Origin of the sequence: Asaia sp. HumB (genome assembly GCF_030263835.1) — a bacterium.
Lineage (GTDB): Bacteria > Pseudomonadota > Alphaproteobacteria > Acetobacterales > Acetobacteraceae > Asaia > Asaia bogorensis.
On record NZ_JARPML010000001.1, the window covers coordinates 1 to 54,869 of the forward strand.

Here is a 54,869-nt window from a genome sequence, read left to right on the forward strand (position 1 = left end):
CCCCGTCCAGGGGAGAGACGTGATAGCGTCGGACGACATGAACGATGCCGGAGTCGAGTCCGGGCCATATCCTGCGAAGTAGAGGGTGGCAGGAAATTGGAACGCATTATCGTATCCCACGAAATACGCTTCAGCGATTTTGTATTCATTCGAACTGGTGCCGAATGTTACGCCGACGCTTGCAAGGTCATGAAATACCTTCGTAGTTCCGTTAGGGACTGCGGCTATGTCGGCAGTGATTACGAGGCCATTGAGGAAATCGAGGGTGCCGTTCGCCGGGATTGTGCCCGGCACGACCGACACGACGAGGGAGATAGGTGTTCCGACCGCCACGGGCGTTCACTCCTTGGGTGAGGGGAAAGAGCATCGACCTCGCGGAGATCGACGGTGATGGATTGGGCAAAGTCCTGAGGGGTCGAGACGGTGAAATTGACCTGGAATTTCAGGTCTGCCGTCCAGTTGTCCTCGTATTGCTTGTCGCTGTTGATGAAGCCGGTCTGACGCGGCTCAGAGGCGTAGAGAGGGGCCATGACGCCGCCTGTGGCGTTGCGCAGCCAGTCAGCCGCATACATGTCCCGCCAGAGGGCCACGACACGCTGCACGGCCTCGCCAGATACCGAACCGAAGGCCGATATCTGGACCGTGCACTCCATCGGCTCGACCACTTCGCGCGTCGTGCTGGTGTAGCGTGATGCGTTGGTGGCGATGCGCCGGCGAAAGAGCGGCGTGAAAACGATGAAGGGGCCGGGCGGGGCTGCCACCCGGTTAAGCTGGCCCTGCATCACCTCCACACCATTCGGCACGACCGTCAGGAGCCAGGACCGGAGCGCGGTGTTTATCTCGCGATCGGTCGGGGAGAGCGTCACATGGGAGAGGGGGCCGCTGTCTGCCGGGTCACAATCACTTTGGACCATTCGCCGAAACCCCATTCCTCGACCGGCTGCGTTACGAGCCAGTCAGAGCCGTAGAAATTGAGAAGATCGCCGCCAACTTGCAGCGGGCGGGAAAGCCCCTTGAGGCCGCCCGGATATCGACGGCGCGCATATCAGCCTGCTGGTTGATGCTGGCCACATGCTCAAGATCACCCGCCGAGACGGCCTGAATGTCGGCCTCAACGGCAAGGGTGAACGTCTTGAGCGTGACCGACCCATCAGGCTCAATCGTTTTCCCGTCCGAGCACTTCACCGTGACGGTTGTGGCCGGGTTGACGATCCCCAGCGCGCCAGAGGCGATGCCGAACACGTCAATCATCAGACACCTCGTGGCTGACTGAGCCAAGCATGAGCCCCGTGTCCACGAGCGGCTTGCATGCAGTCTCCATGTTCACCGACTTGAGTGTGCCTGTGCGTTTGGAGGACGCCAGACGGGCTTCAAGGGTTCTCTCCGAGATCGGCGCGAAGCTGCCTTCTCTGATGCTGGTCCTGATCTGGTCATCGATTATTTCGCCCACGAAATCCAAGGATCGATGCACGTCATAATCTGTCGCTTTGAGCGAGGTCGCGAGAGCCTTACCCCAGCCGTCTTGGTGATCGTTGATCGTTTGCCGCATGAAAGGACGAGGGGGTGAGGTCGAGGTTCCAAACTCGTTCCATTGCGCAACCTGCGCGACTGGGGTTTTGGCGGCGTCGGAGTATGTCCGACCGTCGATGAACCCCGCCTCGACAGTACCGCCACGCGCCACCTTCTTCGCGAGGTCGTCCAACGCCTTGCGCAGCTTGTCGCCGCCCCTGAGTACCTGCTTTGCCATCAGGGCCAGATCCTTGCGCGTGCGGAGCGTCCGGGGATGAACCGCATCTGTCGGAGATAGATGGTCGCCTGCCAGAACATGAGGCCATATTGCGTCTGGGCGAACCATGACTGATTGGCTGCTGTCGAACCGGCATCGAACGAGACCGAGACGCTGCCACGGGTGGCCGAGGCCAGCCGCCCGACGCTATCGGCCCCGCGCCCGCCCTGAGACTGGGGCAGGAACAGGAACGCGATATGCGCGGTCAGCAGGTAGAGCAGCCGCGTTCGCTTGGTTACGTCAGGCTCGGGGCTGTAGGCGCTGTTGTCGAGAATGGCGGTTGCCATATCGAACCGGGCCTGAGCGGCTGCCTCTGTTACCGAGGATGCCAACTCATGATAGGCCGCTGACCACGCCGCATAGTCGAACGTGACAACGCCCGGTTGCGGCACGGTGTCGGTCATCGGGTCGCGGTCTCCGCTTCCATGCCCTTGCGCTTCAGATCCTCAGGACTGACGCCCTCGAACCCGGTCTTTTCGGTCGCAAACTCGCGGGCCTTCGCATCGGCTGCACGCTCGGTCACTTCCGCAAAGACGCAATGGTTCTTCACAAGGTCGCTGTCCTTGTGCTGGGCGAGCCACTTATCCCAAAAGGATTTCTCGACCTGCGTGCGCCCGACACGACCCAGCAGGACATTGTCCTTGGGATGGTAGTCCGGCGCACGGTTGGCGCCGTTGACGGTGACGCTCTGGACGTAGCCGACCGGGCTGCGGTCGGGCTTGTCATCGGCGCTGAGTTTGGCACGCCGCTCCACATCACCATCAGGAGCAATGCGGAGTTCCAGGCCATGGGGAAGGCGGCAGAGAACAGTGACGGTATCAGCCATGATCAGATCCCCACCATCTGTGCAACAGCCATGGGACGCTTCCAGATCGTGCCCCATCCGCCACGGCTCATCTTCTGGCGTGCATTGGTCGAATACTGCTCGATACGGTGCATCGTCAGCTTCTCGGTGAAGGCGGTCGAGACCGTTTCAACCCCGTCGATCTCGGGCGCGAACATCTGCATGACATTGGCGCTGGTGTAGCCGCCCGACATGGTGACGCCTGCTTCCGGCAGGAACACGATCTCCATGTTCGGCCAGGACTGCTTGATGAGAGCAGCCAAGGTGACGCCGTAGGTGTTGGCGTAGTTCATGACCTGCGACAATTCGGACGGCACAACTACCTTGAGCCGCGTCTGATTGTCGATGTTGCCCATCAGCGCCTTGTTGAGCGCCGCGAACAGATTCACGAAGTCCTGATAGACGGCGTTCGGGTCGCTCGTGCTGGTCCACGCTGTGGCCGTCCCGGTCTTGACCGATGCCGTGATGGCTGCAGGCAGGGCAGGATCGTTCAGCGCGCCGTAGTTCTCAAGACCCGAGACGCCGAACAAATTGATGAGGTTCTGCTGCTTGGCGAGAACCGATACGCCCGCCGTGCGCTGCTCAGCCACCCACGGGATGCTTGCCGTTCCCATCATCTCCGACTCAAGGTCGCCGTACTTGGCCCAGGTCTGGAAGTGGAAGGACTGACGCGACACCCAATTGGCGTTCGCGCTGCTGTCGCCGCCCTGCTCGTAGTCACCATAGGCCACGGCGTAACCCGAGGACTCGATGACCGGGAACATGACGGTCTTGTTGGTCCGGTCGCCCTTCTTTTCCGAACCGTAAATCTCTTCGGATTTGGTCGGAGTGATGAGCTGGCGGATAAGCTGCGGATCGACGGTCGTGTTCAGGATCGCCGGGATGCCGCTGTTCGGGGCGGTTACGGCACCGAACACGGGAGCAGCGTCGAGCGCCACGCCCTTCTCGTCGGTGTAGTGCGTGACGCCGCGAAGGTTGATGCCCCAATCCATCGCAAGGCGAGGGGCCTCAGCGCGAAACGATGCCATTATTCGTTGCTCCCGGAGATCGGCGCAACGGCGCCGGAGATGATGATGGTTGCGCCAGCAGCGCCGCCCTGCGTGACGACGAAGCCTGTGGCGACGGTGCCGCTCGGAACCGTGCCAGCCGCGCCCGTCTGAAGGCTGCCGTCAGTGGTCGAGGCATAGACGGCCTGACCTGCTGTGGCTGCGGTGGAGGCAACGGCGAAGTAATCGCCACCCGACATGAGCTGCACGTTGAAGCCGCTCGGCAGGAGCATGGTGCTCTCGGCCAGATAGGCTGTGATGAGAGCCTGCTGATCGCGCAGAACGAAGCCCGTGGGAGCTTCGGAGCCGACCGGCTTGTTCAGCACGGTCACACCGTCAGCCTGCACCCATCCGAACGCGCCGACCGCTACGCCAGCCGAACCAGCGCGGAAACCGAGCGAGCCGGGAATGGCCGAGCGTCGGGATTGGCCGAGGCGATCCCGCCAGGGAAGCCGACCGCCCAGTTGTAATTGATCTTGTTGGGGAAACCCATCGGTCAGGCTCCTTATGCCTTGATGCGAGCAGACTTGCCCGCGATCGGGGAATCAGTGGCAACGGCGCTGTCGGCGGCGATGCGGCGAGGGGATGCCTGACGCTGCGTGACGACACGCCAGATCGCGGCCAGACCAGAGGCATCGGAAACGCCGTCAAAGGCCACGCCCTGATCGGCGAGCGCATAGCGATAGACTGAAGCGGCGCTGTCCATGCCATGCACGTCGCCAACGACCGGGCGAACGGCATCGAGAGCCACGCGCAGGGCTGCGGCCTTCTGTTCCTGCTTGGCCACGGCGCGGGCGGCTTCGTCACGAGCCATGCGGCGGGCGTCGGCAAGCGAGATCATCCGAGGGGCAGCATCGGCGGCCTTGCGGTCGTCCTTGTCGTCCTCTTCCTCGTCCATGGCATCGTCGTCGTCATCGTCCGTGTCGTCAGAGTCTTCGGCCTTGCGGTCCTTGTCCTCTTCTTCCTCGTCCTCGGCTTCCTTGCGGTCGTCCTCTTCCTCGTCCATGCACTTCTTCACATCCTCTTCCGAGGCATCGAGTGCGAGGCGACCGGCCTTCAGAGCGGCTGAAACCTTCGCCGCCGGTGACATGGGCTTGTGTCCAGCCATGCTCTTTCTCTCCAATGTTGGGGATGCGCTGTCGCCAATGATGGCGGTGTCAACGCGGGGTTTCTCGACCAGGGCGAGATGGTTGAAGCGGATGTTGACCATCTTTAGGCTGTATTCCTGCCCGTTGATGGTCCCGCTCTCAGGGACGATATCGTAGGCATATCCAGCGGATACGCTGCGCTTCGAGCCGTCCTGAATTCGTGCGATTGCGTCACCGTCCCAGATCGACAGTTCGCCGATCAGGTCGGGGGCATTGAATGAGACGTTGTTGACTGCGCCCACCGTGATTTCGCGGGGGTGAGCGTCGGCACTGATCGGCTGGTGGATCTCGATCAGTGGCTTGCCGTTCATGCTCGCTGCGGCATCACGCAGGGCATCGGCATCGCGATAGACCTGATACAGCACGTCAGGCTTGAGCCCGAGGCGTTCGGCGTCCTTGATCTCGCTGCCCCAGTAGGGCGAGACTACAGCCGCACTGAGGATGCACCGCTCGACGTGTAGATGGCCGTCATCATCGACCCGTCGAACGGATCGGTCGAAGGCCATGACCTGCTTTGTCATCAGTCATCAAATCCTGGGATGATCGGCTTGGAGACACACCGGCAATTCGGCTCGGAGCCGGGGAAAATCCACTGCCCGTCAATGTAGGCGCCCTTGTCGAGCCGGTAGCGCAGCTTGTCGCGACCGGCCTTGACGTGGCTCTCTCGCGGATGCTTGCCGCCGTGTGAGTGCTGCCAGATAGCCTCTGTGATGCCGAGCCCCATCTGACGGGTGCGGGTCATGGCCTCGCCAACCTTGCGGTTCTGGTCGCGGGCGATGAAGGCAGCGCGCCGATGCGTGATTCCGTATCGCTGCTTGAGATCCGCCGTCAGGGTGCCAAGATCGCCGCCGCGCAAGGCCGAGCTATAAACGGCTTGGCCAACGTCCTTCAGATATTGCTCAGGAATCGACTTGATCAGCGCCACATTTTCCGCCGCCGATAACGCCGCTTGTTCGCGCATAGCCTGCGACGGCTTGAACTTGATCGCAAACCCGTTGCGTTGCAGGTCCAGGCTCAGTTGCCGGTCAGCGTGGCTCTGAGCCTGCTTCACGAAGCGACGGGCCAGTTCGTCGGCGACCTCGTTAAACCGGGTCCGCCACCGCGCTGTGAGCTTGTTCATGATGCCCTGAAGCACCGAGGCAGGAGAGGCGTCCTGCGCCACCTGCGGCACAATCTTGCGGTAGTTCGCCTTGACCCAGTAATCGACGCTCGCCGCCATTTCCTCGACCAGATCAGTCAGGGCCTTGCGATAAGCGGCTTCCACTCCGGCGTTCGGGCGCTGCGGGGCGAGTGTTCGCCCTTTCGCGCTGTCGCACCGGAGTTTCGTCACTCTTCGCCCTCCGCCTTGCTCAGCAGACCCGACATGCTGCCGTCATCCAGATCGTCTTCAGGCTTTTCTGGGGCAGGGCCGGTCAGGTTCACGTTGCGATAGATGCTGGTGTCGTCCGTCGCCTCGCGTTCGCGGGCCTCGTCAGGCGATATCTTGCCCGAGACGATGTTCACGGCGTCGGTGTCGGACTTAAGCTTCTCGACCTCGGCAGCCTGCTTCTCGTCCATCTGCCAGAGGTGGACAAACTCGTAATCGATGTCCGGATCGATATCGCCCCAGAGATGGATCTGAACGAGGTTGAACATCCACCGCAGCGTTGGCTCGATCTGGTCCGCCTGCCATGCTGCTATCTCGTCGTAGAAGACGCGGATTTCGCCGTCAGACGAGGCGTTGAGGCCGGTTGGCTGAATGCCGAACAGCTTCACCAGCGGGATGCCGGGGATCGACGCCATGGCCTCCATGGCCTGTGCAAGTAGTTCGTTCAGGCCACCAAGCGGGGTGGCGAGGATCTTGACGTCCTCGCTGGTCTTGTCGGCGACGAACGTATCCTGCCCATCCGATACCCCTTGGAGGAAGTTCGCTCTTCCCGTCACAGAACTCGGGTTGATATCGCCAAAGTCGGAGCGTTCCGGCGTGGCCATGTTCCCGAACATGTCCGTCAGTAGGACCAGCTTCGAGAAGTTGGCTGCAATGCTCGACACGCTGTTGCGCAGGCGCAGGAAGTTGTGAACGTAGGTTTTGAGTTGCTGCGTGAGCGACAGGCCGCCGAAGTTGAAGGCGGGCGCCAGCATCTGAGAAACGGGGAAGGGAACCAGGCTCTTCATGCGGGACGAATGGACCCGCGATCCCTGAACCCACCAGACGGATGGCTTGTAGAAGTCATCACGCAGCGGCGTGTCGGCGTTGTAATTGGCCGGGGTCGTCCAGATCGGCTCAACGTTCGCAAATCTGCGAAGAGCGCCCTGAGCCATGCCGTTCTTGTTGACGCGCAGGGGCTTTTCCTGATCCAGCGCGCCGTAACCAAGATCTCCGACGTCAGCCCATACGTGGCCGATGCCGTAGCCGAGGCCATGCCGGATCTGCTCGCGGATTACCTCGCGGATGTGGAACGATTTGAAGGCCGTCTCGATCTCGGAGATGCGCTTGGCTGCGGCTTTATCGTCGCCCGGCGAGGCCGTCTGCTTCTTGCTGCGGAACCTGATCCACTCGCGGGTGCACTCCTGGCCAGCACATCGACCGGCTTACGGAACTCGGCCCGCTGCATCATCTGGGCAAGATACGGATAGCCTTGGAAACTCAGGCCGTCCGCAATGTAGCCTTCAATGATGCCAATGTTCTCGCCCGCCCACGCGCCGAACCCGGCGGGGAGGGACATGGCGTCATCCATCGCGAGTGCAGCACCACGCACGCCAGCCGGAGGCTGGTACGGCTGGAACGACCGCGTGGCCGCCTCAACCCGCGCCAGTTCGGCAAGATCGGCATCCTGCGCAAACCTTGCGAATGAAATGCGTGGCTCTTTCCTATCGGTAGGACGCGGCTCTACTCGCACAGCCGGAGTTGCGGCCTTGCGGGTGAACCAAGCTGCCATGGATGGGCCTATCGTCTGCGGTTGGGTAGGGCGTTAAATGCGGAGAAGTCGGGAGCCTTGCGGCGGTTCTGGATCAGGGGCGAGAGGGCATAGCGCAGGGCATCGATGCCGTGGTTCCACTTGTCTTCGAGCTTAGGCAGGATCAGGCGCGCATCTCGCGGGTCGACCTTGTAGGAATACATTCGGAATTCCTTGGCGATCTGCTCGCAGCGTGGGTGCACCACGATCTTGCGGAACGCTTTGATGCGCTCGATGCCGTCCTCAACACAGCCTTTCCATTTCTCGGCTGGCATGATGCGAAAGCGATGCCGGTTCGCCATGTAGCTGATCGTCTCTGGCCTCGCGCAATCGGCCAGGATCGGCCAGTCACGCGAGCCCGGCACCCGGTCGAACAAGGTGGGCAACTCATCCATCTCTACACCGAGGCCGAACGCTTCCTGATCGACATAGAGCACGTCATCATCGATGAATGCCCGGATGAGCGCCGTTGGATCTTGTGAAAATCCCCAGTCAGCCCCGAAGTAGAACCGGGCGTTATCCGGCGTCTCAAATTCCTCAAACGACACGCGGTGCCGGAACACAACCGCTTCGCTGATCGTCCTGCATTCACCTTCCCAGACGTGCTCGTAAGCCTCCGGGTCGTGCCTGAGCAGCAGTTGCCGTTCGGCGTTCAGTTCAGGCGGAAACCACGGGTTATCCTGCCAGCCGACCTTGCGGACCAGAGCGCCGCCCTCGTCCTGCAGCATCAGCATAAGCCGGTGCATGGGGTCGTCGTCGTGCTCTGGATTGTAGGTGAACCAGAGTTCGGACCCGGCCTTACGAATGGTCGGGATCAGGATATCGAGCGACGACTGGCTGACGGTCTGACCTTCCTCGACCCAGCAGATATCTACGCCTTCTGTGGACTTGATGCCCTGGATATTGCGGGCAAGGCCCTTGAACAGAAACTCTGCACCCGCCTTGGATGAGATGCTTGTTTCCTGCACCTTGAACCATGGCGTCAGTCCCAGAGCTTCGATCTGGTCGGCCAAGAGCCGCTTGACTGAATCATTGATGGAGTTCTGAAACTCGCGAACGCACAGCACCCGGATCGGTCGGGTTGCAGCCAGCGCCACAAGAACACGCGAAACGGTCCAGGATTTGGAAGAGCCGCGCCCACCATACCAGACCCGGTAACGGTACCCGCGCCCAAAATCACCGAACGCAGGCGGGATTTCAATTCTCGTCTGGCTCATCTCTTGATTGGAAAGGCGCAATCACCAGCGTCGGCATCTGCAACGGCGCTCCATCCACCCCCGTCATTTCTTGCGTCACCTTGTCGCCGTAAACCTTGGGCATCATCTTCGAGAGGAACCACTTGCGGGCATCCACTCGCAAGCGCGAACGCTGCACCACGTCTGAATTCACGCCCTCCGACCCATCCTCTTTCGTATACGTGTCGTTGGTCCCATCGTCCGCAATCTCAATGGTTTCCTCTGCCATGGAGTGCAGACCCATCTCTTTTGCGCGTGCGTATTGCGCGGAAAAACCTTCCCGATCATCGACAACCCATCCGCGAACGGTGGACTCCGATGGGAAGCGTTCTTCAGTGCATATGCGGCGCAGGGATTTTCCTTCAGCGAGCAGAAGGCAGATATCGCGCGCAAGCTCAGCGCAATATCCGCTCGGCCTGCCACGGGGGGCAGGAGCTTCGGCCTGTGCTTCAGCTACCTTCCCCGGTCGCTTCGCCATCCGTCTTCTCTCGCCTGTATCTGCATCTCACGCGCCACGAATGACGCCACCTGATCGGCAACAACGAGCGCCACTTTTCCAACGCGCTCTTGCCGGTCCGCCATCCTGATCATCTGGGGTGCGCATCGGACGACGCACTCGCCACGGATACCCAGACGGAAAGCCTGCGCCCAATGAAGCGGCATGTCCGATCGGTGCCGGTTCTCAGGATCTGCAAGGATTATGCACCCGGCAGCGTCGTCGCCATTGGCGGCAACCACAATAAACCGGGCGTCATTCACGCGCAGCACGTCGCCTCTCTCCAATCGAACCGACTGAGGGAGCATGACGAACCGCGCAATTTTGGAATTCTAGCGAGAATTAGCACGCGGTTTGGTCAAGGTACAGCGTTAATTGCGCACTGCCTCTGCGAGCCGCTTCTGTTCCGCTACTGCGGCGCGATAGATGGACGGCAGCAGCTTGAGCAGCATCACGGCGCGTTGTCGGATCGCCTTGCCACCCGGCGTTCCCTTAATGTGGGGCACAAGGTCGCGGGCCATCTCGCTGAACGAGTGTTCGGCAATGAGCAGGCGGACGAGGAACTGGTGAGTGTCAGCCCCGAGACTGTCACGGATCAGCGCGATACGGTGCCCGCCATGCGCCCGGTTGAGCCCGAAAGTAATGGCATCGCCCTTCACGTAATCGTCCGGGACAGGATCGCGCATGAAGTCGGCATACCCGAAATTCGCGTACTGGTAATCGTCTATCCAGTGTCTCGCGACCGTTTCGCTCTCGGAACTCAGTTCGCCGGATTCACGCAGAGACAGGAGGGCACGCACTTTTTTGCGGCTGTCACGAGCGCCGAAATAGTCCGGCTTCGTCATGCGCTCCGGAGTGGGGCCGAGCGGCTTTGCGGATCGCACGGCAAAAGGCCGATCCTCCGCTTTGGGCTTGGACATTTCGGAGATCGTTGCTGCGATTTCGGGGGATATGGCCATACCCAAATCCTACCAGAACCAGCCCCCCGGTACAACGAAAACCCCGTCAGAACTCCACCAAAACCGCCACCGCATCGGCTGGCGTGGCGCCCTGCAACCAAAGCCCGATCCAGAACCCCGGGTCGTCGTCCGTCACGCGCTGGTCGGGGTCTCGGCCGGCGAGTGTGTCGGCAAGGTCGCACCATGTGGGGAAGGGTAGGCGGGTCACTGGCGGTCTCACCGATGAGCAAATTTGATTTTGCCGCAGTGCTCGCACTGCAAGACATACTTCGCGCCAACGCAGACCTCGAAATCATCCACGATCCGCACCTTGTCGACCAGCGTGAATTTATGCCGACACCGGCGCATCAGCCAGATACAAAGCGGAACGGTTATTATGGCGAGCGCTATCAGGTGTTCCATCAAACCCCCTCCCCACCAGAAGCGCGAAAAACCTTCCCGTTCGCGCGAACATCCACCGTCCCGCATTTCCGCACGACCACGACGACTTCACGCGGAGGTCTGATCGAATAGGCGAGGGACCATAGCCCGAAGGCGATTGCGAGCGTCACAGGACCGTCGATCCATTCAGCGTCGAACGTCATACGCCAGCCGATGACCCAGAGCAGAGCAGCGCCGACCCCGAGCAGTCCAAACGCGCACCACTTGCCGAAATTCTTCATCGCATCACCGAATGACATGCTTGAACCCCCTCAGACGGAAACTTTCCTTCGACGTCACAGGAGCCCATTTCCACCCCGTACAGCCCGTTCCAATTTCCGCCGGTGAGTTTGTCGTCTCACGCTCTGCACCGCCATCAGCGGCCCGCAAATTGGCTCTCGCGGCATGATACGGCAGTGGCTTGGCGATCAGGTGCGTTGCGTCCACTCGTTCGGCCCATCGCGTGTCGATGTCCATGAGGTCGGTCGGGATCGCCCGCTTCGTCGTTTCGCTCATGGTGTGCGTCCTGGGGTAAGAAGCACAAGGGCCGTTGTGAACCTTCTCCGCAACTCGTCCATCGCCGTGCCTGGGCGGTCTCCACCCCACGCGCTCGGGTTGTCTCTGAGCCATTTCTCTCGTTCCGACTGAGAAGCGACAGCCCATGCAGTCGGGTTGAACGGTGATGTTCCTAACGTTTCGCTCATGCCCGATCCTACCACACCCCGAGTCCCGTTTGTACCGAAATCGCCCGGATTTGCTGGGTTTTTCATGGTTTTCTCCATCACCAGGCCGCGCTATTCTGGCGCTCGTCCGAGCCCCGGAACCATGTCGAAGGCCCGTCGAACTGCATCCCGACAATTCCGGTCCTGCCGCCTCGGTTTTTGAGCACGATCACCTCGGCCAAGCCTGTGACCTGGCGCAGTCGATCCAGCACTTCGCCTGATCGCTTCTGGTACGCAGCATCGCTCTCGCCGTTGTTCCTGCTCACATCGCCATCTTCGCCAATCCGTAGTCGCAGCGCCATTTCCTCGCGATAGAGCGCCATCACACAGCGGGCATCCTGCTCGATTGCGCCACTGTCGCGGATATCGGACAGGGAGGGGCGGCGGTCCTCGCGGTTCTCGGATTGCCGGTTAAGCTGGGATAGGGCGATCACTGGAACGTTCAATTCCCGCGCCATACGTGCCACGTCGCGGCTGATCTCGGTGACTTCCGCCGTCCGGTTGCCGGATCGCTTCACGGCGGCGCTGGCCTCCATGAGTTGCAGGTAGTCGAGCGCGATGAACGCCAGGCCCTGCTTCTGCCTTTTCATGCGTCGGGCCCGTGTGAGGATCTGCTGAACGGTCGCGCCTTCCCGGTCATCGACCATAAGCGGGATATCTCTGGCAGCCATACCGGCCGAGACGATCCGCTCCATGTCCTCGCGGGAAAGCGGCCGGCGCTCACCATCTGCGAATTTCCAGTGGCCGGTCATGACCGCATCGACCGGCATCCCGACCTTGCCAGCGATAGCCTTGCTCATCAGTTCCTCGGCAGACATTTCGCCGGACCAGATCAGGCCCCGGCCGTTGCGTTGGGCAGCCCGCATCGCGATCCCCAGCATCAGGGACGACTTACCCACGCCCGGTCGTGCCGCGATGACATACACGCCGCCCGGCTTCAGGCCGCTCAGGAGGCCGTTCAGACCCTCGTACCCGGTATCGATACCAGAAAGGGCGCTCCCTGCCTTCCACGCGGCTTCTGTGGCCTCTAGGAGCATGTCTATCGCGTTTGCCGAGGTCTTCATCGGGCGTTCGGTGTCGCCAGTCAGTGCGAGACGCTCGATGCGCTCCTGCAATTCCTCGACCAGAACCGCGCCGGTCTTTTCGCCGGAGTGCACCACGTCGAGGATCAGGCTTTCGCCTTCCTCCTTCAGCGAGCGCAGGAGTGCAGTGTCCGCAATGGCCTGGGCGTAACCGCGCATGACTGGCTTGCCGACGAACGCCGTAGCGAGCTTGGAGGCAGAGGCTTTCCAGAACTCAGCCGTTTTCGGGTTCGTCTCGGCCTCTCCGCGGATCGTGATGAAGTCGCAGGCCCTGCCGGACTGGATGCGGTCACGGGCGATCCGGTAGATCTCCCCCAACGCCTCGGACGTGAAAGCCCCCGGCGTCAGGAGGTCATCGACCAGTTCGAGCGAGCCGCTGTTGAGCAACACGCCGGCGACAAGCGAGCACTCGGCCTCGAACGTGTCGAGCGACCGCTTGGGCGGGAGGAAGATGGACTCACTCACGGTCATTCCTCCCGAATTGAAGATCTGCGATGAGGCGAAGCGCCTTGGCCGTAGCCTCGATCTCGTCCTCGATCTCGTCACGGCTCAGGCCGCCTTGCACGATCGCGTCGGCAAAAGTGCTGTTCATGCGCTGCCGGTTCGTGAAGAACGGCTCGGCTATGTGCTGGATCATGCCCGTGCTCCTTCTGCGAAATCCTGGATCATTGGAGGCGGTCCCTGGCATCCCGTTCGGGCCCATTCGCGCTTTGCCGCCTTGTGCGCGGCTTCGACCTCAGGCGGATATTGCGAGGCGATGGGCTTGGCCGTTGCGTGGATTACGCTCTCGTCGTTCCACCGCTCTCCATTGAGCCAGGAGGCTGGGTGCGGGCGGAAGTCTTGGCCGTTGCGGACGTTGTCGCCAAAGGGCCACGCTGAGACGGCGCGCATGATCGCCTCGTGCCCGATCTTGCGCCGGGCCCTGTCGTAGGCCTTCCGAGCCGATGCCTTCCCATCCTTGCGTGGGTAGGCGCTCCAGAAGGCTTCGAAGTCCCTGGCCGGGCCCTCTGTCTCGTTTCCCGAGTTTGCGTCTTCGGTTTCGAGTTCGAGCGTCGGTTCGTCCCCCGTGGGGACTATAGGGGTATTCTCCCTCTCCCTCTCTATGGCATTGCCGTGGGATATGCCGTGGCATTCCCGTGGCTCTTGTGAGTCCGATGCCGTGGCATTGCCGGTTGCGCGGCCAGACTTCTCCCAACGCTTTGCGGCTCTCTCGCGCTGTCGCACGCGAGATTCCCAAGCGTGGCGGGCTTTTTCGGCCACCGTAGGGTGGTATAAACGGCCATCAGAACACAGCACCCAACCACGCAGAGCCATCTCTTTGATGCGGCCCCACCGTGAGCCTGAACCCGAAAGATGGGCAAGCACTCGGTCATCATTCGGGAGGCTCGACGCGGGAATTTGGAGCCACGACTTGCACCAGAGCGCAACAGCGGCCTTAAATTCCTCTCCCGTAGACAGCGCAAACATGTCGCTATCGACCAGTCTGGACACGTCCAATTGCATGAATGGGAGCCCCCGCAGGTCGCAATCTGGGGGCGTCAGGGGTTCTGGTTTGATCATCCCACCACCTCGCGAATGGTCACGACTGTCCGCTGTTCGGCGCGCTTGCACTTGATGCCGATCACCTCGATTTTGGCGTGTTGCGGAGCGTCATCGACAATGAAGCCGAGGCCGCGCTTGTTCCGCACCACCCGCTTGGCATCTGCCTTTTTCTGGTTGAGCAGGCGCGGCGTCGTCAGGCTGTCGATCAGGAACTTTGCACCACCCTGGAGGCCATCATTATCCGGCGACCCCACGGAGTACCGCTCAATCACGACATGCGCCTTGCTGAACGGCTCAGGAGGGCGCAGACCAGTCGACGCCATAGCGACAGACCGGGCCATCTTCCGGCGCATCCCAGTGAGCGCAAACCGGCTCTGCCCGATGCTGTGATTAAGCAGCGGGAAGGGGGCGGGGAGGGTGAAGGTTATTTCTCGCATAGCTCACATCCCAAGCGCACGTCTGTAGATATCGAGCAGCGTTTCCTGCTCCTCGATTTCGTTCGGCTCTTTCTTGCGCAACTTGATAATGTTCTTGATCGTCGCGACATCGAAACCGGCGCTTTTCGCTTCCGAGAAAATATCCTTGATGTCACCGGCAAGGGCTTTCCGCTCCTCCTCAAGCCTCTCGACTCTTTCGATCACGGAACGGAGGCGCCCCACGGCGATGCCGCCCACATTGGACTCAGGATCAGCAGCCTGTCGCGCACGGCTCGCAGCGGCTTCATCAGGATCAAAAAACATGGTCTCGCCGCTGTTGTGGCCTGTCATGTCGGTTGCGTTGGTCATGAGCGGGGCTCCTCGATAAATTCGTAATGCACGGTCACGACCTGGACGCGCTTGATATTGGCAGCTCGCAAAACATCATCCGAGAACTGGTCAGCTCCTCGGGCATGCAGTTGATTGTTGAGCTTCTGCTTGCTGAAACCGCCTCGCTCCGCGAAAGCTACTTGGCTCCCGGCACGGTAAATTGCGCCTTTTACTATCCGCAGCACGTCGATTTCATCGATCTGGTTGGAGCGGGTCATTTCTGAAGCTCCTTCCGTGCTGCTTCGAGCGCTCGCTTGTAGCGATCGACCTCAGCCAGCGCCCAAGCCTCGAAGGCATCCCAGTCTTTCCAGACGATCCGCAGAAACGTCAGACGGTATGAAGGTGGAGGGCCTGCATCTCTTCCGATGCCAAACCGACCGACCTTGATTTTGAACCAAGGCATAATTCTTGCTCCCGCGCCGCACGGCGCTCAGCAACGAGGCGTTCAACCTCGTCCGCTATGGATGAACACGAGGCCATCAGTTCGATCAGTGCTTCCGCATCGGGAGCATTGGCGCCTGACAGCCAATTCTTTGCGGCCCGTGGCGTCTTGTTCGCAGCACGAGCCAGGTATTCGGCTGCAGACCTGAAAGGGCGAAACTCGCGCGCTATGGCCTGCAGGAGTGAATCTCGAATTGAGAGGGCTGCAGCACTCATTGGCCGCGCACTCGCCGGAAAGGACCGATTTCGGTCCATTTGAGACTGAAATAGGTCCGAGAGAGACCGATTATTTCCCATGTTTTTCCTCCATCATCTGCCTTGTCACCGGCAGTTTGAGGGAGTTCAGAATTGGACGACGACACCACCACCCACGAGCACGACAAGCCACTGGTCGAGGCAGATGCGAGAAGGTTCACGCAGCGGTTGGATACGCCCGTGATCGCTCTCGACATCATGCGCGCCGCCCGGCTCTGGTCGGTGCTGCACCCGCACGCTACGGGCCAGACGCGCCAACGTCTGGTCGAGCAGTTTGCGGCTGCGGTGGGGGTCGTGGTCGTCATTTGATGGTCAGGGTGCTTCGCTCATGTCAGCGCGCGCCCATCTGCGCGATATCGCGTTGAGCGTCGGCCCATGAGACACCGGGCATCATCACGCCCCAGGTCTCTGGCGAACCTGCAGGCAGCGGCTCAATGCGCGTGATCTTCGGCTTGCTCTGCGGCTGTTCGGCGACGACTTCCGATTTCTTGACACGCTCGATAACGGCCAGCGGAATCCCGGATAGATCGCGGATTTCGTATTGCCGCCTGGTCGGCACCCGGTTCCAATACCTGATCGCGTGCCTCGATATTCCGAAGTGCGCTGCAAGTGCTTCGATGCCGCCACAATCGCGCACTACGTCCTCAAGGGAGTAATCGTCATACTTCGGGTCGATATTTGCCGGACCAGACGCTCTTTCTTTCTTGCTTCGGCTCCCAGTGGCATTGCCTCCACAATGTGCACCGCAAGCCACGCTGCAGAAGCGGCGCGGCAGCCATTTGGAAAGGCGTACGCCTGGCTTACGGCTGAACGTGGCTCCGCAATACTCGCAGTTCTTGGTGTCGCTCATTTCTTGCCCCCCTTGCGCTCGAGGCGGCTTGCGATGCTCTGCAAATCGAGCGCGGAGACGGTGCCGGTCAGGGAGAACGGCGGCTTTGTGGCTGGGGCGCTCATGGACGTTCCTCCGAGCTTTCGGCCCGCGTCACGCCGGACGCCCAGACGAGCAGGCGAATGGCAGCGCAGGTGGGAATGACGATTTCGAGGAAGTGCAGGAGGCTCATGGGCGGGCTCCTTGCGCAGCGGACAGGCCAAGCCGTTGCTCATTGAAAGCAAAGCCGATCTGCGTGCAGGATTTCGGGAAGGTCGCATTGAAGATGTCATCGAAATGACCAATGCTGTTGGCGATGCCGAGCAGGGTATTCAGCGTTCGGATATGCTGGTTGAACACCTTGTCGTGCTCAGGCTTCAGCATCTGATGATGCCGGAACGCCCGCTGATACTCCGCTGCGCCATTATCGTTGGCGCGGAGGATCTTCGGGTTTGCCTCACGGATGACCTCGAGCCCGATCTCGCCGAACAGGAAGTCATAGACATACCGGTTGATGAAGTGACCGCAGTTCGGGTGATTGTTGCGACCGGTCTTGGCCAGGCCGAGAACGCGATGAAGGTTTACGAAGAACGGCTTCTCAAACCGCTTCTCCCATACGCGCACTTCGGGCGAGAGGATATTAAGGCGCAGGAGGTCGCGGGTGACGGGCTGGTTGCGGCGCATTTCGATGAACGCGACCGACACCTCAACCATCAGATCAGACGCGATCGGCTTGTCAGAGCGGCTGATGATGTAAAGCGCCTGCGCTTCCGTAAACCAGAAAGCACGCCCCTGGCGTCCGCCGCCTTGCTTGCTCGCCAAGTGCTCCGAGCGTACTTGGTTGATTTTGTTGAGATTTCCAAGATGATCTCGGACAAGGCGACGAAAAGACTTCACATCGCCGTAGCCAAGATGATCGGCGAGATCCACGTCGCTGACGCGAAGTTCGCCGTCAGACTGCGTTTCGATACGGAACGGCACGATCTCTGCAGTCATGGGCGGGCCTCCGTGGGGGTGCGGTCGGGGAGGGGGTGCAAGGACAGAAAATCATCGGACGTGACCTCGCCATTCGTCGCCTCGATTATGCGGCGCATATTCGCCGGACGAGGGAAGGAGATGCCGCGCCGATAGCGATTTACGATTTGCCGAAGACCAATGCCGGACAGGCGCGCGAACGCTGCGTCTGTGATCCCGCGGTAATTCAGCCACTCATCAAGTGTCATGCCTAACGGTAACTCGTTTGGTTACCTTCGGTCAACGAAAAAGATACCGCATGGCGTCACCAAACGGGTTACACAGTGAACATGTCAGGAAGCACCGAGAAGCAGGCCGCCGTGGCCGACCGTCTTTCGAAGAAGATGCGCGAGGTGGGAATTTCCCAAAAGGAACTCGCTGACCTCGCAGGCACGTCAAAACAGCAGATCTGGAAGCTGGAGAACGCGAAAGTCAGTCTCAAGCCCCTATGGGCTGAACGCCTAGCGCCTCATTTGAACGTCACCCCTGCCTGGCTTCTGATGATCGATAGCAACCAGACGGATGCTCCGCCTGCGAGTTCGAACGACCAACGTTTGAAGGAGGCGCTCCATTCTAAGCAGGAGCAGGTACTCCTCGGAATTTGGCGTCACCTCTCCCTCGCCCAAAGGAAGCACCTCCTTGGGCTCATGGAGGCGATCATGGCTGATCGAGACACCAGTGCTGCTTGAGGGAATCGGGTCATGTCGTTCTGCCTTTGCCATGCAATGCATTATGAGAACAGAACGAGAACATTTCAAGCGCGGGAACATTGCGGTTTGGTGAGGGGATAAGGCGATGGACAAAGAATTCCCAGGATACAGACAGAGAAACCAGGAAGAGCTGCAGATGGCTATTGCCTCGGTCGCTCTGCGTGTAGCGATTTTATCCAGAGAGCTGGAGAGTTACATTCTGCCAAAAAACGCTCTGCTTCACGAACCTAACCCGATTGCGTTGGCGCAAAATATTGGGGCGGTGGGGGATGTGATGATGGAAATGGCTCGTGATTTGCTCGGAGTAACCGAGGATGAGTGAGTCGGCGGAGGCACTGCGGGCGCGATTTCGACAGGAGAGTAATAGGATAGGGATAGGCCCAACTCCGACTATTGACGGTGGCGGTGGCCCTCCCCATGATTCTGATATGGAACGTCGAGTAGCAAACTTAGAGACTGACATCAGAGATGCCAAAAAGGATCTCACGGATCTCAAGGTCTCTATGGCTGAGATGAAGGGGACACTGGGCGCAGTAGCCTCCTCGACTGCGCGCCTTGAGGCACGCCTTCCATCCGTCTGGCAGACTGTCACCGTGTTTCTTTCTGTCGTGGCTGGATGTGTCACCCTGTTCTCAGCAGCCATAGCAGCGCTCGTCAAACTAGGGTTGTTAGGTCATTAACACTGGTATGATGCTAGAAACCCGGCCCAGCCGGGTTTCTTTTTGTGTGGACGGTAACCGTTTTCGTCACTTTCTTGTTGACGACGGTATCTGATACAGTTACCAATACCCCATCACCACCGATGGGGAAGCCAGATGGCAACCGAGCCAACGATCACAGACGCCTTTTCCGCACTGACTATGTCGAGCCGCGAGATTGCGGACCTGACGGGCAAGCGGCATGACCATGTTGTTCGCGACATTGAGAAGATGCTCTCGGAGATCGGCGAGGGTCTCCCCAACTTTGGGGACACCTACCGGAACGAGCAGAACGGCCAAGAATACCGCTGCTTCAATCTTCCGAAGAACCTGACGATCGTTCTCGTCGCAGGATACCGGGCAGATATCCGCCTCAAGATCGTTGACCGCTGGATGGCTCTCGAAGCTGCAGCATCCGCCCCCATCGCCTCCCATGACTTCTACGTGCCCCAGACCAAAGCTGAGGCTCTGCGCCTCGCCGCCGATCTGACCGAGCAGGTCGAGGAGCAGCGCCAGCGTCTTGATGTGGCCGAACCCAAGGCTGAAGCGTTGGACAAGATGAGCGCTCTGAACGCCGAGCCGAAAGGCGTTCGCGATGTAGGCCGCCATTTAGAGATCGGTCAGAGCAAGGTTGCCGATTTGGTTGTGCAGTGGGGCTGGGCTTGTCGTGAGAGCGGGAAGCTCAAGCCGACGCACTATGGCCGCGAGAAGGGATACACGGTCCTTACGTCGCGTGTCTTCACCAACAAGACCACGCACGAAGAACATGTCGTTCTCGATTTCAAGATGACGCGCAAGGGCATCAACCGCATGGCCGTTCGGCTGGCGAAGGAAGCCCGCACGAAGCCGCGCCTTGAGCCCGGCATGGCCGCAAAGATCAACAACGCACCCTGACCCCGCTTGACGCGACCCCGGTACGCCGGGGCCGAACAAGCCGGGTTTCCGGCCAGTGTTTCCAGTGATGGAGAGAGAAGATGGCATATCCAGACGGAATGCAGTTTCGGAGCAGCGATACACGCAGCCCGTATTATCGCCCGGGTGCGATGAGCAACTATCAGGCGGCAGTAAGCCAGGATGCGGAGATCGCCGAGGAAATCCGCGAACTGATCACGCGCACAGAGCAGCAGGTGAACGCTAAGCTGTCCCGCGTGAATGACCGGGGCGCGTTCGATACGGACGAACTTGATTGCCTGTTTTGCCGGCTGGGCGAGGCGCTGCCGAACCGTGCTGTGCTTGAGCAGAGGGCAGGGTGATGAAGCACGAACGCATCACCGTCTGGCAGGACGACATCGTTCTGCCGCTCGACCTGCTCAAAGGCGCTCGCGAAGTTCTGGCGCGCGCTGCCGATCGCCTCGAAGCCCTCGCCAAGGACGACCAGGACTGGGAGGTTCTGCGCGAACTGGACGAGCAGAAGTTCATGCTTGGCAAGCGCTGCGACGAACGGGAGTCCGCACAATGACGCCCGCAGAGCAGAAAGCCGAGCACGCAGAAATGGCGCTCGCATACCTCCGCAACGCGGCATGGGGCCTGAACCGCACACCGCACGCAACCCGCCTGATTGGCGACTGGGAGCGCGTGAAGCGCGGCATGACGACGCTGGTCATCCCAGCGATGAAGGAGACATGCTCATGAGCGGGAAATGGGCGCCGGGGCCTTGGAAGGTCGCCCTGACAAACCCACGCTGGATCATGAACAGAAACAATATCATCGCTGAGATTGAGGACGAAATACGCGGGCGACATGCGAAGGAGCAAATGGCTGCGAACGCCCGCCTGATCGCCGCCGCGCCGGAACTGGCCGAGGCGTTGGAGGATTTGGTCTCAGAGTTTGGATGCACTCTCGAACTACTGGATCGAAACGGCCCCAGTCTGACATGCGCGGACGGTGAATTCATCCACGCTAGCGCCTTCTATGATCGTCGTGAAGCACTTGACCGCGCCCGCGCCGCGCTCGCCAAGGCGAAGGGAGAGGGGGCGTGAAAATCTATCGCGACCTTGAGCAAGGATCGGACGAGTGGTTGCAGGCTCGTTGCGGCATCATCACGGCCAGTATGATCGGCAAGATACTGACAAGCACAGGCAAGGCGGCAAAGAACGATCATTCGCGCCGCGTTGTCTCTGACCTTCTGGCCCAGCGCATAACTGGCCTGGCTGATCCTTCCGTATCGAGCCGTACGCTTGAACGCGGCCACGAGGATGAGATGGAAGCCAAGCTGAAATACTCGCAGGAGATCGCGCCGGTCGAGGAAGTCGGTTTCATCACCGAGGATTTCGGCGGTGTGGTCATCGGGTATTCGCCGGATGGCCTCGTAGGCGATGACGGGCTGATCGAGTGCAAGTCGCGTCTGTCCGGGCTGCAACTCAAGACGATCATCAGCTTGGAAGTCCCGAGCGAATACATGGCCCAGATCCAGACCGGTCTCATGGTCACGGGGCGTAAGTGGCTCGATTTCATCAGCTACCCGGCCATGGGTGGGGGCAAGATGATGGTCATGCGCGTCTATCCAGACCCAGAATTTCAGGCGGTCTTACTCGATGCAGCACGCGAGGCAGAGACGGAGATCCGTCGCCAGCACGTCGAATACGAGAACGCCATCAAATCAAACAAGGCGCGGTTCTTCGACACCGAGCGCCGCGAAGAATTGGAGATCATTCTATAATGGTCGATCTATCGAAAACCATCATCGCGAACAGCGATCAACTCAACGCGGATGACCTTGCTGGCGGCCCGATGACACTTGTGATCACCGAGGTGCGGGGCGGGTCATCAGATCAGCCGGTTCTGATTTTCTATCAGGGCAGTGGCAAGAAATCATTCCGTCCGTGCAAGTCCATGAGGCGCGTTCTGGCTGGCGTCTGGGGCAATGACGGTAAGACTTATGTGGGCAAGAGCCTCGTCGTATTCCGCGATCAGACCGTCACCTATGGCAAGGAAGCTGTCGGCGGTGTCCGCATCAGCCACATGTCGCACATTGAGCGAGATGCTCAGGTCTCACTTATCGTCAAGCAAGGCAGGCGGGGGCTCTATACGGTCAAGCCGCTAAAGATCGAAGTGCAAACCCAGGCAGACACCAAGGCGCATACAATCCAGGAGAAATACGCGTATTTCCTGCGCAAGGCAGAAAAGCCAGAGCAGGTCATCTCGGTTCGCGGAAAATGGAACGATTACGTCGCGCAGGCAGATGAGAACGGCAACCCGATCCCTGACGACCTACAAAACGAAGTCGCCGAGATGATCCAGACGCGGCTCGACGAACTGGCCGCGAATTATGCCGGCCAATCTGACCCGATGCCCGCATGACGCACCCCGGCGACGAGGAGATAGCGGACCGCCTGACGAGAGAGCAGGCGGCACAGGATGCAATTCGCGCCCGGATAGCGGCGCAGGGACAAGCGCAGGAGGCCGTGAAGGGCCGGAGCGCAGGGGAGAGACGGGGATGAGTGACGTATACGAGCCGTTCTCAAACGGACTGAGCGATGCTGAAGCAGAACGCTTGGCAATACTGGCGGAAGAATGCGGAGAAGTCATCCAGGCCGTAGGGAAGATACTACGTCATGGATACGAGGGGCGGCACCCCAAAGCAGAAGCCAACATAACCAACCGGAACAGCCTCGAAATGGAGATGGGCGACGTGCTGGCAGCATACACGCTCATGGTCAGATCCGGGGATCTCCATGCCAGCCATGTGTCCGTATCTCAGGAGCACAAATCCCGGGCTTTGATACGGTGGACACACCATCAGGAGTTCACCCCATGACCCACGAACAGAAGCCGGAGAGCGCGGAGTTTCGGACGCGGGGAGAGCAGATTGATGCTTTGGCGAAAGAGATTGGACCGGAACATATTTTCTACATGCTCGCCGCATCTCGCCGACAAGAAATAACCGAAAGAGCATCTTCCCACATTGCCGAAGCCGAAGCCCGAGGCGCGGCAGAGCAGCGCCGGAAGTATGCGGAGAGGGCGGAGCCCGTAAAGTGGCAGAGGCAAAACCCTGGCCACGGCTGGATTGACACAGCAGAGGAAGATTTGCCGTTTTACAAAGAGCGCGGCTTCCCGGTCAGGCCCCTTTACGACCGCCCCGCCAACGTCGCTACAGGGCTCGATATCTCGGCCATAATCAGGGCAGTATGCGAGCTTCCCGACCGCTCATCTCCTGAAGATCAGCCTGACATGGTGCTGGTTACGCCGGATGAATTGCGCCTGATCCTCGAAACCGCACAGCCTGCCAACGTCACCGCGCTTGAGGACCGGGTGAAAGAGTTGGAGGGGGCGCTATCGTATCTGGAAGACGAGGCGCTGCGCTTTGCAGATATGTACCCGCAGAGCAGCGATATGCGGAACTCCTTTGGAGTGTTCGCTAGCAAGATCAAGGCTCATGCCGCAGCCATCCGCGAGGGAGGCGAGCATGGGTGACATTGTGCCAATTGGAAGCGCCCTATCATTCTCGCGTGGATCAGTTGTCCGACAAGCCGGACGAGGCATGAATATGCTTGTCGTGCGAGACCTTGGCGAGACGGTCGCGGTGGTTCGCGTCGAGGGAGATGAGGCCGGGACATTGCGACTGCGTGAGGTCAGTAAAGCCGGGCTGTCTGTTGCTCTCGATATAGATCAGGAGACGCCCCATGACTGACCCCACCCCCTTCAACCGCCTCCTGGGCGAGCGGGTGCGGCGGATGATCGTCGCACAAGGCCGGTCTCAGGAGAGCGTAGCCGTCGAGACAGGGATTTCCACGAGCACGCTGGGCTTTCTGATCAAGGGCCAGAACAGCACGATCAACACGGTCCTGAGCGTCTTGGCCGCGCTCAAGGCCCCGCCCGAGGTCATGGCCGCGATCTATGCTGACTTTGTGGAGCATTGGATGGAGAGGGCGGATGGGTGAGGGATTGCCAGAAGTGTTGGTCGTGCGGGATGTTCTTGCGCGCCTGAAGGGCCGGATCGGGCGATGCAAGCTCATGGAGCACCTACGGGATACGCCTGAATTCGCAGGCGGTCCCACGCATCGAAGATGGCCGGGCCGGATCGTGTTTCTGCCCGATGATATCAACCGCCTTTTGCTGAGTCTGGAATGTCCCTCAAAGTCGTCTCACGCGCCGGTACGGACCGGCTCTACCTGCGCGGAACCGTCCGAGGACAAAGCGTTTTCGAGAGCGCAGGCACTTCTGACCCCCAAAAAGCCGAAGCATACCGGGCCAAACGCGAAGCGGAACTCTGGACGGAAAGCGTCTATGGCAAACGTGCAGTCGTCACGTTCGCCCATGCCCTAACGGCTTATCTCGAAGCTGAGGAACGATCTGAGACCACGAAAGCCCATTTGAGGCGCCTGCTCGATCACTTCGGGACGACGCGCCTGAGCGACATCAATCAGGCCGCTGTCGATAAGGCGTATGGTCGCATCCTGACTTCGGGACGGGGTGCGAGCCCGGCGACAAAGCTGCGCGGCGTCCTGACCCCTCTCAAAGCCGTGCTGGAGTTTGCCGCTCGACGGCAATGGTGCGAACGTCCGGCGTTTGAACGCCCGAAAGTCGCAGCGTCTCGCACGATCTATCTGCGTCCGGCTGAAGTCGATGCGCTAATCGATGCGGCAGCCGATCACCTAAAGCCACTCTTGATCTTCCTGGCAGGTACGGGCGTCCGCATGTCCGAGGCGCTGGATCTGGAATGGCGCCACGTTGACCTCAAGGGATCTCGTGCGGTGGTCTGGCAGAAGCAGGGCACGGAACGACACGTTGATCTCCCTACGGTCGTGGTGGCGGCATTGGATGCGCTCGAGCATCGTGATGGCCATGTGTTCCGCCCGGTGCGTGCCAAGCGCCCTGCTGGAGCGCGTTCGGGCAAGGAAGTAGGGGAGCGGTATCACAACAACGGGCGCACGAGTGGCGGCCAGATCAAGAACGGATGGGCCCGAGCCTGCCGTGATGCTGAATTGCCCGGCCACTGGCGCGAGTGGATACCGAAGGGCACGAACCAGACAAAGCGGGTCTGGGTGCCAGAGGTGACGCCACACGATCTGCGGCACACCTGGGCGACGTGGCATTACTGCCTGCATCGTGACTTATTGGCATTAAGGGAGGATGGGGGATGGAGCACGATCACAATGGTGACGCGCTACGCCAAGAAGATGCCGGACGCCTATGCGCCGGAAATCAGGGCATGGCTGGACGGAAAAACGCAGGGTGTGCAAAATCCGTGCAGCGATAATCTGGACAACGAGAAAGTGGCAGTATTCCGCCGTTTTTGACTGGTCGGTTTCGGCCTTCACACGGCAGGGGTCACAGGTTCAATCCCTGTCGCACCCACCATCCTCACCCGCAGAAAACTTCCGTTTTTTGAAGACTGATCCGTCCGGGCCTGCGTCCGTTCAGGTACATTCCGGTACGTTTTGAGCCGAGTCATATCGTGTCAAGCTGTGCCAGATCCGTGCCACTTTTCGCGAGTCGTTTCCCCTTGTACCGACCCGCAAGATCGTGCGATTCTGCAAGGGCTGCGGCGGCGTGGATGGACACGCTTTGAATTCAATGCGAGAGGGCTGGTTTGCAAGCCAGCGTCATGCCCACTCCTAGGAAACAATATCAAAGGGTTTCGTCGGCAGCCGGTATCAAGCCCGGCACGCAGCGATCATTGTGGTGGTGATAGGCAGGGGCGGCTTTCGGGCCGGCCTTTGCTTGCGCGGGCGGTTTTAATTAACTCTCGCGTATGTTCGCGTTCTGTTCTCTCTCATGTTAGACCTGACCCCAGCCTCCGAAGGAGACGTAACGTTCGCCATCCGGATGTCGATCTCGCTCGACTATCGGGGCAAGCCGAGGCGCGTGAACGCGAAGATGACCGGGGCGGAGATGGACACGCTGGCCCAGAAGATCACCGAGCAGTTGAAGCGCTCGAACATGTGGCCGCATCGAGGGTCAGGCGCACCCGCGCGTCAGGCGCCGGATTACTCGGTGGCTTGGCGTAAGCCTGACGCCGAAGGCGATTCGTAGCGAAATCCCGTGCCGCTATAGGAAACACGAGGTTATAAAGGCGAAAATTCCGGGGCTCAGAACACCAAGTTCTCCAAGGGCTTCTCGCTCTGTCAACACCATATGTAGTGTCAGAGTTGAAATTTAACCCGATATATTGCTTGTCGCGATATGTGGCGACGCTGCATAAAAGTCTGGACATCAATACTCCGCAGTATGACCAGGCGGCAACTTGATCACACTGCGATTTGTATTGAGCACCTGATGCAAGCAGGTGGCTACTTGCTGACAGAAATTGGAAGTCAAGTCCTACAGACGGAGCTTCTAACTTCTAAGCGGGTCGTGTCAAGCTTAACGATTCTGTTTAAGGTTTTTGATATGATCAAGCGTTCTCCTCCGCCTCCAGGGTACCGTTATGTCTACCGCCCGTGGCGACGCTGTAAGCAAACCGGGCGCAAACTTTATGCGCGGAGCTATGGCTTGCGAGCTTGGCCGATATTGGTACCTGAATAATTCAGGTCAGGTGGCGGGATAGACCTCGCCACCTGCATGCTTTCGAGTGTTTATGTCCCAATGTCCCGCATAGATTGATGGATGTCTCTGGAACAAGCGACGTCTCTTCGGACTTGGCCGCTAACTTATTCCTTACAAGCCCGCACCCGGTCGCACCGCCCGATATAGTCGCCGTTTCCGGCTCCGTACTGGCCTTGATCTCCGCGGCAGGTGCCGCCTGTTCGGCCTTGCTATGGGGCACGAGGGTAGGGTAGGGCAAATACTGCGCCGACGAGCAGGCGAAGAGGCCCGAGAGCGACCTACCTCACGCCGTGCCATCCTCGAGCCGCTACAACACGGTATCTTCGGTTGCTGGCTTGTCGGCCTGAGCCTGAGACATGGACTGCGCTCTATGCGCCATTGTATCGGTCTGCTTCTTGCCCGCCTCGGACGTGCTAAGAGACGCAACGTTCTCCCCCGCTCAGTCAGCTACCAAATCAAGGCACCTAGGGCCGCGACGATGAACGCCGCAGCACCGGCAAAAAGATCAACACTCATGTGGTCTGTGCTGCGGCGCTGCTCTTGCCCTTGAAGGTGGCAACGAGCGTCTTGATGTCGGTTTCGAGCTTGTCGGCATCGTCCTTGATCGCGCTGATCGCGTCGAGAATGGCAGCAAGAGCCTTGATCGAGTTCTCAAGTGACGGGATGATCAGGTCACAGGCCTCGCCATTAATGGCTACGACGATCCATCAGCTTCAGGCCTGCGGCACAGCGATACCCGAGCGCCAGAGCAGGTCGCGCAGTAGAGCGTTCTGCTGGCGCAGTTCTTCGATCAGGTGGAGGTTTTCTTCTTCGCGTTGTTCGAGCTTGTCCACGCGGGCGTTCAGGCGAGCAAGATCTTCGCGTTGAGAAGCGATGGTGCTGCGAGCATTGGAGGCCCCAAACCCGATAAGCCATCTTATTGTAAAGAGAATCCCCCCAACGACGGCGACCCACCATGGTTGGGGTTGATAGGCCTCATTCATGAGGGAGTATCCATTGTTGAGGGCAGGCCGCTCGTTCCGCAAGGCTCAGCTTGTGTTGACGCGAATGAGAGGCGTACGAATTGAGAGCCGGGGAGCGACGGAACGGACGCGCTGTGACTGAGAGGCTCAACCAGCCGGTTTGCCGCCATCGTAATCAGATTGGAGACCCCAACCCAACCCATCGCCATGCTCCCAGAGCATATACGGCAAGATTACCCTTGTTCTGATTGTTGGCATCCCAGTAGCAGGCCAGCGCCATGCCCGAAGGGGTAGGGAGTGCTCGAAGTTCGGCCTGCGTGTAGCATGTCGGGAGATAGTAGCCGCCCTTGATGGCGCCGCTTACACTCCCCCCAATGACGGGCAGATAGGTGCGGGCCGCTTCGTCCTTATCGAGTTTTGGGGCGATCGCAGCTGAGACAGAAGCAGGCGTTGCGTAGCTGTGCGAGGCGGAATCGGTCGTGAGATACGCGCTCAAGGTGTTCGAAAGGCTCGACTTGCTCACGCTCGACCCTTGAAGCGCGGTGATCTGATCGGCTTGGCTGTTTTCAACCTGGGTTGCACGTGCCTGTTCACCAGCGACGGCTGAGGATAGCGCGGTGGCCGTCGCGTAGCGTGAGTCAGCATCTCTCGTCATCAGATATCCAGACAGGATGCCGGACAAGCTCTCGGCGCTGACAGATTTCGCCTGCATGTCTGAAATACGATTGCCTAAAGCCTGTTCGGTGACGCTTGCCCGGTCGCTCTCGGTCTTCACCGCCTCAGCGATGGCGGAGGACGATGCATAACGTGAGGCGGCCTGCGACACAGTGAGATAGGGCGAGAGTGCCACGCCGAGATCGGCCTTGCTGACAGATTGCAGAGCCAGGCTGTCCAGAGCCTTCTGGTTCTGGGCAATCGCATTGTTCATCGTTCTGAGCGTTACGGCGGGTGTGCCATCAGCCAGGCGTTCCGTGCCAATGGCGGTGTCGGGGGACAGGCCATTCGGCGCGATGAATGGAGGTGCCGCAAGACATGCTTCGCCCCAGAATGCGACGCTTAGGGCAAGAGCGACGTGCGCGGTTTTATTGATCTTGCGTGTCATGCCGGGTCTCCTATGCGTGTGGGGATACCTGCGTTGTTGAACCATCCTCCCGCGCCAGTATCGGGCTCGGTAGGGAGGGCCTTCAGCCAGGCATCCATCGTGTTATCGGTCACGACAGGGAACTGTGCGCCGGGTGCAGGCGGCGCACTTGCCGGGAAAAGAGAGGGGCGGGTGCTGACGCATATCTTGGCCTCCACCTGCAGGCTCGCACCAAGGCTGGTCAGGGCGCATACCGTCACAGTTTGCAGGCCCGGCATGGTCCATTGCAGCCAGGCCGTCGCGATTGTTCCAAACAGGTTTGTCCAGGCCTGTTGCGCCGAGGCTCCGCCATCAAAGCGAAATGAGGAGATGAACTCTCCCGGGGCCAGAAGAGCATCGAGATCGATACTGTAGTCTCCCCCGCCATTGAGGGCCGAGGGTGGCCAGACAAGCTCCGGGTGAGATTTTGGATAGCAGCCCTGACCTGCAGGCTCCCTCACGGGGCGCAGGATATTGGCGCTAGGACGCCACGTCATGAATGTACTCCTGGAGGAATTATACAAAACAGCGGTCATGCTGGCGCAGAGCCTCGTATGGCTCGACACCTGGTGATTTGAGGCATGATCAGGTTTTTTGCGGGTGCATCCCGGTTGCCGCGGCCTTATAGGCGCATCCACGCGGGAAAGGGCATCTCGCGCGCGTTTGCGGATAGCGCGACAGAGAAGCGATGAAAGTAATTGGAATATATTTCGGGTTCAGGCCCGATGCTCGTCAGTGCTGAGCTGTGCTGGTCAGATTCTGGGTGTCCAGATAGTAGCAGTATTGGGTTCAGATAGCATAAATATCTGAAAAAATCTACTTTAGAGAAGCCGTCTGTCTCTCAAGCGATCCCGCTACGGCATGCGTAGTGATATGATACACAGGGCGGCGTGCCCGAGAAGCACGCCGCATGATGGTTTCAGAATTCGCTGGATAGCGTTGCCAGTGCGGCGAAAGGCGAAGCGATCTTGTAAGTCGGCGTCGACCCCGCAATCGTCTTGCCAAAGACACCCGTGGTCGGGTTGGCATTGGCCTGAGGCGACTGGATCCAGTTCAGATAACGGTTGTCGCTGATATTCTGCAGGTTGAGACGCAGGACCGGACTTTTGAAGATGCTGACTTTCGGCAGGCGGTAGCCGAGGCCGATATTCATGCGGACATAACCCGGGATGCTCTGATCATTCATGAATGTCGCGTATTGGCGTCCAATATATTTGAGATTGAAATTCGCGAAGCGGGTGCCATCGTCGTAATCGAGCCCGAACCCGACCTGCCATGCTGGCGCCTGCGGTGCCTTTTTGCCTGCGCTGCGTACGTAATCGGCACCTGTTCCCGAACCGGCAGGCACATTGCTGTCGGTCACAGCATGCAGATATTCAACCGACAGGTAAGGACGGATGTTATGCATCGGCCGCGTGCCGATTTCCGCATCGAAGCCATCCGAATGCATACCGCCCGCATTGATATTGGTCGAGTAAAACGCGCCTGAGGCGGGGTCCTGGATGGACTGTGTATAGAGGCGGTTCGTAAAATTGTAATGGAAATAGGTGATCGAGGACGAAATGATGTCATCCTGATAGCGCCAGCCCGCCTCCTCGGAGATCGAGATTTCCGCTTTCTGGTCCGGGTTGGCCAGGGTCGAATACAGGCCTGTTTTTTGATTGAAACTCCCTGCATCGTAGAGCGCGTAATTCTGCGGCATGCGGAAATTGGTGGAGACCGAAACAAAGACCTGGTTGTGCCGGTCGATCTTGTACCGGATTGCCGCTGTCGGGAGCGCCTGGTTGTAGTCTGTCGTGACGTATTTGCTGCGTACATCCGGCAGGTAATTCGTCCCCGAGCGCTTGACGATGGAGTATTTCAGGCCCGCATCAATCGTGAGTTTGCCACGCAGCAGCGACAAGCTATCGCCGATGAACGGCGTGTGCACCTGCGTCTGCGTCAGCGTATTGCGATACTGTGCCTTGGCACCGTTGCTCAGCACTACGTTGTTTTCGTCACCCCACTGGCTGAGCGGTGTACCGTCGGCGCCGACAAAGCTGTAGGGAGCTGTCTGACGCTGCTTGGCATATTCAAACCAGTAGCCAATCATCAGGCGGTTGATGCCAGTGGTCAGGGTGAGTTTGGTGGTGGCACCCGGACGATAGGTTTCGGTAAGCGAGGGATTATAGAGAACCTGCATCCCCTTGCCGACGCCATTGACCGTACCAGCCAATGTCTGCTTGCCATAAACGAATTTAGACATATCCGTGTATTGGGCGCCGCCACCATTACCATAGCCGTACCAGAAATAGGGCGTCTCGGTCAGAACGAGGTGATCGCTGAGATGGAAGGTCGAGGGCATGGAGGCGTAGATATTGGTGAAGGGGTTCGGGCGGGTCTTGTAGTAATTGGACGAGCCAGCCTTCGCCGGAGCGTAGTAATTGGCCTCATAAACCGTGTTTGGCGGGTCGGACGGGCCGAGGCCGCTTCCACCCACCGGGTTGGTAAAGCCTGTGCCCCACTTGTCCCAGCTCGCCTTGGTGACGTTGGGATAGGCATTGTTCTGGATGTTATTGCCCACCACAGCCAGGGAGACCCGGTTTCCGTCGCCCCAGTCATTCACGATCTTCATCTCGCCATGCTTCTTGTTGTCCCAGCCAGGGCCACGCCAATGATCCTGACGCCCCTGAGAGTAGGAGAAGTAGGAGCGCAGATTGGTGTTGCCGATCTTGCCGGTATCAAAACGTAGGAAGCCGCGTGTGGCATTGAACGAGCCATAGGTCACATCGACCATGCCGCCCATCTTGTTCTTCGGGTCGATCATGTACATGTCGACCACACCGCCCGAGGCACTGATATGAGGGCTGTCGAGGTCTGCAGAGCCCTGAGCAAGGCGCACAGTTTTTAGGTTTTCCGCATCAACAATTTCCTGCGGATAGACAGCAAAATTGCCGATATCGTTGATAGGGAACCCTTCAAGGGTAAAGCCCATCTGGGATTCGGTCAGGCCTCGTACGGAGAGGTTGCCGCCCGTCATGCCCAACGGGTCGGTATCGGACACATTGGCGCCCGGCAGCAGGGCGATAAGCTGCATCGGGTTCAACGCGGGATTCTGTTTGGCAATGAAGTCGCGCGTTACGGCCGAAACCGATTTCGGGCTGTCTGAAGGCGTCATCAGACCGCCGCCAAAGGCGCGACGGGTAACACCATCCCCATAATTATGCCCGGTTACTTCAATGCGCTCGTCGGTCGGCGAGGTTGCGCCAAGCATGGAAGGGGCAGAGGCATCACTGGTGACAGATCGTCCATTGGGGCGGCTGCTCTGAGCGGCAGCTTTTCCGTGCGAGGTGTCTGAGTTGAGATGGGTGTCTGCCGACTTGGCGTTGGCAGCTGATAGAGTCAGCGCTACGAGCGCGGTTGTGCCGAACAAGAGGGCCGTGCGTGAAAACATGATGTCGATCTTCCGTGCCGGGGGGCGGCTTCAGTATCACTATGTAACGTTACGGCTTGCAGCTGCGCCTCGAGGCGCCGGAAGGTGGCGCTGCGAGGAGCATCTGAAAAACCGCAACATCTTGCAGGGCCTCGTTTAAAAGAAAATTTATGACAGTGATGTGAAATGGAACGACAGCGAATTATGATCCTGTCCACTATGTCAGAAAAGCCACAATTGATACTTTTCGACATAATTGAGAGGAGGGCAACGGCCTCGCGATGCCCGAGAAGCGCGACGCTACGTTGTCATCACACACCTGCGTGGACGTCACCACGCGGGAGCGTCACAAGGGGGGATACCCTGCGGATCACTCTTGGGGGGCGATCAAACCTGCCGCCTGTGTGTAGGGCGGCGGGATGATCCATTTCAGGCGCTGAAACCGAAGCGCTCCCGCCTGAGGGATCAGGCCGGGAGCGGTTCGATGCCTTCCTCGGTACCGGGGTCGGTCAATGGGGGGCGGGCATCGAATGGCAGGTCGTCCATCGTCATGGCCAGCATGGCGAGGGCCATCTCACGCTCACCCATGATCACGTGATCAGCGCCGAGCTCTTTCAGATGGTCTACGGCGCTGTCGAAATGAGCCCGTGCTACAATCCGTAGCCCGGGGTTCAGGGACCTGGCCTGAGCAATGATCTGGCCAGCTTCGAAGGGTTCGGGAATGGCCACCATCAACAGCCGTGCCTGTTCGAGGTTCATGGCTTTGATGACGCGAGACTCTGCCGCATTGGCAAGCATGAGTTCGACATCTGGCAGGGCGGCGAGGCTGTCGGGTATCTTTCCGGTTTCAACCACCAGAACCGGCCAGCCATTCTGGACAAGACCAGCGACAACCAAACGTCCCACTCGTCCGCACCCAACGACGACAGCATGCCCGACCAGGGCCGTCGGCGCCGGAGGCGGGAGCAGAATACCTCCCTCATCCTTCGCAGGTGTCTCTGGTGCAGGGCTGTGCCGCGTGATCCACGCTTCGATGCGCTGGGTCGCCATGAGGATAAACGGGTTGCTCAGAATCGACAGGATCGACGCGCCAAGGATCAGATCCTGCGCCTGACCGTCCAGAACCTTCATCTTCATACCTAGCGCGGCAAGGATAAAGGAGAATTCGCCGATTTGGGCAAGGCCGCTCGCGATGAAGAGCGTGGTATTCCAAGGCTGACGCAAGAGGCGAAGAATGGCGATGACGGCAAGGGGTGTGCCGACCAGGATAACCAGAAAGGTCAGGATGAGCGGGACAGGTTGCCGTATCAGCACGAGGGGGTTGAACAGCATCCCGACCGAGATGAAGAACAATACGGCGAAGGCATCTCGAAGGGGGAGGGTCTCGGCTGCAGCGCGATGGCTGAGTTCTGACTCGCTCAATACCATGCCGGCAACAAAGGCACCGAGGGCGAACGAAACGTCGAACCACTCAGTGGCGATGAAGGCCACACCCAGCGCCAGGGCAAGCAGTGCGAGACGGAACAGTTCACGCGATCCCGTATGGGCCACGTAGTGCAGTATGGCCGGGATGACCCGTCGCCCGATTACCAGCATCAGGGCCATGAACGCCGCGACCTTCCCCAGGGTCAGTGCGATCGCCACAGCAAGACCTGAGAGGCTGATACTGGAATTGCTTCCGCCGCTCATGATCGGCGCAAAAATCGGCAGGAGCACCAGAGCCAGAACGGTCACGAGATCCTGGATAATGAGCCATCCGACCGAGAGCCTGCCGCGCTCGGTCTCGATCAGGCGCTGTTCCTGAAGGGTTCGCAGCAAGACAACCGTACTGGCGACACTGAGCGCAATACCGAAGATCAGACAGGCACCAGGCGACATGCCAAGTGCCCAGGCCACGCCGGCACCGATCAGAATGGAAGCAGTGATCTGCAATAACGCGCCCGGGACGGCTATGGCTTTGACCGATATCAGGTCTTTCAGGGAGAAATGAAGCCCGACGCCGAACATGAGCAGAATGATGCCAATTTCGGAAAGCTCGGCAGCGAGGGGCTGATCAGCGACGAAACCCGGTGTGAAGGGCCCTACGGCGATACCCGCAAGGAGATACCCCACCAATGGGGATATCCGGATACGCTGAGCAATTGTGCCGAGGATGAACGCAAGCCCGAGACCAATGACGAGGATACCAATCAGGGGCGTGTCGTGATTCATCGTAACTCGAAATCCTGAACATGGAGACAAGATAAAGATATATAAACGATACAGAAATAAGCTGGCCAGTTTCGCAATGTGTCACACGACCAATCTAAAGCAGGATGAGGGCTTCGTGACGTGTAATCCGTTGGAAGATCACGATATATGCCCGGTGCAAGGCAAACGTAACTGACAGGCCCCCCTCGCTTGTGATGCTTTCATCTTGCCGACTATTGTGGGTTCGCTCAACGATGACTGACACAGCGCAGTTGCCATAACACTCTGTGTCTCACCACAAGTTGTGGTCGGATACCCCTCCCGGCGCGACCTGACGCTTCCGCCATCATGTCGCGCCGACAGACATGGCTGTTCAGTCGAGTTTTTGCATCCGCCGCGCAGCCCGCTCATGTTCACGAAGGATGATGTCGAGGCCTGACTGGCAAGGCTGACCATCTTCCACGAGGATCCGGCCATTGACGATGGTTGTCCATGCTGTTGCCGGAGCACAGCGTAAAAGCGCCTCAACCGGGTCGCTGAGTGCCCCGGCCCTTGAGAAGGGGGGCAGTTCCCATATCACCAGATCGGCGCACGCGCCCATGCGCAGATGGCCGATTTCATCTTCACGACCCAGACAGGCCGCGCCGCCACGGGTTGCCATATCCAGCGCATCACGGGCTGTCATACTATGGGGGCCATTGCGGTAACGCCCCAGAAGCAATGCCATACGCGCTTCGAGCCAGAGGGACGCATGATCGGTCGAGGCAGAGCCGTCGCAGCCGAGCCCGACTTTCATGCCACGGCGTCGCATGTCCATCGCATCCGCCGCGCCACCGCCGATCATCATGTTCGAGCAGGGGCATTGCGCCGTGCAGACACCCTTATGCGCCAGGCGATCGATCTCGTCACCACTGGGATAGATGTAATGCGCGACCCATGAGCGCTCGCTGGCCCAGCCGGAACGCTCGAAATATTCAGTTGGTGTGCAGCCATACACGGCCTGACAATATCGGTCCTCGTCGTGATCCTCGGCCAGATGGGTGTGCAGGCGCACATCGAGGCGCTCTGCCATGAGTGCGCTCTCTTTCATGATCGTCTCCGACACGCTGAACAGCGAGCAGGGTGCCAGGGCCACACGGATCATCGCGCCGGGGGTGGCGTCATGATAGGCGCTGATCAGGCGCTCGCTGTCAGACAGGATAACATCCTCGCTCTGCACCACGCTGTCCGGTGGCAGGCCCCCATCTTTTACTGAGCGCGTCATGGAGCCGCGCGTGGCATGAAAGCGAAAGCCGATATCCCTTGCAGCGCGGATCTGGGCATCGATCAGGCGAGGCCGGGGGTGGACGTAATGATGATCCATCGACGTCGTGCAGCCACCGAGCAGTAATTCCATCATGGCGACATAAGAGGAGAGATAGACATTCTCCTCATCAAGCGTGGCCCAGAGTGGGTAGAGGCCCTGCAGCCATTCGAACAATGTGCCATTCACCACAGGCGCGTAGGACCGCGTGAGGTTCTGGTACATATGGTGATGCGCATTCACCAGCCCAGGTGTGACAATCCGACCTGCCGCTGAGATCGTGCGGTCGGCTTCAGGTCTTGGGGTCGTCATGGAGCCAAAACCGCGGACCCGGCTATTTTCGAGATAAATCCAGCCATTCGCTATTTCATGGCCGCGATCGAGATAAAGATAGGCATCCGTGATCAGGATGGAGTGTGACGAGGCGAGAGGCATGGCAGGCTCCTGTGAGCATGGTGCCGCCGGTACTATGGGGCACCCGGTTGTGCCGCACTTGGGGCGCCCATCTCACGGGGTGTCTCCGTCAGATAGGCTCCCGTTGGCCCTGTTCCGGATTGGCGGCAATCCGGATCGTCATCTCGCTTGGAAGAACGGGCGTTGAGTTTATGGCGCCGTCAGGCGTGGTCCTTCCAGAAGCTGCGCTGCAACTCTGCGGCCTCATCCTCCAGCAATGGCCCCAGAACCTCCACCGGTGTCTGCCCTGCGGAGAAAACCACCCGGCAGGGCAGATCGAGCGTCGGATTTTCAGGGTGGGCGCCAGTCATGGCCTTGAGATGGGCCTCGGACTGCCCGTACACGACCCGACCGATCCCCGCCCAGTAGATGGCCCCGGCGCACATGGCACAGGGCTCGGCAGAACTGTACAGGGTGTAACCGCGCAATCTTGTTGCCCCGAATATCCGGCTCGCCCGGCTGGCGAGAAGACGTTCGGCATGAGCGGTCATGTCCTGTCCCTCGGTGCTGTAGCCATTGCCCTGTTCCATGACGATCTCGCCGGTCTCATCCACCAGCAGGGCGCCGAAGGGATGATCCCCCGCAAGGCGGGACCGGTTGGCGACCTCAAAAGCCTGACGCAGAAACGTCAGATCGATTTCGCTCGGGGAGTGGCTCATGGTCTTTTCCTTCGTTCAGGCAGCAGCTTTGGCGGCGCCCGCGCCAAATGTGACACCACGGGCCTTGAGCCAGCGGCGATAGGCCACCGAGGAACGGTCTGCCAGGGTAGGAATTTCGCTCGCGGCATCGAGCGGCATGGCAACCGGCCGCTGGCTTTCCAGAATGATGCGATCCTGCAAAAAGATCGTCTGCTGGAACTCTACCAGAGCATCAAGATCGGAGTGATCGTCGAGAAGAAACATGACCGGGTGAGCGCGGCATGTACCGGCCGTCATGGGCTGGACGAACAGCGCGATCACGTCCTTGCGTTGGGCATCACCGGGGCTGGTCTTGTACAGCAGCGTCGCGAACGGACCGGCAATACGGTAAAGGTAGTCGGTCATGATGCCGCCTTCGGCCGAGAGCGCGGCTTGGGGCTGGAAAAACCGGCAATCCGTCGCCCAGATTTCCTTGCCGTCATCGCGCGTTTCGACAGTGTAACGCTCGACCTCGGTATGCGGCTCTGCGCCAAGTATGTCGGTATGCACAAAGGGGAAATGTGCCATATCGAGGAAGTTCTCAACCACGCGTAGCCCGGAAGCATTGACGGCCACCGACCCGCAGCACACAAGTCGGCGGTCGGATTCATCGGCCTCATCGATACGGATCATGGCATCACGAAGAGAAGGATCCGTCGCGAGACTGGTCCAGACATAGCCGTAACGCTCGCAGCAGGGCAGGGCATGCGCGCCATGTGCGACCTCGACCGTACCATCCGCCATGCGGCGGAAACGAACGACGACACCGAGTAGCATGGTTTGCACCCAATCGTCAGACAAGGCCTCGATCATCCCGAGCGGATACCACTGGCTGAGTGAGACCGGATCCACATTTGCTGGTAAGGTCATCCTGACAGGTATCCTCGTCGTTGCGATAGCGGTTACATTAATAGTGGTCCTGCACTTGTCAAAAAAAATATTACTGGCAGGATCAGCTGGTATGCAACGCCGTGATGCGGGAGCGAGGGACTATAGCCACTGCACTTCATCTCACAGGTCATTTCGACACTGAAGCGTTCCGGTCTTTCGCCGAGGGCCGCGCACGCCTCCTGTCACTCGATATGCGCACAGAGCGTCTGGAGGCGACTGATATCGTGTTTGTTGTGAAAGGTGCGCAGCCGCTTGTCGGGATATTCGTGATGGCCTGTCTGGTTGGCCCGGTGGGTTGCCTCGTCAATGACTGGACAGAAGGATACCGGCGATGATCCCCGTTGCCCTGTCAAAGGACCTGGCCCCGGGTGATATTGCCCCCGCCCGTCATAAGGGCCTGTCGCTCGTGCTTTGGCGTGACGAGGCGGGCATCGCGCATGCCTGGGAGGATCGTTGTCCTCATCGCGGCGTACGCCTCAGCCTTGGCTTCATGCGTGATAATCGTCTGGCCTGTCTTTATCACGGCTGGCAGTTCGATACCGAGGGGCGCTGCCGTGCCATACCCGCCCATCCCGAGCTCAATCCGCCCTCGACCATACGAACACGCCCCTATGAGCTAGTCGAAAAGGCCGGGATCATCTGGGTCGATCTCAGCTCAGGCGATGACCGCCCTTTGATCGCCCCGGCAAAGGGGGGCTGGCATGGTGCGCGAAGCCTTGCCATACGGGCCACCGAGCACGACACGCGAGCAGCCCTCGTGATGGATGAGGGACAATGGCGCCTCTCTGCCGACCGCCTGCTGGCGCTGCATACGCCTGAGGAAGGGATTACCATGGTTCATCTCGCTGTCCGCGATGCCACGCATCGGGAGCAGGCGGCGTTATGGCTGCTCCGGCTCCGTGACACGCTGGAGGAGACATCATGCTGACGCTCAATGGCTGGATGATCGACGAGCGCAGCTATGCGGCCCGTCTTGCGGCGTCGTTGATGGATATCCCTCTGGCATGCGCGACCGATCGTCGCGCGGAAACCTTCGGCCCGACCCTGACCGATGAGATGGTCTCCTGTGTCGGACTTTATGAGATTCTCGAGCATTTCTCACGCGCGTCAGAGACTGGCTGGCTCTGGCCCGAGGGCGAGGCGCGGCAGGTCATGAAATGGGCGCTCGATGGGATAGAGCTTTTCTCAGAGGCACGACGCGAGGCTCTGGCGGCAACACTTCCGCGCAAGGCCGAGACTGAGCCCGTCACGTTCCTGTTTCGCGAAATGGAAGATCGTCTATCTGCGGGGGCGTTCCGGGATGAGATCTGGTTTTCGGGCCGCATGATCGGCTTTGTGGATGTGATCCTCTTCCCGGTCGCCGCGCTGGCGCATGATCTGGGCGTTGCAATGGATCTGTATCCCGCTCTTCGACGCTTCATCCGTCAGGTCCGGCAGTTGCCCGGCTTTATCGTCATGCCGGGGATCGCCTCATGTCACTGAAACGACCTGCTCTCCTGACCCGCCGTGGGCTGTTGGCCGCGGGTGGATGTGCCGCTCTGGCAGGAAGGGCAAGCGCCGCACCACGCTTTGCCCCGATCGCCGAGGAGGATCTGCTTGTCGGGTTCGGCCATACCAGCCCGATTAATGATGGCGGCTGGACACAGATGCATGACAAGGCCATTCGTGCCCTTAAATCGCATTTCCCGCGCATGCGCTCGCTTTATGTCGAGAGCATACCGTACTCGGCTGACGCAACCCGACTGTTCAGGCAGTTTGTGGCCGAGGGCGCACAGATGGTGATCTCCACCTCGGATTATGGTGATTTCATCAAGGACGTTGCGGATCAGGCGCCGGATGTGGGTTTTCTTGAATGTGACGGCAATAATGTCACAGGTAATCTGGGCTGGTATTACATCACCCACTGGTATGCCAGCTACGTGATTGGCATCGCCGCTGCCCGCCTGAGTCACAACGGCAGGCTGGGTTATATCGCCTCCTTTCCTACAACATCGGTCATTGCCAGCGCAAATGCGACGCTGCTTGGCGCCCGTTCGGTCAATCCGGAGGCGACCATGCGGGTCATTTCCATCAACTCTTGGTTCGATCCCCAGGCCGCGGCCTCGGCGGGTGCAGCTCTGATCGATAGCGGCTGCGACTTCCTGTGCGGCATCATGGACGACCCCGGTTATCTGCGCGTCGCGCAGCAACGGGGTGTCTGGGCCGCCATGTGGAACACCGATATGCGCCAGTTCGGGCCTGACGCCTATGTCAGCTCTGTCGTGCTGGATTTCGAGGATTATTACCGCGAGACGATCGCCGCACGCCTTGCCGGGCGCTGGCGCCCCACCGGCACTTTCCTCAAGCTCGGTCATGGTGTCGATCGCGATGCCTGGGGCAAGAATGTGCCTGACTCCATCCGCCGCGAAGCCGATGCGGCGCGGGAGCGCATGCTGGCGGGCTGGTCGCCCTTCACCGGGCCGATAAGGGAATCCAAGGGGCAGATCCGCGTGCCGGCGGGACACACCATGAGCGACATGGAAATCTTCCACTGGAACTGGCAGGTCGAGGGAGTATCGGGACTTGTCTGACCTCTTACATCTCGCGGAAGCCAGACCGGATAATCTGCCGCCCGGCGCACCGCCTCTGCTTACCCTCTCTGGAATCGCGAAGTATTTTCCCGGTGTGATCGCAAACAAGGATGTGACGATCGATTTCTACCCCGGTGAAATTCATGCGCTGCTGGGCGAAAATGGCGCGGGCAAATCCACGCTCATGAATATAGTGACCGGCCTTTACCAGCCCGATGAGGGCGAGCTGATCCTCGATGGTTATGGTGTGCGCCTTGAAAGCCCCGAAGCAGCGATCGCGGCCGGGATCGGTATGGTGCATCAGCATTTCAAGCTGGTATCGCGTTTCACCGTTGCGGAAAATCTGGCGCTGGGGTGGCGCGAGACCGGGAAATGGCTCTCGGCAAAAACACTCGCCCGACGTGCTGAGGCGGAAGCCGCCCGGTTTGGTCTCGACATCAGGCCTCAGGCACCCATCGACAGCCTGACCTCGGGCGAGCAGCAGCGTGTTGAAATCCTGCGTGTCCTCTCCCGCGGAGCACGCCTGCTCATCCTCGACGAGCCGACAGCTGTGCTGAGCCCGCTTGAGGTAGGCGAGCTCTATGCCGCGTTGCGTCGTTTTCGCGATGGGGGCGGGGCCGTTATCCTGATCAGTCACAAGCTTGATGAGATCATGGCTTTGGCCGATCGCGTGACTGTGCTGCGTCATGGCCGTGTCGCTGGCAGCCACAGGGTGGACCACACTGACCCGGCCACCCTTGTAACTGAGATGATCGGACGCCCTGTCGAGCAAAAGACGTCCTATCCGCGCACGACGCCTCAGGGGAAGAGCGAGACTGTTATACGACTGCACGAGGTGAGCTTCCGTGATAGCACGGGCCGCCTGCGGTTGCATCCGCTCTCGCTCGACATCCGGGCGGGCGAGATCCTCGGGGTGGCGGGCGTGACAGGCAATGGCCAATCCGAGCTGGCTGATCTGCTCGCCGGACTCAACGCGCCGTTGACAGGTTCTGTCCATGTCGGTTCGACAGACATGCGCGGGCAGGGGCCGGGTGCCTTTCGTGAGGCCGGCATTGGCTATGTTCCCGAGGACAGGCTGCACAAGGCCCTCGCCCCGGCGCTCGGCGTGACCGAGAATGCCGTCATGCGCGTATTTCGTTCTCACCCGGTCGGCGGACGGATGGCCTACCACGCCAGTCAGGCGCGCGCGTTCACGAAAAGCCTGCTCGAACAGGCGCGTGTGGCAGTGCAGGACCCATCCACGCCGATGCGTGGTCTGTCGGGTGGTAATCAGCAGCGCATGGTTCTGGCCCGTGAGCGGATGATCAGTCACCGCGCCCTGATTGCGAGCTATCCGAGCCGTGGTCTTGATATCGGGGCGATCTCCCTGATGCGCGAGACACTGGCCGAAATCCGCGACGAGGGACGGGCCGTTGTGCTCGTGTCAGAAGATCTGGATGAACTGATGGCGCTGAGCGACCGGATTGCGGTGCTATGCGCCGGTATGTTGATGACCATCGTCGAGCGCAAGGATTTCGACAGGGCGAGATTGGGCGCTCTGATGAGTGGCCGCGCAGGGGAGACCGCAGCATGAGCCGAAGAATCCGCCTTGCAGTGGTTCCGGCCCGCCGTATCCTGATCGGGCGCCTTCTGGCATTGGGCTTCGTTGCGCTCGTTCTGGCGCTCGTTCTGGCCATTCTCGGTTTGCCGCTTGGTATGGTGCTGGGACTTGTCGTAACCTCGACCTTCGGTACTGTTTTCGGTCTCGAAAATCTTGCGCTCTATATGACGCCACTGCTTATGACGGGTGGTGCGGTGTGGTTGTCTCTTCGCGCCGGGTTATGGAATATCGGCGCCGAGGGCCAGTTTCTCGCAGGTGCCACGGCAGCGTCGGCTGTGGCCCTGTTCCCTCCCATGCCATTGCCACTTTCCTTGCCTCTGGCGATGCTTGCCAGTCTGGCGGCTGGCGCCGCGTGGAGCGCGGTGCCGGCCGCAGGGCGGGCATGGCTTGGCGTCAGTGAAATCATCACCACGCTTTTGCTCAATTTCATCGCGTCGTTCGTCGTCTATTACCTCGTCACAGGCCCCTGGGCCGATCACGTGACGGATGCGCAGGTGTCGAGCCAGCGTCTTTCGGTTGCCATCCCCACCATCTATGGCGTCGTGCACTGGGGGGGAATTGTTGCAATCGTTCTGGTCGTGGCTATCGGCTATCTCCTCAAGCGCAGCCGTTTCGGTTACGAGCTGACGCTGTGCGGGTCCAATCCCGAGGCCGCGCGCTATGCCGGGATCAGGGTTGCACCACGGCTTTTCGTCGCCCTTATGGCGTCCGGCGCCCTTGCCGGACTTGGAGGGATGATGGAGGCGCTGGGTACGGTACACCGGCTTCAGGGCGGCCTCGCGCACGGCTATGGCTATCTCGGTATCGTGGTCGCGTTGCTTGCGCGCCATTCCGCCTATGCCCTTATCCCTGCTTCGTTTCTGATGGCAGTGATCCTTAATACCGGGATCGTTTTGCAGACCTTGCAGGTCAGCGCGTCCTCCGTACTGGCGATCACGGGTTTGCTGGTTTTTGCCATTGCGGTGAGTGACGAGCTTGCAGCCTATGTGCGTCTGGAGACACAGAAATGACGGTGTGGATCCCTCTGGTTCTTCATGCGCTGGCCTATGGCAGTATCCTCGCTCTGGCCGCGCAAGGCGAAGTCATTGCCGAACGCGCTGGGGTCATCAACCTTGGTGTCGAGGGGCTCATGGCCCTTGGTGCGGTTGTCGCCGTGCTTGCCGCTGATGCCTCCATGTCGCCCTGGATGGGCTGTCTGGCGGCGCTTTGCACGGGTGGTGCAGGGGCGCTCGTGCTCGGGCTTGCTACGGTCAATGTCTCGGCCAATCAGACACTCTGCGGCGTCGCCCTGACCTTTCTTGGGTTGGGGCTGAGCGCGGTTATCGGCCATGCCGTTGCAGGCTTGCCCGTTGCCGCGGTTTTCGACAACTGGGCGATCCCGGGTTTGAGCAGCTTGCCGGGCATTGGGGTTCTGTTCAGTCAAAGCCCGTTCGTCTATCTCGCCTTCGTCATCCTGCCCGCTTTGTGCCATTGCGTCCTTTTCCGCTCCCGCCTCGGGCTGAGCCTGCGTTCGGTGGGCGAAAATCCTGCGGCGGCTGATGCTGTCGGTATTCCGGTGCGCCGCTATCGACTAAGTGCCGTGGTAGCTGGCGGAGCGCTGGCCGGTCTGGCTGGTGCCGACATGACCCTGTCGGTCATGCCCGTCTGGTCAGAGGGCATGATTGCCGGTCGTGGATGGATTGCCGTGGCGCTGGTCATTTTCTGCGGTTACCGCCCGATTTTTGCGGCGCTGTCGTCCCTGTTATTCGGGCTCGTCATGTCGCTCAGCTTCTTCGGACAGGCGCAGGGCTGGCCGATTGCCCCGGCCATCCTGAACATGACCCCTTATCTCGGCACCATTATGTTCATGATCCTGCCCGCTCTCCTGCTGCCCGGTATGCGTCGCCTGATGGCGGCGCCCGCCGCACTGGGCACACCTTATTTTCGTGAGGAACGCTAGACGGCTCCGAAAGCGGGAGGGGCCTCACGTTTTCAGGGGGGCTTCCCTCCGTATCCTTTTCTGCTGGTGTCAGAACGACCAGACCGCGTCGCATGAGAACCAGAGCATATTATTCGTGCCATGGCGCACAACAGGATCTTCAACCGTTGCCGCACGATTGAATGGCTGTGTTCCGTTGAGCGATTTGTCCAGTCTGATTTCGGGGCGGACCTGAAACTTGCCGAACTTGATATGGCGATTGACGAACTCAGGCTTGTAGGTGACCCCGACCGTCAACGCACCATAGGTTGTCGGGAGCGCGATATAGTAAGGGTAGGGCGCGTTACGCAGCATATCGGTGTATGACGTCGTGCTGGTATAGGCGGCAATCGTGGTGCCAGTATTGTCGCGAAAGATTTCGCCACGGAGATTGAGCCTCAGCGAAGGATTGATGTCCCAGGCGAGGTAGCTGGTCACACCATAGGCGTCATCACGCGTGATATCATCATGCATGTAGGTGGCATTGAGCGTGGCCGCCAGGCGATCACTGAAGTGATAGGTCAGCAGGACATCGCCATTATAAAGCATTTTGCTATTGGCAGCGCGGCCAATTCCGATACTGGTCCAGCCATCGGCAGAGAGACGGGTTGGCCCATTGTTACCTTGTGGCCCAAAATGCCCGATAACGTGCCCGTCCAGTTTACCATTCATCATATGCGCAAATGCGAGGCCGATATAGCCTTTCGGACGACTGTTATTGCCCGCTCCTCCGAAAGTGGTTGAATTTCCGGCATCCACACCCAGAATACCATCCAGTTGTTCGGTCAGATGAATGGTCGAGAGAACCCCGACCGTTTCGAATGGAACGATATAGGCGGAGGCATAATTGAACGTGTAAAGCGGTCGTGCCAGCGCCGGGTACCCTCTGCTCCGAGCAGGCCATAGATCTGCCCGATCTGGAAATCGATCCCCCGTGATACCAGCCAAGGCGCATGTAGATCGATATGAGCCTGCGTCGGGGCGATCTGATAGAGCCCGGTGATGAGCTTGTCCGCCATCCCGATTGTGGGGTCGAAACGGGCGTCAGAGCCGTAAAGGATCTCGGCAACGAAGCCGATGCCATACCCGCCGCCGATCGCTGTTACCGGGTGCGATATCGACCCGAGAACCTGATTGAGGGTCAGCGTGTTGGCGCGATCTGTATAGAACTGGCCGAAATTGCGCCCCGAGCGTGTCCACGGGTTGCCGGCGATGCCACCCTGCACGCTGAGATGCGCCTCAAGCCCGTCCCAGTAATCAGGAGCCTTGCCGGGTGGTGGGCTGAAGAGATTGCCAATATGGCCTGTATTCAGCGTGTCCGGCTCGTGTGGATTTGGTGCATTGCCAAGATATTCCGATACCGGTCCGGTACCCGTTGTCGCTTTCCTGACGCGCGGGGCGGTACTTGTGGCGGGCTGTGATGCATCATCAGGAAAGCTTGGTGCCCCGCCGGACTCTCCCGCGCATAAGGCTGTGTTCGATGCTGTTCCGACCCCGACGACAAGCAGCATACCTGCAACGATCCCGGGGTGTCGGAAAGTTATCATTTGATGTTCCCATATTTGTTATTTCATTACGCTGAGCCTATTGAATATTTTCGTGATATTACAAGCAACAATCACAATAAATACCGATAATACGTAGAACAGAAACAATATAAAATTATAATACGATACTGCAAAGAAGCAGATTGCTGCGCCGGCCAGGGCAATAGCGGGCAGCACGGGATAGAAAGGTGCCTTGTAGCTGCGTTCCATCTGCGGTTCGCGCCAGCGCAGAACAAAGAGACTGATCATGCTCATCCCGTACATGGTGAGCGCGCCAAAGACCGAAAGCGTGACCAATGTGGCTGTCAGGGGTTGCCCCCCAATCGAGACGAGATCATCTGCATAGATGGCGATGATACCGATAAGGCTTCCCGCCATGGTCGCGCGATGCGGTGTGTGAAATCTGGGATGAAGCGTCCCGAGGAAACCAGGCAATATACCGCCACGGGCCAGAGCGAAGATCTGGCGTGCAAATCCCATGATAATACCGTGCAGTGAGGCGACCAGGCCAAACAGTCCCAGCCAGACGAGCATGGAAAGCCACGGGCTGTGAGGGCCGACAACCCGTTTCATGGCCTGGGGCAGCGGGTCGTTGAGATTGGCAAGCGCCTTCCAGTCCCCCGAGCCACCCGCGAAGACCATGACGCCAAAGGCGAGGGCGACCAGCGTCAGCACACCTGCCGTATAGGCCAGCGGTATGGCGCGTCGAGGGTCGCGCGCTTCCTCCGCCGCCATCGCCACCCCCTCAATGGCGAGAAAGAACCATATGGCGAAAGGGATGGCGGCAAACATGCCGCCCATCGCTACAATACCGAAATGAGGCGCACTTCCCCAGCCATCGAGCATGAAATGCGCCCATGAGAATGAGGGCGCAACGACTGCCATGAACACAAGCAGTTCGATGATTGCAGCTATCGTTACGAACAACTCGAAAGTCGCCGCGATGTGAACGCCGACAATATTGAGAATCATGAGAAGTAGATAGGCACCGGTCGCGGCAGCCTTTGGCGGGATGCCGGGAAACTGCACATTGAGATAAGCCCCGATGGCAAGCGCGATGGCGGGTGGCGCAAAGATGAATTCCACCAGTGTGGCGAGACCGGTCAATGTCCCTCCCACTCTGCCAAGGGCACGGTCTGCATAGGCGAACGGGCCGCCAGCGTGCGGGATGGCGCAAGTCAGTTCCGTGAAGCTGAAGATGAACGCAGTGTACATGATCGCCACGAAGGTGGTGGCACCCAAAAAGCCGAGCGTTCCCGCTGTTGCCCAGCCATAGCTCCAGCCAAAATATTCGCCGGAGATCACGAGCCCGACAGCGATGCCCCACAGGTGAAAGGCGCTCAACCTGCGATCGAGTTGCGTCTTTTGGGTACTCATGGAGACTCTTCCCGGCTCTTGTTGATTTGTGTGTGAGGGGCTGAACCCATACGGGCCGCATCTGTTGCCGAAGCCGCAGGCGCACGCTCCTTGAGATCGACGCCACTGAGGCCCAGCCGCTGGGATTCCCGAATGAGCCAGATCAGTTTCAGGCTTGCCTCGGTCACACTCAGCCCGTGGGTGTGGATGTTGGACAGGCAATTACGTCTCGAGTCCGGGCAACCGCGTCTGGGCTCGAAGGTGAAATACACGCCCATACTGTCTGAAACCGAAAGGCCAGGTCGCTCACCGATCAGGACAGCCACCATCCTGGCCCCGAGGCTCTGGGCAATATCATCCCCAAGGGCGACGCGTCCCTGAAGGGCGATGACAGGGGGGGCGATACGCAGATCGGGCATACCGGCAAGGCAGGCATGAAACAGTGCAGGGCCGTAACCCGAAACCGCTCGTGCCGAGAGCCCATCGGCGAGTACGATAGCGAGATCCCATTTGCCCGATTTGAGGCTATCTCGGCTTGCGTCATCGAGTTGTCGACCGAGATCGGGCCGGCGCAGATAAGTCGGCCGATCCTGTGCGGCGCTCGTTACAACGACAGGCACTGCAGGAAGCAGGGCTTGGGAAAGGGCAGGGACATCGAGAGGTGTATGCACCGCGTCCCGTGCCTGGGCATGAGCCGCCTGAAAACCCAGCACGTCGGGCGTCGTCTGAGCATTGCCCGTACGGGCAAGCCCGACACGCGCGCGCGTTTCCCGTCGCAGGACATCCCAAAAGCCGTTATCGCCGTGCTGTGCTGCGGCCTTCTCGCTGGATGTTGATGGCTCGATGCGGGTCATGGTTTCCAGCCAATCATCCCGCGCAGGCGGGTCTCGCCCTCCGGGACGGTAAGCGCGCGCTCGTTCACGGGGTCGTAAAGGCCCATGCGCTCAAGCCACGCCGCGAACTCGGGCGCAGGTTTCAGGCCGAGGAGCGAGCGGGTGGTCAGAATGTCATTGAAGGCGAGGCTCTGATAATTGAGCATCACATCATCGGCGCCTGGGACCCCGATCAGGAACGTGACCCCAGCGGTCCCGAGGAGCAACATCAGGTCATCCATATCATCCTGGTCCGCCTCGGCATGATTGGTATAACAGACGTCACACCCCATGGGCACGCCCAGCAGCTTCGCGCAGAAATGGTCCTCCAGCCCGGCCCGGATAATCTGCTTGCCATCATACAGATATTCAGGGCCGATGAAGCCGACCACTGTGTTGACCAGCAGGGGGCTGAAGGCGCGTGCTACGGCATAGGCCCGTGTCTCGACCGTTTGTTGGTCAATGCCATGATGCGCCCCGGCAGAGAGCGCAGCGCCCTGGCCAGTTTCAAAATACATGACATTTTGGCCAATGCTGCCCCGGTTCAGGCTCTGCGCCGCGTCATGCGCCTGTGTCAGGATATCGAGTGTGACACCGAAGCCTTCATTGGCTTTCTGTGTCCCGGCAATGGACTGGAAAACCAGATCGACCGGACCGCCTTTATTGATGATCTCGATTGTGTTTGTGACATGGGTGAGCACACAGCTCTGTGTCGGGATTTCATAGGTCTGGCGTAGCGTATCAAGCATATCGAGCAGCGCGCAGCCGGTTTCCACATTGTCTGTGGCCGGGTTGATGCCAATCACGGCATCACCACAGCCGTAAAGCAGACCGTCAAATGTCGATATGGCGATGCCCTTGAGGTCGTCAGTCGGGTGATTGGGCTGCAGGCGCGAAGCAAGAACCGATTTCTGCCCGATCGTGTTGCGAAACCGGGTGATGATTTCGATCTTGCGGGCGACGGCAATGAGATCCTGGTTACGCATGATCTTGCTGACGGCTGCCGCCATTTCAGGCGTGAGGCCAGGCGCCAACGCGACAATCTTCGCGGTCGTGGCCTCATGGGAGAGAAGCCAGTCTCTGAACATGCCGACGGTCATGGAGGAAACCGGCGCAAATGCCTGTGCGTCGTGCGTGTCAAGGATGAGCCGCGTCACGTCGTCCAGCTCATACGGGATGAGCGCCTCATTCAGGAAGGCAGACAGGGGCAGATCGGCCAAGGCAATGCGGGCGGCAACGCGCTCGGTTGCGCTATGTGCAGCAAGACCCGCAAGGGTATCGCCTGACCGCATGGGTGAGGCACAGGCCATCAGGTGCTTCAAATCCCTGAAAATAAAGCTCTGTCCACTGAGTGAGGCTTTGTAGCTCAAGATATCGCCCGTTCCATGCCCCCTTCAATGCGAAGAGTTCGATGCTGATCCGAAAGAAATACGATAAATAATCACCAGATTTGTCAATGATAAATATGATTATATACCGATTTCTATGTCTGTTGTTGTTATTTGTAAGAAACTTCGCAATTTATTTCCTGAACTTAGCCCATTCTACGCCAGGCTCGACTCAGGCGATATCCTGCTTTCAGGGCACACGTAAGGAGAGGATATCTTAGATAAGGGATATCATGGCAGGATGTCCGACCTTGCCGGGAGAAGCGTTGCCCATGCTTTTCGCGTCATTCGCGCCGAAGGCGGGTGATATCCGATCCCTGCATCGTACCTTCTGATGCGGTGATACCACTATGCTCAAACTGCAAGTCGTGCGGGTCACGCAGGCCTAGGCTCCGGACTATGTCCTTCGGCAGACTCGCCCATTCGCGCAATGGGCAATTCGCATTCCAAGTCATTGATCCTGAGCGCGTTGCCTCATCAAGGATTCGATGTCTCTGTCGAAAATAGATTTTGGGACCGCTTTTATCCATTTTTCTCAGCGACACGATCATTGTTGAGACGATACATTGTTGTCAGTCACATTATGAAAGAAACGCGCCTGAATTTACTGTGATCGGGTGTGATGAGTGCTTACGCGTTTCGATCAAACGCTCTATATTCTGTGTGATAAATCACATGGAGCGTGATCATGAAGATGGATTTCTCAGCAGCCGATGTCGATCTCGACTTTTCGCTCAAGGGGAAGGTAGCGCTGGTTACGGGTGGCGCATCGGGCATCGGTGCAGCCATTGCAACCGCGTTTATCCGCAAGGGTGCCAGGGTTGCGCTGGTCGATGTCAATTTGGACAACGCAGCCGCCAAAGCTGCCGAGCTGGGTGATGCGGCTGTACCCTTCTCCTGTGATGTCTCCAATCCGGACTCCGTGGCCAAGGCCGTGAAGGACGTGCAGGCGGCGTTTGGCCAGCTTGATATTCTGGTCAATTGTGCGGGTGTCGTGTTCCTTGCACCTGCCGAGACGCTCCCGCTGGATTATTGGGACAAGACGATTGCCATCAACCTCAAGGGTAGCTTTCTTGTTACCCAGACTGTCGGTCAGGCGATGATCATGGCAGGCAAGGGCGGGCGTATCATCAATCTCGCTTCGCAGGCTGGAACAGTCGCGATCGAGGAGCACGTTGCCTACTGCGCCTCTAAATTCGGCGTGATCGGCATGTCCAAGACCTTCGCTGCGGAGTGGGGTAAGTACGGTATTACGGTCAATACGCTTTCCCCGACCGTAGTTATGACCGAGCTCGGCAAGAAGGCCTGGGCGGGTGAAAAGGGTGAAGCCGCCATCAAGCGTATCCCAGCCGGGCGCTTCGCCATTCCAGAGGAAATTGCTGCCGCCGCGGTGTTCCTTGCCTCCTCCGGTGCGGCGATGATCAACGGTGCCGATATCCTGATCGACGGCGGCTACACCATTCTCTGAAAAATAGCCGAGCTCTGGCGCAGTTCATCAAGCCGCGCCAGTCGCTCCGCCGCCGGTCATAAGCATGATGCGTCACGCTTTGGGGCAGGGCGGGATAGGGTGTCGCTCATCCTCCCCAGCCAATAGCTCGCCCTGACAGCGCGCGGGATGCCGCCGACGCCGGTACAGACCAGGTGATTGGCCCACCGATGTAGACAGGCCTTTTCCTGAGGCTTTCGGGGTGCGCCAAGGAGCGGGATCTGTGTCCCGAAAACCACAGATTTTCATACTTTGTCAGGAACCCGCCATGCAACGTCATGTTCGGGAATAGTATTATCATTCGATAACAACGCATTAGCGTCGCTGTCATCGAACTGTCATATGGGAGTCATCAAAGCTTCGCAGGTCATGCGCGAGGGCACCGACTAAGGGAGGCTCACACCCACCGCAGCATCGGAAGATGAACCTGACATGACCTCTCTCCCCCGTGCCTGTCGCCTGCTGCTGGCGTCGGTATCTCTGGCCTCTCTGGCTATTGCGACGCCGGTACGCGCAGCCAGTCTCGATCAGATGACCCTGATGGAGAAGCAGATCAAGGCCATGCAGTCCCAGCTGGCCGACATGAAGCGTGAGCATAATCGCGAGATGAAGCGCATTCATGACCAGCTGGCACAACAGAGACAATCAGAGGAAAACGATCCCTACGGTGCACGTAACGGATATCGTGGCATGCCCGCGCACGGCTCGGGCCAGGCTGCGACGGGTGGTTTTTCCACGGCATCGGCTCCGGGGCCGAACAGCAATGTTCTCCTGCCTCCTGTCAATGCCGCAACCCCTTATGGCCAGCTGACCGGCACGCCAACCGGTCGCGTGACCGATCTCTACGGGCCGCTTCATCGTGGTCAGATCCAGATCGGTGGCGTTCGCATCACTCTCGGTGGTTATGTCGAGGCCGCGACCATGTTCAGGTCGCGCAACAACGTGTCTGACATCTCATCCAATTTTGGATCTATTCCTTTCGCGAACAGCCCGAACTACCATATCAACGAGTTCCATGAATCGGCCCGCCAGAGCCGCCTCGCTGCACTGGTCGAAGGTGACATCACACGCAACCTTCGTGCACAGGCCTATATCGAAACCGATTTCCAGGGCGCTGGTTCATCGTCCAACTCGCGTCAGTCCAACTCCTATGTTCTTCGTGAGCGCGTCTTCTACGGTCAGTTGATTGATGACGCTGACGAACTGACGCTGCTGGGCGGTCAGAACTGGTCGCTTCTCACCATGTTCAACCACGGCATGCGCGCTCGTGACGAGCAGGTGCCGCTTTCGATCGATGCCCAGTACATCCCGGGCTTCAACTGGACGCGCAATACCCAGATCCGACTGGTCAAGGGCTTCGATCACGGCCGCTATAATATGGGCATCTCGGTCGAGAACCCGCAGCAGGTCATCGCGGTTGGGTCAGGCGGTCAGTATCTTCCCGCCGGTGCAACTTCGGGCACCTATCAGAACGCGGGTGTGAACGTGAACAATCCGTCGACCAACTACTCGACGGATGTGGCGCCAGACATCATCGGCAAGCTCGCGGCTGACCCGGGTTGGGGTCATTACGAGCTGACCGGACTGCTGCGCTTCGCTCATAGCCGTGTCTCCTACACCGGGACGGGCCAGAGCAGCACGAAGCTGGCTGGCGGCGGCGGCGGTGGCCTCATCCTGCCAGTCGAGAAGTCGCACAAGGTGTTCTTCCAGGCTTCTGGCCTTATTGGTACCGGGATCGGGCGTTACGGCACGTCCAATATTCCTGACGTGACCATTGACTCCAAGGGCCAGGTCAAGCCCATGCCCGCGGCCAATGTGCTGGTCGGCCTTTATGGCAATGCCACCAAGGCGTTGCAGCTTTACGCCTATGGCGGCATGGAAATGCTGCGTTCGCGCTCTTATTTCAACGAGGGCGGCAAGCATTACGGTTATGGCAACCCGCTCTACAACGTGGGTGGATGTGATATCGAGGGCGCCGCGTCGAGCGCATGCCAGACCAGCATCAACCGCGTGGTACAGGGTACGGCCGGTTTCTGGTGGACCTATCTGCATGGCGATTACGGTACGCTGCGTGTTGGTGCCCAGTACTCCTACACCTATGTTACCTCCTTCAGCGGGGTGGGTGGTACGCCGCACACGAACGACAACATGGTGTTCCTCTCGCTGCGTTATCTGCCCTTCCAGTAAGGGCGGGGCCTCGCGAGGAACTTCAGCGAAAAAAGCCGGGCGTTTCTGCCCGGCTTTTTTATGCATCTGTCGATGAACCAAGCCGCATGCAGGTCAGAAATCTGCGTTGATGCGCCCGAAATAGTAGCCACCATTGATCGGCACCTGTGCCGAGGCGCTGTCGTAGACGAGTACGCCGTAAGAGGCGAGTTGGGCAGGCACCTTGCGGGGGCGTATGTTGAAGATGTTGTTGGCCCCGACAGCGACATGCCAGTGCTGATTGAAGCGGTAGCCGATCTCGAGATCGGTCAACCAGCGCGGCGTGTTCTTGAACTGGGCAAAGCACACATTCGAACCGCGCAATGCCTTGCCATTGATCGGACAAATGGCGCTGGCCGGTGTCCAGTCCTGATAGGTAAGCATCCCGACCGTCTGACCATAGCGCGACTGCCGCAAATTCACGTCCCAGTTGCCTAGCGTGTAATAGGCGTTCAGCACGATCTTGCTGCGCGGGGACTCGCTGGTGAGATAAGCCGCGGTCTGGGCATTGAGCAGAGGCGTGCCGGTGGCCGAAAGACCGTTATGGGTCAGGGTGGTCCGGTTGATGTTGAGGCCCATCGACAGCAGCAGATTGCCGTAGCGATGCATCCTCAGGCGATAATCAGCCTTGATATCGATACCCTGGGTGCGTGTGCTCGCCCCGTTCGAGAAGTAATAGGCCGAAAACCCCGTCGGGTTTGTCAGGGTCGCGCCACCGGGCAGGGTGTAGCCCAGCTGTTCGATGGCGGCGATGGCCTGTGCCCCGACAACGGTGCCACCCTGCACGATACGATCACGCAGGTTGATCTGATAGACATCCGCCTCGACATGGAAATTATCGAGAGGCTCAAGCACGATACCACCACTGGCATTGGTCGATCTCTCTGGCTTGAGAGCGCTGGCACCCAGCGTCCTTGCAGCGTCAGACGAGACCGGAAGCAGGCCGGACGCCGAGGTCGGACCCACGCTCAGGGCAGAGTAGTGCTGTTCGGCAAGGGTTGGGGCACGAAATCCGTTGCTGATGGTGGCACGCACGGCGATACGTTTGGTGAAATCATAGCGCGCCGAGATCTTGCCGTTCTCGGTGTTGCCTGCATCGGTATAATGTTCGAAGCGTCCGGCCAGATCGATGTCCAGCTTGGGCAGGGGATGAAAGTCATCATCCAGATAGGCGGCCCAGATATCGCGGCTCCAGCTTCCCGCGTTCTGTGGCGCGGCACCGGCATAGCCCTGTGTGCCGCCTGCCTCGTAGGACGGGGGTTCACCCGCCACGATGTCATACATCTCAAGCCTGTGCTGACCGCCGAAGGCGAGCGTCATGGGCACGGCATTGGCGATGCGGAAGCTGCGCCGGAAGTCGAGATTATTGGTCCACATCGCATTGCGATAGGTTTCGGCCCGCGCGCTGGTTGGCGAGTACCCGCAGCCCTGCGACGAATAATAGGCCTTAGCCTTGTTGGTAGTCTGGCATGATGACCCCAGCATACCGGTATTGGCAGTGTTCTTGGTATTGATGTCGTCCTCATCGGCGCCGTATTCGGTGCTCAAATCCCAGTCGAATCCGAAGAAATGACTGCCTCTGATCCCCAGACTGGCCTGATAATCGTTTTCCTCAATGACCTCGATCGGCGAAAACCCTGTGGGGTAGAGGGTGGGAGCGATATTGGGAACGCGGTAATTCTGGATGGATTCAGCGTGGCGATGCCCATAGGTAATAAGGCCGTAAAAATCGATGTCGGCTGTGATCGGCTTTCCGAAGTCGATACCCAGATTTTCGCGTGTTTCCTCGGGCGTGCTCAGGATCTTGTTCGAGTTTGTCGGCACCTTGATGGCATTGGGAAGAATACCGTAATAGCCGCTCGTATTGGCACCCGCTGGCGCATAGGGCAGCAGGCGGTGATCGATCGTATTCGTGTAGAAATGATCCGTGTGATAGATTTGCCCGCTGAGATGCAGATAGCCGTCGCGGCCGAGTTTGGTCCCGCCATCGGCATTGAGCTGGTAGTTCCACCCGCTGCCGGCATAGGCGTTGGCCCCGGTCTGCGCGGCCATATGCAGGCCATGATCCTGCTTCTTGGTGATGATATTCACGACACCCGCGATGGCGTCCGATCCGTATTGCGCTGCGGCACCGTCCTGTAGCACCTCGATATGATCGATGGCATTGGCCGGGATCATATTGAGATCGACGGGTGTCGAGCCGAACTGGGGACCGGGATTCTGGACGACATTGCCCGTGACGTGCCGTCTTTTGCCATCAACGAGCACCAGAACCTGGTTCGGGTTGAGGCCACGCATACGGATCGAGCCTGTAAGCGCGGCTGTATCGCTCCCGCGTGCCTGGATGTTGATGGCCGGATATACCCGCGTGATGGCGTCTGTCA

The 54,869-nt window shown here is 59.4% G+C and carries 66 protein-coding genes and 2 pseudogenes (1 of these 68 running past the window's edge); 27 read left to right on the plus strand and 41 right to left on the minus strand.

Annotation, left to right across the window (positions count from 1 at the left end):
• The 12 genes from P5689_RS00005 to P5689_RS00060 all read right to left on the minus strand — a co-directional run.
• The coding region (locus P5689_RS00005) for a DUF3383 family protein (RefSeq protein ID WP_285531539.1) at positions 1-333 on the minus strand (333 nt) is incomplete at its 3' end.
• Positions 240-914, minus strand: a complete 675-nt coding sequence (locus P5689_RS00010; RefSeq protein ID WP_285531540.1) for an LIC_12616 family protein — start codon at positions 912-914, stop codon at positions 240-242. The genes P5689_RS00005 and P5689_RS00010, both read right to left, overlap by 94 nt.
• Before the next feature lie 31 nt (positions 915-945).
• Positions 946-1,251, minus strand: coding sequence for a hypothetical protein (locus tag P5689_RS00015; RefSeq protein WP_285531541.1), 306 nt, complete (start codon positions 1,249-1,251; stop codon positions 946-948).
• Positions 1,244-1,747 carry a hypothetical protein gene (locus tag P5689_RS00020; protein WP_285531542.1) on the minus strand — a complete coding sequence of 168 codons (504 nt, stop codon included), beginning with the start codon at positions 1,745-1,747 and terminating at the stop codon, positions 1,244-1,246. Before P5689_RS00020 ends, P5689_RS00015 begins: the two co-directional genes overlap by 8 nt.
• A complete protein-coding gene (locus tag P5689_RS00025; RefSeq protein WP_285531543.1) occupies positions 1,747-2,190 on the minus strand; it encodes a DUF4054 domain-containing protein in 444 nt (147 codons plus the stop codon). The genes P5689_RS00020 and P5689_RS00025 overlap by 1 nt, the downstream gene beginning before the upstream one ends.
• Positions 2,187-2,612: a hypothetical protein gene (locus P5689_RS00030; RefSeq protein WP_285531544.1), complete on the minus strand. Its 426-nt coding sequence runs from the start codon at positions 2,610-2,612 to the stop codon at positions 2,187-2,189. The genes P5689_RS00025 and P5689_RS00030 overlap by 4 nt, the downstream gene beginning before the upstream one ends.
• Positions 2,613-2,614: 2 nt before the next feature.
• Positions 2,615-3,658: a hypothetical protein gene (locus P5689_RS00035; protein ID WP_285531545.1), complete on the minus strand. Its 1,044-nt coding sequence runs from the start codon at positions 3,656-3,658 to the stop codon at positions 2,615-2,617.
• On the minus strand, positions 3,658-4,008 hold the full coding sequence (locus P5689_RS00040; protein WP_285531546.1) for a hypothetical protein: 351 nt from the start codon (positions 4,006-4,008) through the stop codon (positions 3,658-3,660). Before P5689_RS00040 ends, P5689_RS00035 begins: the two co-directional genes overlap by 1 nt.
• A 35-nt stretch (positions 4,009-4,043) precedes the next feature.
• A complete protein-coding gene (locus P5689_RS00045) occupies positions 4,044-4,169 on the minus strand; it encodes a hypothetical protein (protein WP_285531547.1) in 126 nt (41 codons plus the stop codon).
• Between the two features lie 12 nt (positions 4,170-4,181).
• On the minus strand, positions 4,182-5,345 hold the full coding sequence (locus P5689_RS00050) for a DUF2213 domain-containing protein (RefSeq protein ID WP_285531548.1): 1,164 nt from the start codon (positions 5,343-5,345) through the stop codon (positions 4,182-4,184).
• Positions 5,345-6,154: a phage minor head protein gene (locus P5689_RS00055; RefSeq protein WP_285531549.1), complete on the minus strand. Its 810-nt coding sequence runs from the start codon at positions 6,152-6,154 to the stop codon at positions 5,345-5,347. The genes P5689_RS00050 and P5689_RS00055 overlap by 1 nt, the downstream gene beginning before the upstream one ends.
• Positions 6,151-7,356: a DUF1073 domain-containing protein gene (locus P5689_RS00060; protein WP_285531808.1), complete on the minus strand. Its 1,206-nt coding sequence runs from the start codon at positions 7,354-7,356 to the stop codon at positions 6,151-6,153. Before P5689_RS00060 ends, P5689_RS00055 begins: the two co-directional genes overlap by 4 nt.
• Positions 7,357-7,442: 86 nt before the next feature.
• Between P5689_RS00060 and P5689_RS00065 the strand changes: the two genes are divergently transcribed.
• Complete coding sequence (locus tag P5689_RS00065) at positions 7,443-7,658, plus strand: hypothetical protein (protein ID WP_285531550.1); 216 nt, start codon at positions 7,443-7,445, stop codon at positions 7,656-7,658.
• Between the two features lie 92 nt (positions 7,659-7,750).
• Here the strand turns inward: P5689_RS00065 and P5689_RS00070 are convergent, their stop codons facing one another.
• From P5689_RS00070 to P5689_RS00085, 4 genes are all read right to left on the minus strand, one after another.
• Entirely contained in the window at positions 7,751-8,977 is a 1,227-nt protein-coding gene (locus P5689_RS00070) for a PBSX family phage terminase large subunit (RefSeq protein ID WP_285531551.1), read from the minus strand.
• Entirely contained in the window at positions 8,958-9,473 is a 516-nt protein-coding gene (locus P5689_RS00075; protein WP_285531552.1) for a hypothetical protein, read from the minus strand. Before P5689_RS00075 ends, P5689_RS00070 begins: the two co-directional genes overlap by 20 nt.
• The gene (locus P5689_RS00080) at positions 9,449-9,799 is read right to left on the minus strand and encodes a hypothetical protein (protein ID WP_285531553.1); all 351 of its coding nucleotides are present in this window, start codon (positions 9,797-9,799) and stop codon (positions 9,449-9,451) included. Before P5689_RS00080 ends, P5689_RS00075 begins: the two co-directional genes overlap by 25 nt.
• A 63-nt stretch (positions 9,800-9,862) precedes the next feature.
• Positions 9,863-10,450, minus strand: coding sequence for a hypothetical protein (locus P5689_RS00085; protein ID WP_285531554.1), 588 nt, complete (start codon positions 10,448-10,450; stop codon positions 9,863-9,865).
• 222 nt (positions 10,451-10,672) lie between these two features.
• On the opposite strand from P5689_RS00085, the gene P5689_RS00090 reads away from it, so the two are divergent.
• Entirely contained in the window at positions 10,673-10,963 is a 291-nt protein-coding gene (locus tag P5689_RS00090; protein ID WP_285531555.1) for a hypothetical protein, read from the plus strand.
• A gap of 153 nt (positions 10,964-11,116) precedes the next feature.
• Here the strand turns inward: P5689_RS00090 and P5689_RS00095 are convergent, their stop codons facing one another.
• The 9 genes and pseudogenes from P5689_RS00095 to P5689_RS00130 form a co-directional block, all read right to left on the minus strand.
• Positions 11,117-11,386: a hypothetical protein gene (locus P5689_RS00095; RefSeq protein WP_285531556.1), complete on the minus strand. Its 270-nt coding sequence runs from the start codon at positions 11,384-11,386 to the stop codon at positions 11,117-11,119.
• Between the two features lie 265 nt (positions 11,387-11,651).
• The gene (locus tag P5689_RS00100; protein WP_285531557.1) at positions 11,652-13,139 is read right to left on the minus strand and encodes a DnaB-like helicase C-terminal domain-containing protein; all 1,488 of its coding nucleotides are present in this window, start codon (positions 13,137-13,139) and stop codon (positions 11,652-11,654) included.
• Complete coding sequence (locus P5689_RS00105) at positions 13,132-13,311, minus strand: hypothetical protein (protein WP_285531559.1); 180 nt, start codon at positions 13,309-13,311, stop codon at positions 13,132-13,134. Before P5689_RS00105 ends, P5689_RS00100 begins: the two co-directional genes overlap by 8 nt.
• The gene (locus P5689_RS00110) at positions 13,308-13,565 is read right to left on the minus strand and encodes a hypothetical protein (protein WP_285531561.1); all 258 of its coding nucleotides are present in this window, start codon (positions 13,563-13,565) and stop codon (positions 13,308-13,310) included. Before P5689_RS00110 ends, P5689_RS00105 begins: the two co-directional genes overlap by 4 nt.
• A gap of 369 nt (positions 13,566-13,934) precedes the next feature.
• Positions 13,935-14,234 (minus strand): annotated as a pseudogene (locus tag P5689_RS15515) (DUF1376 domain-containing protein); the annotation flags it as partial.
• Entirely contained in the window at positions 14,231-14,539 is a 309-nt protein-coding gene (locus P5689_RS00115) for a hypothetical protein (protein ID WP_285531564.1), read from the minus strand. The gene P5689_RS00115 and the pseudogene P5689_RS15515, both read right to left, overlap by 4 nt.
• 117 nt (positions 14,540-14,656) lie before the next feature.
• Positions 14,657-14,956 (minus strand): DUF2312 domain-containing protein, encoded by a 300-nt coding sequence (locus tag P5689_RS00120; protein WP_285531809.1) that lies wholly within the window; start codon positions 14,954-14,956, stop codon positions 14,657-14,659.
• Between the two features lie 41 nt (positions 14,957-14,997).
• Positions 14,998-15,240, minus strand: coding sequence for a hypothetical protein (locus tag P5689_RS00125; RefSeq protein WP_285531565.1), 243 nt, complete (start codon positions 15,238-15,240; stop codon positions 14,998-15,000).
• Positions 15,237-15,425 carry a hypothetical protein gene (locus P5689_RS00130; protein ID WP_127100802.1) on the minus strand — a complete coding sequence of 63 codons (189 nt, stop codon included), beginning with the start codon at positions 15,423-15,425 and terminating at the stop codon, positions 15,237-15,239. Before P5689_RS00130 ends, P5689_RS00125 begins: the two co-directional genes overlap by 4 nt.
• A 386-nt stretch (positions 15,426-15,811) precedes the next feature.
• On the opposite strand from P5689_RS00130, the gene P5689_RS00135 reads away from it, so the two are divergent.
• Positions 15,812-16,027, plus strand: a complete 216-nt coding sequence (locus tag P5689_RS00135) for a hypothetical protein (protein WP_062164660.1) — start codon at positions 15,812-15,814, stop codon at positions 16,025-16,027.
• Between the two features lie 22 nt (positions 16,028-16,049).
• On the opposite strand, the gene P5689_RS00140 is transcribed toward P5689_RS00135, so the two are convergent.
• Both P5689_RS00140 and P5689_RS00145 read right to left on the minus strand, forming a co-directional pair.
• Positions 16,050-16,568 carry a hypothetical protein gene (locus P5689_RS00140; RefSeq protein ID WP_285531580.1) on the minus strand — a complete coding sequence of 173 codons (519 nt, stop codon included), beginning with the start codon at positions 16,566-16,568 and terminating at the stop codon, positions 16,050-16,052.
• A gap of 207 nt (positions 16,569-16,775) precedes the next feature.
• Complete coding sequence (locus P5689_RS00145) at positions 16,776-17,516, minus strand: P63C domain-containing protein (protein WP_285531582.1); 741 nt, start codon at positions 17,514-17,516, stop codon at positions 16,776-16,778.
• A 374-nt stretch (positions 17,517-17,890) separates the two neighbouring features.
• On the opposite strand from P5689_RS00145, the gene P5689_RS00150 reads away from it, so the two are divergent.
• The 12 genes from P5689_RS00150 to P5689_RS00205 all read left to right on the plus strand — a co-directional run bounded on the left by P5689_RS00150 (position 17,891) and on the right by P5689_RS00205 (position 23,421).
• Positions 17,891-18,289 carry a helix-turn-helix transcriptional regulator gene (locus P5689_RS00150; RefSeq protein ID WP_285531584.1) on the plus strand — a complete coding sequence of 133 codons (399 nt, stop codon included), beginning with the start codon at positions 17,891-17,893 and terminating at the stop codon, positions 18,287-18,289.
• Between the two features lie 106 nt (positions 18,290-18,395).
• A complete protein-coding gene (locus P5689_RS00155; protein ID WP_285531586.1) occupies positions 18,396-18,632 on the plus strand; it encodes a hypothetical protein in 237 nt (78 codons plus the stop codon).
• Positions 18,633-18,813: 181 nt separating this feature from the next.
• Complete coding sequence (locus P5689_RS00160) at positions 18,814-18,990, plus strand: hypothetical protein (protein ID WP_285531588.1); 177 nt, start codon at positions 18,814-18,816, stop codon at positions 18,988-18,990.
• Between the two features lie 135 nt (positions 18,991-19,125).
• Positions 19,126-19,902: a Rha family transcriptional regulator gene (locus P5689_RS00165; protein ID WP_285531589.1), complete on the plus strand. Its 777-nt coding sequence runs from the start codon at positions 19,126-19,128 to the stop codon at positions 19,900-19,902.
• 149 nt (positions 19,903-20,051) lie between these two features.
• Positions 20,052-20,261, plus strand: coding sequence for a hypothetical protein (locus P5689_RS00170; RefSeq protein WP_285531591.1), 210 nt, complete (start codon positions 20,052-20,054; stop codon positions 20,259-20,261).
• Complete coding sequence (locus P5689_RS00175) at positions 20,261-20,467, plus strand: hypothetical protein (protein WP_285531593.1); 207 nt, start codon at positions 20,261-20,263, stop codon at positions 20,465-20,467. Before P5689_RS00170 ends, P5689_RS00175 begins: the two co-directional genes overlap by 1 nt.
• Entirely contained in the window at positions 20,464-20,640 is a 177-nt protein-coding gene (locus tag P5689_RS00180; protein ID WP_285531594.1) for a hypothetical protein, read from the plus strand. Before P5689_RS00175 ends, P5689_RS00180 begins: the two co-directional genes overlap by 4 nt.
• A complete protein-coding gene (locus P5689_RS00185; protein WP_285531596.1) occupies positions 20,637-20,987 on the plus strand; it encodes a hypothetical protein in 351 nt (116 codons plus the stop codon). Before P5689_RS00180 ends, P5689_RS00185 begins: the two co-directional genes overlap by 4 nt.
• Positions 20,984-21,667, plus strand: coding sequence for a lambda exonuclease family protein (locus P5689_RS00190; protein ID WP_285531597.1), 684 nt, complete (start codon positions 20,984-20,986; stop codon positions 21,665-21,667). Before P5689_RS00185 ends, P5689_RS00190 begins: the two co-directional genes overlap by 4 nt.
• Positions 21,667-22,308, plus strand: coding sequence for a hypothetical protein (locus tag P5689_RS00195; RefSeq protein ID WP_285531599.1), 642 nt, complete (start codon positions 21,667-21,669; stop codon positions 22,306-22,308). The genes P5689_RS00190 and P5689_RS00195 overlap by 1 nt, the downstream gene beginning before the upstream one ends.
• A gap of 136 nt (positions 22,309-22,444) precedes the next feature.
• Complete coding sequence (locus tag P5689_RS00200) at positions 22,445-22,765, plus strand: MazG nucleotide pyrophosphohydrolase domain-containing protein (protein WP_285531601.1); 321 nt, start codon at positions 22,445-22,447, stop codon at positions 22,763-22,765.
• A complete protein-coding gene (locus P5689_RS00205; RefSeq protein WP_285531603.1) occupies positions 22,762-23,421 on the plus strand; it encodes a hypothetical protein in 660 nt (219 codons plus the stop codon). The genes P5689_RS00200 and P5689_RS00205 overlap by 4 nt, the downstream gene beginning before the upstream one ends.
• 40 nt (positions 23,422-23,461) lie before the next feature.
• Here P5689_RS00205 and P5689_RS00210 read toward each other — a convergent pair whose 3' ends face one another.
• Entirely contained in the window at positions 23,462-23,632 is a 171-nt protein-coding gene (locus P5689_RS00210; RefSeq protein ID WP_285531604.1) for a hypothetical protein, read from the minus strand.
• Here P5689_RS00210 and P5689_RS00215 point away from each other — a divergent pair.
• From P5689_RS00215 to P5689_RS00225, 3 genes are all read left to right on the plus strand, one after another.
• Complete coding sequence (locus P5689_RS00215) at positions 23,631-23,888, plus strand: helix-turn-helix transcriptional regulator (RefSeq protein ID WP_285531606.1); 258 nt, start codon at positions 23,631-23,633, stop codon at positions 23,886-23,888. The two genes, P5689_RS00210 and P5689_RS00215, sit on opposite strands and share 2 nt — an antisense overlap.
• 186 nt (positions 23,889-24,074) lie before the next feature.
• Entirely contained in the window at positions 24,075-25,247 is a 1,173-nt protein-coding gene (locus tag P5689_RS00220; RefSeq protein WP_285531607.1) for a site-specific integrase, read from the plus strand.
• Between the two features lie 529 nt (positions 25,248-25,776).
• On the plus strand, positions 25,777-25,983 hold the full coding sequence (locus tag P5689_RS00225; protein WP_285531608.1) for a hypothetical protein: 207 nt from the start codon (positions 25,777-25,779) through the stop codon (positions 25,981-25,983).
• 1,226 nt (positions 25,984-27,209) lie between these two features.
• Here P5689_RS00225 and P5689_RS00230 read toward each other — a convergent pair.
• From P5689_RS00230 to P5689_RS00265, 8 genes are all read right to left on the minus strand, one after another.
• Complete coding sequence (locus tag P5689_RS00230; protein ID WP_285531609.1) at positions 27,210-27,479, minus strand: hypothetical protein; 270 nt, start codon at positions 27,477-27,479, stop codon at positions 27,210-27,212.
• A 154-nt stretch (positions 27,480-27,633) separates the two neighbouring features.
• Positions 27,634-28,560 (minus strand): hypothetical protein, encoded by a 927-nt coding sequence (locus P5689_RS00235; RefSeq protein ID WP_285531610.1) that lies wholly within the window; start codon positions 28,558-28,560, stop codon positions 27,634-27,636.
• Positions 28,557-29,075 (minus strand): hypothetical protein, encoded by a 519-nt coding sequence (locus tag P5689_RS00240; protein WP_285531611.1) that lies wholly within the window; start codon positions 29,073-29,075, stop codon positions 28,557-28,559. The genes P5689_RS00235 and P5689_RS00240 overlap by 4 nt, the downstream gene beginning before the upstream one ends.
• 422 nt (positions 29,076-29,497) lie before the next feature.
• A complete protein-coding gene (locus tag P5689_RS00245) occupies positions 29,498-32,011 on the minus strand; it encodes a TonB-dependent receptor domain-containing protein (RefSeq protein ID WP_285531612.1) in 2,514 nt (837 codons plus the stop codon).
• Positions 32,012-32,455: 444 nt separating this feature from the next.
• Complete coding sequence (ybaL, locus tag P5689_RS00250; RefSeq protein WP_285531614.1) at positions 32,456-34,201, minus strand: YbaL family putative K(+) efflux transporter; 1,746 nt, start codon at positions 34,199-34,201, stop codon at positions 32,456-32,458.
• A gap of 352 nt (positions 34,202-34,553) precedes the next feature.
• On the minus strand, positions 34,554-35,918 hold the full coding sequence (locus tag P5689_RS00255; RefSeq protein ID WP_285531615.1) for an 8-oxoguanine deaminase: 1,365 nt from the start codon (positions 35,916-35,918) through the stop codon (positions 34,554-34,556).
• A 179-nt stretch (positions 35,919-36,097) separates the two neighbouring features.
• A complete protein-coding gene (locus P5689_RS00260) occupies positions 36,098-36,595 on the minus strand; it encodes a nucleoside deaminase (protein WP_285531616.1) in 498 nt (165 codons plus the stop codon).
• A 15-nt stretch (positions 36,596-36,610) separates the two neighbouring features.
• Entirely contained in the window at positions 36,611-37,483 is an 873-nt protein-coding gene (locus tag P5689_RS00265) for an aromatic ring-hydroxylating dioxygenase subunit alpha (RefSeq protein ID WP_285531617.1), read from the minus strand.
• A gap of 101 nt (positions 37,484-37,584) precedes the next feature.
• Here P5689_RS00265 and P5689_RS00270 point away from each other — a divergent pair, with 101 nt between their 5' ends.
• Genes P5689_RS00270 through P5689_RS00300 form a run of 7 tightly spaced genes read left to right on the plus strand, consistent with a single transcriptional unit; the run spans position 37,585 to position 43,613 of the window.
• Positions 37,585-37,839, plus strand: a complete 255-nt coding sequence (locus P5689_RS00270) for a hypothetical protein (protein WP_285531618.1) — start codon at positions 37,585-37,587, stop codon at positions 37,837-37,839.
• Positions 37,836-38,432, plus strand: a complete 597-nt coding sequence (locus P5689_RS00275) for a Rieske (2Fe-2S) protein (RefSeq protein ID WP_285531619.1) — start codon at positions 37,836-37,838, stop codon at positions 38,430-38,432. Before P5689_RS00270 ends, P5689_RS00275 begins: the two co-directional genes overlap by 4 nt.
• Positions 38,426-38,986 (plus strand): glutathione S-transferase family protein, encoded by a 561-nt coding sequence (locus P5689_RS00280; protein WP_285531620.1) that lies wholly within the window; start codon positions 38,426-38,428, stop codon positions 38,984-38,986. The genes P5689_RS00275 and P5689_RS00280 overlap by 7 nt, the downstream gene beginning before the upstream one ends.
• Positions 38,977-40,074 carry a BMP family ABC transporter substrate-binding protein gene (locus P5689_RS00285; protein ID WP_285531621.1) on the plus strand — a complete coding sequence of 366 codons (1,098 nt, stop codon included), beginning with the start codon at positions 38,977-38,979 and terminating at the stop codon, positions 40,072-40,074. The genes P5689_RS00280 and P5689_RS00285 overlap by 10 nt, the downstream gene beginning before the upstream one ends.
• Positions 40,067-41,647 carry an ABC transporter ATP-binding protein gene (locus tag P5689_RS00290; protein ID WP_285531622.1) on the plus strand — a complete coding sequence of 527 codons (1,581 nt, stop codon included), beginning with the start codon at positions 40,067-40,069 and terminating at the stop codon, positions 41,645-41,647. The genes P5689_RS00285 and P5689_RS00290 overlap by 8 nt, the downstream gene beginning before the upstream one ends.
• Positions 41,644-42,684 carry an ABC transporter permease gene (locus tag P5689_RS00295; RefSeq protein ID WP_285531623.1) on the plus strand — a complete coding sequence of 347 codons (1,041 nt, stop codon included), beginning with the start codon at positions 41,644-41,646 and terminating at the stop codon, positions 42,682-42,684. Before P5689_RS00290 ends, P5689_RS00295 begins: the two co-directional genes overlap by 4 nt.
• On the plus strand, positions 42,681-43,613 hold the full coding sequence (locus P5689_RS00300) for an ABC transporter permease (protein ID WP_023978759.1): 933 nt from the start codon (positions 42,681-42,683) through the stop codon (positions 43,611-43,613). Before P5689_RS00295 ends, P5689_RS00300 begins: the two co-directional genes overlap by 4 nt.
• Before the next feature lie 69 nt (positions 43,614-43,682).
• Here the strand turns inward: P5689_RS00300 and P5689_RS00305 are convergent.
• The 4 genes and pseudogenes from P5689_RS00305 to P5689_RS00320 form a co-directional block, all read right to left on the minus strand.
• Positions 43,683-45,142, minus strand: a pseudogene (locus P5689_RS00305) (outer membrane beta-barrel protein).
• Positions 45,143-45,196: 54 nt separating this feature from the next.
• Positions 45,197-46,555 carry an ethanolamine permease gene (gene eat, locus P5689_RS00310; protein ID WP_285531626.1) on the minus strand — a complete coding sequence of 453 codons (1,359 nt, stop codon included), beginning with the start codon at positions 46,553-46,555 and terminating at the stop codon, positions 45,197-45,199.
• Positions 46,552-47,388, minus strand: a complete 837-nt coding sequence (gene eutC / locus P5689_RS00315) for an ethanolamine ammonia-lyase subunit EutC (RefSeq protein WP_083510777.1) — start codon at positions 47,386-47,388, stop codon at positions 46,552-46,554. Before eutC ends, eat begins: the two co-directional genes overlap by 4 nt.
• Positions 47,385-48,776: an ethanolamine ammonia-lyase subunit EutB gene (locus tag P5689_RS00320; protein WP_285531627.1), complete on the minus strand. Its 1,392-nt coding sequence runs from the start codon at positions 48,774-48,776 to the stop codon at positions 47,385-47,387. Before P5689_RS00320 ends, eutC begins: the two co-directional genes overlap by 4 nt.
• Positions 48,777-49,482: 706 nt before the next feature.
• Between P5689_RS00320 and P5689_RS00325 the strand changes: the two genes are divergently transcribed.
• Together P5689_RS00325 and P5689_RS00330 are read left to right on the plus strand one after the other, a co-directional pair.
• Positions 49,483-50,262, plus strand: a complete 780-nt coding sequence (locus P5689_RS00325) for a GolD/DthD family dehydrogenase (RefSeq protein WP_285531628.1) — start codon at positions 49,483-49,485, stop codon at positions 50,260-50,262.
• A 450-nt stretch (positions 50,263-50,712) separates the two neighbouring features.
• Positions 50,713-52,467: a hypothetical protein gene (locus tag P5689_RS00330; protein ID WP_285531629.1), complete on the plus strand. Its 1,755-nt coding sequence runs from the start codon at positions 50,713-50,715 to the stop codon at positions 52,465-52,467.
• A gap of 93 nt (positions 52,468-52,560) precedes the next feature.
• On the opposite strand, the gene P5689_RS00335 is transcribed toward P5689_RS00330, so the two are convergent.
• A protein-coding gene (locus P5689_RS00335) for a TonB-dependent receptor (RefSeq protein ID WP_285531630.1) crosses the window boundary here: on the minus strand, positions 52,561-54,869 show its 3' portion. The gene runs 301 nt beyond the window's last position; the window shows 2,309 of its 2,610 coding nt (coding positions 302-2,610); the start codon falls outside the window, past its right edge — the gene reads right to left on this strand; its stop codon occupies positions 52,561-52,563.

Coding starts and splice junctions, on each gene's coding strand:
- P5689_RS00010 (WP_285531540.1), bottom strand. CDS start 914: ATGGTCCAAAGTGATTGTGACCCGGCAGACAGCGGCCCCCTCTCCCAT.
- P5689_RS00015 (WP_285531541.1), bottom strand. CDS start 1,251: ATGATTGACGTGTTCGGCATCGCCTCTGGCGCGCTGGGGATCGTCAAC.
- P5689_RS00020 (WP_285531542.1), bottom strand. CDS start 1,747: ATGGCAAAGCAGGTACTCAGGGGCGGCGACAAGCTGCGCAAGGCGTTG.
- P5689_RS00025 (WP_285531543.1), bottom strand. CDS start 2,190: ATGACCGACACCGTGCCGCAACCGGGCGTTGTCACGTTCGACTATGCG.
- P5689_RS00030 (WP_285531544.1), bottom strand. CDS start 2,612: ATGGCTGATACCGTCACTGTTCTCTGCCGCCTTCCCCATGGCCTGGAA.
- P5689_RS00035 (WP_285531545.1), bottom strand. CDS start 3,658: ATGGCATCGTTTCGCGCTGAGGCCCCTCGCCTTGCGATGGATTGGGGC.
- P5689_RS00045 (WP_285531547.1), bottom strand. CDS start 4,169: ATGGGTTTCCCCAACAAGATCAATTACAACTGGGCGGTCGGCTTCCCT.
- P5689_RS00050 (WP_285531548.1), bottom strand. CDS start 5,345: ATGACAAAGCAGGTCATGGCCTTCGACCGATCCGTTCGACGGGTCGAT.
- P5689_RS00070 (WP_285531551.1), bottom strand. CDS start 8,977: ATGAGCCAGACGAGAATTGAAATCCCGCCTGCGTTCGGTGATTTTGGG.
- P5689_RS00075 (WP_285531552.1), bottom strand. CDS start 9,473: ATGGCGAAGCGACCGGGGAAGGTAGCTGAAGCACAGGCCGAAGCTCCT.
- P5689_RS00080 (WP_285531553.1), bottom strand. CDS start 9,799: ATGCTCCCTCAGTCGGTTCGATTGGAGAGAGGCGACGTGCTGCGCGTG.
- P5689_RS00085 (WP_285531554.1), bottom strand. CDS start 10,450: ATGGCCATATCCCCCGAAATCGCAGCAACGATCTCCGAAATGTCCAAG.
- P5689_RS00090 (WP_285531555.1), top strand. CDS start 10,673: ATGAGCAAATTTGATTTTGCCGCAGTGCTCGCACTGCAAGACATACTT.
- P5689_RS00095 (WP_285531556.1), bottom strand. CDS start 11,386: ATGAGCGAAACGACGAAGCGGGCGATCCCGACCGACCTCATGGACATC.
- P5689_RS00105 (WP_285531559.1), bottom strand. CDS start 13,311: ATGATCCAGCACATAGCCGAGCCGTTCTTCACGAACCGGCAGCGCATG.
- P5689_RS00110 (WP_285531561.1), bottom strand. CDS start 13,565: ATGCGCGCCGTCTCAGCGTGGCCCTTTGGCGACAACGTCCGCAACGGC.
- P5689_RS00115 (WP_285531564.1), bottom strand. CDS start 14,539: ATGGCGTCGACTGGTCTGCGCCCTCCTGAGCCGTTCAGCAAGGCGCAT.
- P5689_RS00120 (WP_285531809.1), bottom strand. CDS start 14,956: ATGTTTTTTGATCCTGATGAAGCCGCTGCGAGCCGTGCGCGACAGGCT.
- P5689_RS00125 (WP_285531565.1), bottom strand. CDS start 15,240: ATGACCCGCTCCAACCAGATCGATGAAATCGACGTGCTGCGGATAGTA.
- P5689_RS00130 (WP_127100802.1), bottom strand. CDS start 15,425: ATGCCTTGGTTCAAAATCAAGGTCGGTCGGTTTGGCATCGGAAGAGAT.
- P5689_RS00140 (WP_285531580.1), bottom strand. CDS start 16,568: ATGAGCGACACCAAGAACTGCGAGTATTGCGGAGCCACGTTCAGCCGT.
- P5689_RS00150 (WP_285531584.1), top strand. CDS start 17,891: ATGTCAGGAAGCACCGAGAAGCAGGCCGCCGTGGCCGACCGTCTTTCG.
- P5689_RS00155 (WP_285531586.1), top strand. CDS start 18,396: ATGGACAAAGAATTCCCAGGATACAGACAGAGAAACCAGGAAGAGCTG.
- P5689_RS00160 (WP_285531588.1), top strand. CDS start 18,814: ATGGCTGAGATGAAGGGGACACTGGGCGCAGTAGCCTCCTCGACTGCG.
- P5689_RS00165 (WP_285531589.1), top strand. CDS start 19,126: ATGGCAACCGAGCCAACGATCACAGACGCCTTTTCCGCACTGACTATG.
- P5689_RS00170 (WP_285531591.1), top strand. CDS start 20,052: ATGAGCAACTATCAGGCGGCAGTAAGCCAGGATGCGGAGATCGCCGAG.
- P5689_RS00175 (WP_285531593.1), top strand. CDS start 20,261: ATGAAGCACGAACGCATCACCGTCTGGCAGGACGACATCGTTCTGCCG.
- P5689_RS00180 (WP_285531594.1), top strand. CDS start 20,464: ATGACGCCCGCAGAGCAGAAAGCCGAGCACGCAGAAATGGCGCTCGCA.
- P5689_RS00185 (WP_285531596.1), top strand. CDS start 20,637: ATGAGCGGGAAATGGGCGCCGGGGCCTTGGAAGGTCGCCCTGACAAAC.
- P5689_RS00195 (WP_285531599.1), top strand. CDS start 21,667: ATGGTCGATCTATCGAAAACCATCATCGCGAACAGCGATCAACTCAAC.
- P5689_RS00200 (WP_285531601.1), top strand. CDS start 22,445: ATGAGTGACGTATACGAGCCGTTCTCAAACGGACTGAGCGATGCTGAA.
- P5689_RS00205 (WP_285531603.1), top strand. CDS start 22,762: ATGACCCACGAACAGAAGCCGGAGAGCGCGGAGTTTCGGACGCGGGGA.
- P5689_RS00215 (WP_285531606.1), top strand. CDS start 23,631: ATGACTGACCCCACCCCCTTCAACCGCCTCCTGGGCGAGCGGGTGCGG.
- P5689_RS00210 (WP_285531604.1), bottom strand. CDS start 23,632: ATGGGGCGTCTCCTGATCTATATCGAGAGCAACAGACAGCCCGGCTTT.
- P5689_RS00220 (WP_285531607.1), top strand. CDS start 24,075: ATGTCCCTCAAAGTCGTCTCACGCGCCGGTACGGACCGGCTCTACCTG.
- P5689_RS00225 (WP_285531608.1), top strand. CDS start 25,777: ATGTCGATCTCGCTCGACTATCGGGGCAAGCCGAGGCGCGTGAACGCG.
- P5689_RS00230 (WP_285531609.1), bottom strand. CDS start 27,479: ATGAATGAGGCCTATCAACCCCAACCATGGTGGGTCGCCGTCGTTGGG.
- P5689_RS00235 (WP_285531610.1), bottom strand. CDS start 28,560: ATGACACGCAAGATCAATAAAACCGCGCACGTCGCTCTTGCCCTAAGC.
- P5689_RS00240 (WP_285531611.1), bottom strand. CDS start 29,075: ATGACGTGGCGTCCTAGCGCCAATATCCTGCGCCCCGTGAGGGAGCCT.
- P5689_RS00245 (WP_285531612.1), bottom strand. CDS start 32,011: ATGTTTTCACGCACGGCCCTCTTGTTCGGCACAACCGCGCTCGTAGCG.
- ybaL (WP_285531614.1), bottom strand. CDS start 34,201: ATGAATCACGACACGCCCCTGATTGGTATCCTCGTCATTGGTCTCGGG.
- P5689_RS00255 (WP_285531615.1), bottom strand. CDS start 35,918: ATGCCTCTCGCCTCGTCACACTCCATCCTGATCACGGATGCCTATCTT.
- P5689_RS00260 (WP_285531616.1), bottom strand. CDS start 36,595: ATGAGCCACTCCCCGAGCGAAATCGATCTGACGTTTCTGCGTCAGGCT.
- P5689_RS00265 (WP_285531617.1), bottom strand. CDS start 37,483: ATGACCTTACCAGCAAATGTGGATCCGGTCTCACTCAGCCAGTGGTAT.
- P5689_RS00275 (WP_285531619.1), top strand. CDS start 37,836: ATGATCCCCGTTGCCCTGTCAAAGGACCTGGCCCCGGGTGATATTGCC.
- P5689_RS00280 (WP_285531620.1), top strand. CDS start 38,426: ATGCTGACGCTCAATGGCTGGATGATCGACGAGCGCAGCTATGCGGCC.
- P5689_RS00285 (WP_285531621.1), top strand. CDS start 38,977: ATGTCACTGAAACGACCTGCTCTCCTGACCCGCCGTGGGCTGTTGGCC.
- P5689_RS00295 (WP_285531623.1), top strand. CDS start 41,644: ATGAGCCGAAGAATCCGCCTTGCAGTGGTTCCGGCCCGCCGTATCCTG.
- P5689_RS00300 (WP_023978759.1), top strand. CDS start 42,681: ATGACGGTGTGGATCCCTCTGGTTCTTCATGCGCTGGCCTATGGCAGT.
- eat (WP_285531626.1), bottom strand. CDS start 46,555: ATGAGTACCCAAAAGACGCAACTCGATCGCAGGTTGAGCGCCTTTCAC.
- eutC (WP_083510777.1), bottom strand. CDS start 47,388: ATGACCCGCATCGAGCCATCAACATCCAGCGAGAAGGCCGCAGCACAG.
- P5689_RS00325 (WP_285531628.1), top strand. CDS start 49,483: ATGAAGATGGATTTCTCAGCAGCCGATGTCGATCTCGACTTTTCGCTC.
- P5689_RS00330 (WP_285531629.1), top strand. CDS start 50,713: ATGACCTCTCTCCCCCGTGCCTGTCGCCTGCTGCTGGCGTCGGTATCT.